Genomic DNA, 42,279 nt, shown 5'->3' on the forward strand with positions numbered 1-42,279 from the left:
CGAACGCGGCCGCGTCGAGTGCCGCCGCGTCGTCGCCGGGCTGATCCCGCCGCTTCCGTCCCCCGACCGCAGAACCGAGGTGAAATAACATGACGTCATCGAGCCGCCGCCGTTTCCTGCATACCATCGCACAATCCGCGGGCGCCGCCGTCGCGCTCAACGCCTTCCCCGAATCGATCCGCCGCGCGCTGGCGATTCCCGCCGCGCACGGCACCGGCACGATCCGCGATGTCGAGCACATCGTCGTGTTCATGCAGGAAAACCGCTCGTTCGATCATTATTTCGGACACCTGCGCGGTGTGCGCGGCTACAACGACCGCTTCCCGATCCCGCTGCCGAACGGCAAGCCGGTGTGGTACCAGCCGTCGAAGGCCGACCCGGGCAAGCCGGTGCTGCCGTTCCGGCTGAACACGCTGACGACGAGCGCGCAGTGCGTCGGCGACCTCGACCACTCGTGGTACAAGACGCACGCGGCGATCGACGGCGGCCGGTACGACCAGTGGCCCGCGAACAAGACCGACATGACGATGGGCTATCACGTGCGCGAGGACATCCCGTTCCATTACGCGCTCGCCGATGCATTCACCGTGTGCGACAACTATTTCTGCTCGCTGCCGGGGCCGACGCACCCGAACCGGTCGTACCTGATGACGGGCACCGTCGACCCGACCGGCAAGTTCGGCGGCCCGCTGCTCGACAACAGCGACTATGTCGACGGCGACGGGCCGCCCGCCTACCAGCTGCTGTCGTGGACGACCTTTCCCGAACGCCTGGAAGCGCGCGGCGTGTCGTGGCAGATCTACCAGCAGGGCACGACGGGCAACGACCCGTACAACGGCAACTACGGCACGAACGTGCTGCAGAACTTCGCGAATTTCGTCAACGCGAAGCCCGGTTCGTCGCTGTACCAGCGCGCGCAGACGGTGCGCACGCTCGACGACCTGAAGAACGACGTGATCAACGACCGGCTGCCGCAGGTGTCGTGGCTGTGCCCGCCGGCGGCATTCTCCGAGCATCCGAAATACACGCCCGCGTACGGCGCGAACTACACGTCGCAGATTCTCGACGCGCTCACGTCGAACCCGGACGTATGGCGCAAGACGGTGCTGTTCATCATGTACGACGAGAACGACGGCTTCTTCGACCACATCGTGCCGCCTCAGCCGCCGACGTCGGCCGCGCAAGGCGCGTCGACCGTGACGACCGACGGCGAGCTGCACACGGTCGTGAACCCCGGCCGCGGCGGCAGCTACACGGCCGACGGCCTGCCGTACGGCCTCGGGCCGCGCGTGCCGATGACGGTCGTGTCGCCGTGGACGAAGGGCGGCTTCGTGTGCTCGCAGGTGTTCGACCACACGTCGGTGATCCGCTTCATCGGCGAGCGTTTCGGCGTCGACGAACCGAACATCACACCGTGGCGCCGCACGGTCTGCGGCGACCTCACCGCCGCATTCGATTTCCGCTCGTCCGACGCGTCGTTTCCGCCGCTGCCCGACACGAGCCAGTACCGCTCGATCGCCGACCAGCAGTGCACGTCACAGCCCGCGCCGACCGTGCCCGCGACGCCGTCGCCGGTCGACCCGCAGGAGCCCGGCGTGCGGCCGGCGCGTGCGCTGCCGTACGAGCTGCACGTGAACGCCAGCCTTGACGGCAGGACGCGGCTGCGCATCGAATTCGCGAACCGCGGCAACCAGGGCGCGCACTTCCACGTGTACGCGACGAACCGCACCGACGGCCCGTGGCGCTACACCGTCGGCGCACGCCGCATGCTGCATGCGGACTTCGACCTGACGGCGACGAACGGTGCGTACACGTTCTCGGTGTACGGGCCGAACGGCTTCGTGCGTGTGTTCTCGGGCAACGTGTCGACCACGGCCACCCATCGCAATCCGGCGCAGCCGGAAGTGAAGGCCGGCTACGACGTCGCGAACGGGAACCTGTACCTGAAGCTGCGCAACCCCGGCGGGGCACACGTCACGCTGACGCTGACCGACAACGCGTACGGCGCGCCGTCGCGGCAGGTGACGCTGCATGGCGGTGACGAACGCGTCGAGCAGTGGTCGCTCGCGGCGAGCCACCAATGGTATGACGTGACGGTGAGCGACGGCGCGGCCGGCACGTTCTCGCGCCGTTTCGCGGGCCACGTCGAAAACGGCCGGCCGAGCTATTCGGATCCGGCGGCGGTGCGGCCCGTGTCCGCGGCATAAGCGCGACGGCACGGCGTGGCGCGGCACCCGCCGCGCCGCACGGGTCCCCCGCCCTGCCCGGCGGAATCAGATCGCGTGCGCGAGCGCGCGATCGACGAGCGCGGCCTCGAAGCCGTCGTCCGCGTCGCGAAAGCGCAGCGGCGCCGCGCAGTGGACGAGCGTGTCGATGAAGTACTTCGCGCGCGGCCACGGCCCGAAGCCGGCCGCGGTGTTGATGTGCCCGGCGTCGCCGAGGTTCACGAACGCGCTGCCCAGGTGCTGCGCGAGCGTGCGCGCATCGGCAAGCGGCATCCACGGATCGGTCTCGCTGCCGATCACGATCGACGGCACGGCGAGCCGGCGCGCGTCGAACGGCCCGGCAAACGTGAATTTCTTCGGACTGGCGGGCGCGACGAGCAGCACGCCCGCGACATCGCCCGTACGCGGCCACTGCGCGAGCGCATGCGCGGTCGCGAGGCAGCCGAAGCTGTGCGCGGCCAGCACGAACGGGCCGCGTTCGCGGTCGAGCAAGGTGCGCACCGATTGCGCCCAGCGCGCGAGATCGGGCGCGTCCCAGTCGTCCTGCTCGACGCGCAGCGAGCGCGGAAACTGCCGTTCGAGCCAGGTCTGCCAGTGCGCGCCTTCGCTGCCGTGCAGGCCCGGAACGGTAACGAGGCGCGGCGGCCACGCCGATTTGCTGCATGCGCGCATGATTGCCCTCGCTTGCTTGAAGACGGGATTCGATTGTGGCGCGGCGCGCCCGGCGGCCGAACCAATATTTTGTGCTTTGCTTTTGCGCGGGGCGGCCACCCGCAGGGCGGCCATCCGCGAGTCGCCCGCGCCGGTCGCCCGCCCCGCGCACCGGCGCGCGATGCGCCGCGAAACCGTAGAATGTGGGCTTCCCGTCAGCTTCACACGAAACCGGGGCCGGGCGCCGATGCGCGCCGGGCGCCCGGTCGTCAGGAGACGCCCGATGTCCGCTACGCCCGCCGGCGCGCCGCGCCCGGCTCCGCTCGCCGTTCCCGTGACGCGCCTCGCCGGCGCGCGCACAGTCGTCCAATGAAGATCCTGTTCCATTCCCCGCACCAGGAAGCAGGCGCGTGGCGCGACGAGATCGCGCATGCGCTGCCGGAAGCCGAACTGCGCGCGTGGCAGCCGGGCGACACGGCCGCCGCCGATTACGCGCTCGTCTGGCGCGCGCCGCGCGAATTCTTCACCCCGCGCGACGGCCTGCGCGCGATCTTCAACCTCGGCGCCGGCGTCGACGCGCTGCTCGCGCTCGACCGCGCGCAACCGGGCACGCTGCCGCCGCACGTGCCGCTCGTGCGGCTGGAAGATTCGGGCATGGCGCAGCAGATGGTCGAATACGTGACGCACGCGGTGCTGCGCTACCTGCGCCGCTTCGACGAATACGACGCGCAACAGCGCGAGCGCCGCTGGCAGCCGCTCGAGCCGCATGCGCGCGCCAGCTTCACCGTCGCCGTGCTCGGCCTCGGCGTGCTCGGCGCGCAGGTCGCGCTCGCGCTCGCCGCGCTCGGCCTGCCCGTGCGCGGCTACAGCCGCAGCGCGAAGCAGCTCGACGGCGTCACGACCTTCGCCGGCGACGGTGCGTTCGATGCGTGCATCGACGGCGCGAAGGTGCTCGTCAACCTGCTGCCGAGCACGCCCGACACCGACGGCATCCTGTCGTCCCGCACATTCGCGCGGCTCGCGCCCGGTGCGTATGTCGTCAACGTCGCGCGCGGCGCGCATCTCGTCGAGGCCGACCTGCTCGACGCGCTCGCGAGCGGCCGGATCGCCGCCGCGACGCTCGACGTGTTCCACCAGGAGCCGCTGCCCGACGATCACCCGTTCTGGCGCGCGCCGCGCATCACGATCACGCCGCACAGCTCGGCCGAGACGCTGCGCGCGGAGGCCGTCGAGCAGATCGCCGGCAAGATCCGCGCGCTCGAGCGCGGTGAGCGCATCGGCGGCATCGTCGACTACGCGCGCGGCTACTGAACCTGCAAGCAAACCTGGAGACAACCATGACGTTCCCCACCGCCGTCAAGATCGTCGAAGTCGGCCCGCGCGACGGGCTGCAGAACGAGAAGACCTTCGTGCCGACCGACGTGAAGATCGCGCTCGTCGACCGGCTGTCGCGCGCCGGCTTCCGCAACGTCGAGGCCGCGTCGTTCGTGTCGCCGAAATGGGTGCCGCAGATGGCCGACGGCGCCGACGTGATGGCCGGCATCGAGCGCCGCCCGGGCACCGTGTACTCGGTGCTCACGCCGAACCTGAAGGGCTTCGAGAATGCGCTCGCCGCACGCGCCGACGAAGTCGTGATCTTCGGCGCGGCCAGCGAGGCGTTCTCGCAGCGGAACATCAACTGCAGCATCGCCGAGAGCATCGCGCGCTTCGAGCCCGTCGCGAAGGCGGCGAAGGATGCGGGCGTGCGGCTGCGCGGCAGCGTGTCGTGCACGCTCGGCTGCCCGTACCAGGGCGAAGTGCCGGTCGCATCGGTCGTCGACGTCGTCGAGCGTTTCGCGGCGCTCGGCTGCGACGAGATCGACATCGCCGACACGATCGGCGTCGGCACGCCGAAGCGCACGCGCGAAGTGCTGTCGGCCGTTACGCGCGTGTTCCCGCGCGAACGCCTGTCGGGCCACTTCCATGACACCTACGGCCAGGCACTCGCGAACATCTACGCGGCGCTGTTCGAAGGGATCGAGATCTTCCACGCGTCGGTCGCAGGCCTCGGCGGCTGCCCGTACGCGAAGGGCGCGACCGGCAACGTCGCGACCGAGGACGTGCTGTACCTGATGCAGGGCCTCGGCATCGACACCGGCATCGATCTCGCGCAGGTCGTCGCTGCCGGCGACTTCATCTCGAACGCGATCGGCCGCGCGAACGTGTCGCGCGCCGGTCGTGCACTGCTCGCCAAGGCGCAGAGCGCGGCCGACGCCGCGAACTGCGTATGACCCCGGTATTCGATGGATTCCTCAACATGACGACACCCGCTTCATTCGATTCCCTCCCCGATTCCGCGCGACGCGTCGCGCTGCTGCTGCGCGAGCGCGGCCATGCGAAAGGCATCGTGATGCTCGCCGAAACCGGCAAGACGTCGGCCGAAGCCGCGGCCGGGCTCGGCTGCTCGGTCGCGCAGATCGCGAAGTCGATCCTGTTTCGCCGCCAGTCGGACGGCGCGCCGGTGCTCGTGGTCGCGAGCGGCGTCAATCGCGTCGACGAGAAGAAGGTCGCCGCGCAGGTCGGCGCGGTCGGCCGCGCGGACGCGAAGTTCGTGCGCGACAACACCGGCTACGCGATCGGCGGCGTCTGCCCGATCGGCCATCTCGTCGAACCCGTCACGCTGATCGACGCCGACCTGCTCGAGCTCGACAGCCTGTGGGCGGCCGCCGGCCATCCGCACGCGGTGTTCAACCTGTCGCCGAACGAACTGGTGTCGCTGACGGGCGCGCCGGTCGCGGACGTCGCATTGCGGGAATCCGCATGAGCGACGTCGTGGTACCGGTCGGCACGGTGGCCTCGCCGTGCACCGACGTATGCCGGATCGATCCGCGCACCGACTGGTGCGCGGGTTGCCTGCGTACGCGCGACGAGATCAAGGGATGGCGTACGTCGGATGACGACGCGAGGCGCGTGCTGCTTGCGCGGCTCGATGCGCGGCGGCGCCTGATTGCGAGGAGCGGCGCATAAAAAAAAGCCGTTCAGCCTGACGGGCGAACGGCATCGAGATCGGAATCCTGTGAACGTGATCAACGTCACAGCCCGCATCATACGAGCGACGCGCACCGCTCGCATCGGGTGTTTCCCTACAACTTCTTACAGCGTCTTCCACGCGTGCGCGCGCCCCGCTTCTGCTCGCCATGAGCACGCCATCCGCGTGCAATACCCGTTCCCGAAAACCGCATTCGACGCGCCGCCGTGACGCCCGCCGCGACGCCGAATCGTACGACCGTTTCAGTTGCCGACTGCCGCGCGACGCGCGGGCACGATGCGCCAGCCGAGATTCACGCCGGCCGCCGCGAGCAGGATCAGCAGCGCGCCGAGCACCTGCGTCCACGCGAGCGTCTGCCCGAACGCGAAGTGATCGACGACGATCGCGACGACCGGATAGACGAACGACAGCGCGCCGGTCATCGCGGTCGGCAGCTTCTGGATCGCGCCGTACAGCAGCACGTACATCAGGCCCGTGTTGACGACGCCGAGCACGATCAGGTCGAGCCACTGCCCGGCCGTCGCGGGCAGCGTGCCGAAGTGGGCGAACGGCGCGAGCAGCACGATGCCGATACCGGCCTGCAGCAACGCGAGCAGGTGCGGCGGCGTCCCCTTCAGGTGCTTCGTGACGATCGACGAGATCGCATACAGGAACGCCGCGCCGAGCGACAGCGCGACGCCCTCCAGATATTCGCCCGGCACCGCGAGCACGGCCGGCTCGACGCGCACCACGGCGACGAGCCCCACGAACGCGAGCGCGAACCACGCGAGCGTCGACGCGGTGATCCGCTCGCGGAACACGATCGCGCCGAGCGCGACGAGCATGAACGGCTGCGTGTTGTAGACGGCGGTCGCCATCGAGATCGATGCACGCGAATAGGCGGCGAACAGCAGCAGCCAGTTCGCGACGATCGCGATGCTGCCGAGCGTCGCGAGCGCGAGCATCCGCGGCGAGAACAGCGCGCGGCGCAGGAAGCCGAATGCCGCGCAGACGATCGCGAGCGTCGCGGCGCCGAACAGGCAGCGGAAGAACACGACGTTCGTCAGCGGCTGCTGCGACGACATCACGAGCCAGCCGATCGTGCCGGACATCAGCATCGCGACGACCATCTCGGCGGCACCGCGGCGAATTTCATTCGAGGCCATCATGAACTCCATTGAAAGAGAGTGGATGACCTCGATTCTAGAAACTTGCTTTCGCCGCAACCACGGCTAAACTGAAGCGAATCAGCCGATTGACCTTCGAAAGCAAAGCGATCATGCCGAAACGCCTTTCCCCGCCCGCCGTCGCGTCGCTCGACGCGACCGACCGCGCGATCCTCGCGGCGCTGGCCGACGACGCGCGGATCGCAACCAGTGAGCTCGCCCGGCAGATCGGGCTGTCGGCCCCCGCAACCGCCGATCGTGTGCGGCGGCTCGAGGCGCAAGGCGTGATCGCCGCGTTCACCGTCGAGCTCGACCCGCGCGCGCTCGGCTACACGCTGCAGGCGATCGTCCGCGTGAAGCCGCTGCCCGGCCAGTTGCATCTCGTCGAAGAGATGCTGCGCCGGATTCCCGAATTCGTGGAGTGCGACAAGGTCACCGGCGACGACTGCTTCATCTGCCGGCTCTACCTGCGCACGATCGCGCACCTCGACGACATCCTGTCAAAAGTGACGGAGCGCGCCGAGACGAGCACCGCGATCGTGAAATCGACGCCGGTGCCGCGCCGGCTGCCGCCGCTCGTCGAGGACGACGGCGCGCCCCGCTGAGCACCGGCACGCGCCGCCCGCGTACCGTCAGGCAGCCGCGTCGCGCGCCTCGAAGAACGCGAGCAGTTCGTCGATCAGCGCGAGGGGCGCCTCTTCCGGAATGTAGTGCCCGCAGTCGAGCGCGCGGCCGCTGACGTCGCGCGCGACGCGGCGCCATTCGTCGAGCGGATCGAAGCAGCGGCCGACGATCCCGTGCTCGCCCCACAGCACGCGCAGCGGGCACGCGACCTTGTTGCCGCGCTCGAGATCCGCACGGTCGTGCTCGAGGTCGATCGTCGCGGACGCACGGTAGTCCTCGCACATCGCATGCACGGCGCCCGGCTGCGCGAGTGCGGCCCGGTACGCGGCGAGCGCCTCGGGCGCGAACGGCGCGAGTCCGGCGGACCGGTTGCCCATCACGCGCTCGATGTAGGCATCGGTATGCGCGCCGACCAGCGTCTCGGGCAGCGGCTCCGGCTGAATCAGGAAGAACCAGTGGAAATACGCGGTCGCGAACGCGCGATCGGTTTTCTCGTACATCGCGAGCGTCGGCGCGATGTCGAGCAGCATCATCCGCTCGACGGCGTCCGCATGATCGAGCGCGAGCCGGTGCGCGACCCGCGCGCCGCGATCGTGCGCGCACACATGGAATTGCTCGAAGCCGAAATGCCGCATCACGGCGACCTGGTCGGCCGCCATCGCACGTTTCGAATACGGCGCGTGCTGCGCGTCGCTCGGCGGCTTGCCCGACGCGCCGTAACCGCGCAGGTCGGTGGCGATCACCGTGAAATGATTCGCGAGCGTCGCGGCAACGCGATGCCAGATCATGTGGGTTTGCGGATGTCCGTGCAGCAACAGGAGCGGCGGACCCGCGCCTCCTTTGACACCGAAAATGTCGGTGTCCTGCACCGTCACGCGAAACGGTGCAAACGCCTCAAACGACATGGTTTGTTTCTCGTTGGTTTGTTATGGCGGTTATTTTAGGAGCGCCGGCGCGTCTTCACAGCGCGGTAAACACCAGAATCCCTAGAAAGAGAACACTCCCTCGATTGCCGCCACACCGCGCGATTTGTTAAGCTCGCGTAGAATCGCACGATCGTTCGTATTAATAAGGACGACCTCGTTTTTGCAGCTTCGTTTTACCGCTTCGTTTTTACAGCGTCGTTCCGCAGCTACACTCGAACGACCGTTCGACCGCAAAGCATGGCGGCGGCGCGACCGCGCGGCCGCCCCTGGAGACTGGAGACATTACATGGCATTGCCCACCGTCCTGCAGAACCTGACGCTGCCCGTCATCGCGTCGCCGATGTTCATCGTCAGCTACCCCGAACTCGTGCTCGCGCAATGCAAGGCGGGCATCGTCGGTTCGTTCCCCGCACTCAACGCCCGTCCGGCCGAACTGCTCGACGAGTGGCTCACGCAGATCCAGTCCGAGCTCGCCGACCACAAGGCGAAGCACCCCGACGCAGTGATCGGCCCGATCGCGGTCAACCAGATCGTCCACCAGTCGAATGCGCGGCTCGAGCACGACGTGCGCGTGTGCGTCGAGCACAAGGTGCCGATCTTCATCACGAGCCTGCGCGCGCCGGCGCGCGAGATCGTCGACGCGGTGCACGGCTACGGCGGCATCGTGCTGCACGACGTGATCAACCTGCGTCACGCGCAGAAGGCGCTCGAAGCCGGTGTCGACGGGTTGATCCTCGTCGCGGCCGGCGCAGGCGGCCACGCGGGCACGACGTCGCCGTTCGCGCTCGTCGGCGAAGTCCGCAAGATCTTCGACGGCCCGATCGTGCTGTCCGGCTCGATCGCGAACGGCGGCTCGATCCTCGCCGCACAGGCGATGGGCGCCGACTTCGCGTACATGGGCACGCGCTTCATCGCGACGCAGGAAGCGCACGCGATCGACGACTACAAGCACGCGATCCTGAACGCGAAATCGTCGGACATCATCTACACGAACCTCTTCACGGGCGTGCACGGCAACTACATCCGCGAGAGCATCGAGAAGGCGGGCCTCGATCCGGACTCGCTGCCGGAGTCCGACAAGACCAAGATGAATTTCGGCAGCGACAAGACGAAGGCGTGGAAGGACATCTGGGGCGCCGGCCAGGGCGTCGGCCTGATGGACGACCTGCCGAGCGTGGGCGCGCTCGTCGAGCGCCTGAAGCGCGAGTACGACGACGCGAAGGCGCGGCTCGGCATCCCGCGCTGACGGACGCGGCGGCCATGACGGCCGCCGCCGGCGCGCATCCCGTCGGACCAGACAAAAAAGCGCGAGCTGCAACGGCTCGCGCTTTTGTTTTCATCGCCCCGCCGCAGCGGGATGCACGGTTCACACCGCGCGCTTCATCCGCGTGATCGGCAGCACGCGCAGGCGCGATTCGATCGACGGGCACAGCGACTGCCCTTCGAAACGCGCCGCCAGGAAATCGACGAACGAACGCACCTTCGCGGACACGTGACGACGGCTCGCGTAGACCGCATAGATCGGCGCCTCGTGCGGCGGCACCGCATCGATCAGCACCGGCACGAGCCGGCCGGACTCGATGTCGTCGCCGACCACCTCGGTGCCGAGCAGCGCGATGCCCGCGCCCGCGAGCACGGCCGCACGCAGCCCTTCGAGATGGTTCACGATCAGGTTGCCGTTCAGGTTCACGCGCGACGCGGCGGCCGCGTCGATCACCAGCGCGTCGAGCATCGTCGAATTCGAATCGCGCCGCAGGTAGTTGTGGTGCGCGAGATCGGCGATCGTCTGGGGCGTGCCGTGCTTCTCGAGATACTCGGGCGACGCGACCAGCAGGATGTGCGCGGTCGCGATCTGCCGCGCGACCAGCGACGACGATTTCAATCCGTTCGGCGCCGCGCGCACCGCGACGTCGTAGCCTTCCTCGATCAGGTCGACCACGCGATCGGACAGCGTCATGTCGACGGTCACGTCCGGGAACCGGCCCGCATAATCGGTGACGGCCTGCATCACGTGCCGCAGCCCGAACGCGGACAGCGACGTGACGCGCAGCCTGCCTTGCGGCACCACGCTCGCGGCGCCGACGGCCTGCCCGGCTTCGTCGAGTTCCGACAGCGCCTGCACGAGGCGCTCGTAGTATTCGCGTCCGGCCTCGGTAGGCGCGACGCGTCGTGTCGTGCGATGCAGCAGCCGCGCACCGAGCTGCTGCTCGAGATGCATCACGTGCTTGCTCGCCATCGCAGCCGACATCTGCATGCGCTCGGCCGCGCCGACGAAGCTGCCCACTTCGACGACGTAGCGAAACACATTCATGCTGACGAGGGTATCCATCGAACTCGCTCGTAATGACGGGGGAATGGTCCAATTACGAGATAGGGTAACAAAGGCGGGGCAACAGAAAGGTCAAGAAAGGCAAAACGGCGCCGCGAGTGGCGGCGCCGTTCTGGCGGGAAAACATGCAGCCTGGACGCGCTTTTCGCGCGCGTCCGGCGCGTCCGGCGCGGCGGCGGTCGCGCGTGCGCGTCAGAACTTCGCGCGGATGCCGGCGCCGAACGTGTTGCCGGTCGACAGGCCGCTGATGTGGTCGTTCATGTAAGCAGCGTAGACGTCCGTGCGCTTGGACAGCGGATAGTCGTAGCCGACGGCCCAGGTCTGGCGCGTCTGGTCGAGGCCGCCCGCATCGCGCGAGTACGCGTACGACGCCATCGCGTTGCCCACGCCGAGCGGCACCGACACGCCGCCCTGCGCAGTATTCACGTGCCAGCTGCCCGCGACCTGGTCGTTCTTTGTATACATGTACTGGCCGAACAGCTTCACGTACTTCAGGTCGTAGGTCGCGCCGACTTGCGCGATACCCTGGCTCTTCATGCCGGCCACCAGCGCGCTCAGGTCACGCGGGCCGTTGTTGAAGTTCACGTATTGATAGACCGCGGTCGCCGCGAACGGGCCGTTCGCGTAATTGAACTGCGCGCTCCACTTCTTCGAGCCGTTGTCGCCGGCCTGGTTGCCGAGCGCGTACATCGCGCCGAAATTCAGGCCACCGAACGAAGGCGACGTGTACGACAGCGCGTTGTTCCAGCCCGAATCGCCGACGGCACCCTGGTCGCTCGGGTAGGTCGGGAACGTGCCGAGGCCGAGGAACACGTGGTACACCATCGGCGAGAACGTGTACGAGTCGTAGAACGGGTTGAACAGGATCGTCGACAGGAACAGGTGCGTCGTCAGGCGGCCGGCCGTCACCGTGCCGTACGGCGAATCGATGCCGACGTACGCGTTGCGTGCGAAGAACGTGTCGCCCTGGAAGCGGCCGAACTGGCCGTTCTGCGCGCGGAAGAAGCTTTCCAGCGTGAAGATCGCCTTGTAGCCGTTGCCGAGATCCTCGGCGCCGTGCATGCCCCAGTACGACGTCGACATCCCGCCGCCGCTCACGTTCCACGCGCGGTCGCCGCCCGGGAACTTGGTGGCGCCGACCCATTCGTCGACCTGACCGTAGAGCGACACGCTCGACTGTGCATGGACGGGAGCGGTAGCCGCCACGCAGGCAGCCGCGGCGATCAGCTTGACGGACGTGCGCGACGCACGGCGAGCGAATGCTTTCATTGGATCTCCAGATTTTGTCGAATTGTCGATAAGTGGCGCGAGCGTTGTTTTTTGGAGCCGAGTGCTTGCGTCGTATGGGGCGCAGCCATCTTTACGGATCATTCGTCCGGTCAAAATTGCGCACACTTATTGCGGGTATAGCGGCAGCATTAACTTCGCGGAATTGATACATGGCCGGGTACCCGCCGACGGCCCGGCGTGGACGCGGTCGCACGGCCGGACGGCTGCGTGGCACATGCGAGCCGGGCGCGAAAGATAGCGCAATGCGACGGGAAAATCAGCGGAAATCTGTGCGCGACTGTGGCGAATTCGCATCAGCCGCCGGAGGGACGAGCGCGCGGGCGCTCAGTTTCGGTAGAACGGGGAGAAATACGGCGAGTGCGCAGGCTCTTCCTGCGAGCGGGGCGGCGGCATCGGACGGCCGCCGCGCTCCTCGTTGTAGCGCGCGACGTCGGCGCGGATCGAACCGGCGCGCAGCGGCACGTTGCCGCCGCCCGGCGGGCGCGGCATCTGGCGCACGTCGGCGCTAATCGGGCGATACGGGCTTTGCGCGGCGTAATGGCCATACGACGGCGTCGGCCGCAGCCCCCAGCGGGAACCGTAGCCGCTCACGCCGCCGGCGCGTGCACCGGCGGGGGGCGTAACGTGGCGCCAGACGGGAGCCCCGCCGGCCGGCTGACCGTACGCGCGCATGTCGCCGCCACCGAAACCGTGGCCGCCGAACGCATGACCGCCGTGCGGCGGCTGCGCGAGCGCGAACGGCATCAGCAACGCGCCGAGCACGCCCGCCACCCATCGTCCGATCTTCCGTTTCACCCGTTCCGTCATCGTGCAATGCCTGTCCATGCCCGCCGCCGGCTCCTTTCGGCCGACCCAAGGCTTTCAGCAGTAATTTATGAGCGTGCCGAAAGTGTGTCGAGCCAAAAAGTGTTATGTCGCCGGCATCGGTGTAACACCATGTTACTGCTAGGTTTTTTCACTTCGGCACGCGACCGGGACAGAACATTCTTCTGCCGTTTTGCGCATGGCCGGGCCGGTGCCGTGAACGCCACCGCATGAGATTGATTCATCAATCGATTCTCACAATGAATTTGTGTAGTGAATCATCAACCGGGACAATGGCGCCATCCGCGCGCGCGACGCGCGCCCCCGTCGTTTCCGAATCGAGTTCCCGATGGCCCGTCCCCGTTTTCTTCCCGACAACTTCACGCTCGCGCTCGTCGGCACCGTCGTGCTGGCGAGCCTGCTGCCCTGCCGCGGCCCGGCCGCCCATGCGTTCAACTGGGCGACCAACATCGCCGTCGGCCTGCTGTTCTTCCTGCACGGCGCGAAGCTGTCGCGTGAAGCCGTCGTCGCGGGCGCGACGCACTGGCGGCTGCACGCGGTCGTGCTGCTCAGCACGTTCGCGCTGTTCCCGCTGCTCGGCCTTGCGCTGAAGCCGGTGCTTCAGCCGCTCGTCACGCCGACGCTGTATGCGGGCGTGCTGTTCCTGTGCACGCTGCCGTCGACGGTCCAGTCGTCGATCGCGTTCACGTCGATTGCGAAGGGCAACGTGCCTGCCGCCGTGTGCGCGGCATCCGCGTCGAGCCTGCTCGGGATCTTCGTCACGCCGGCGCTCGTCGGGCTGATGATCACGTCGCAATCGGCCGCCGCCGCGTCGCCGTGGAGCACCGTCGGCAGCATCGTGATGCAGCTGCTCGTGCCGTTCATCGCCGGCCAGTTGCTGCGGCCCGTGATCGGCGGCTGGATCGACCGCAACCGCGGCGTGCTGCGCTTCGTCGACCAGGGCTCGATCCTGCTGGTCGTCTACGTCGCGTTCAGCGAGGCCGTCAACGAAGGCCTCTGGCACCAGATCCCGCCGCGCGCGCTCGGCGGCCTGCTCGTCGTCAACCTCGTGCTGCTCGCGATCGCGCTCCTGCTGACCGCGTTCGTCAGCAAGCGGCTCGGCTTCAACCGCGCCGACCAGATCACGATCATCTTCTGCGGATCGAAGAAGAGCCTCGCGGCCGGCGTGCCGATGGCGAAGGTGATCTTCTCGGCGAACGCGGTCGGGGCGATCGTGCTGCCGCTGATGCTGTTCCACCAGATCCAGCTGATGGCGTGCGCGGCGCTCGCGCAGCGCTGGGGCGCGCGCGACATGAGCGGCGAGCACGACGAGGGCGACGCGGCATCGGCGCCCGGCGCGCTGAGCGCGGGCAAGCGCTGACGGTCGGGGCAGCGGGACGGCCGCCGGGTCGTGCCGTCCCGGGGCTATGCCTTCTGCCTTCTGCCTTCTGCCTTCTGCCTTCTGCCTTCCGCCTTCCGCCTTCCGCCTTCCGCCTTCCGCCTTCCGCCTTCCGCCTTCCGCCTTCCGCCTTCCGCCTTCCGCCTTCCGCCTTCCGCCTTCCGCCTTCCGCCTTCCGCCTTCCGCCTTCCGCCTTCCGCCTTCCGCCTTCCGCCCTCCCGCCTTCCCACCGCAACGCCCTTCCACCCACGCCCCCACGCGATGCACCAGCAATGCCCGTCGCGTCACGAAATCTTCATTCAATTCTCCGCGAGTGGTGCCGTTAAGTCGTGCGTCCCGTCGATTCGGCTGCCCTCGCCCATGCCCGCGCCCCATCCCGACTCCGCCGCCGCCCGCACCACCCGCCTGATCGCGGATCGTGCGCTGGCCGCCGTCTTCCAGCCGATCGTCGATCTCGGGTCGGGGACGGTCGTCGGCTACGAGGGCCTGATACGCGGCCCGCGCGGCACAGACCTCGAAACGCCCGCCGCGCTGTTCGCGCAGGCCGCGCGCGACGGCGAGACCATCGCGCTCGAACAGGCCGCCGCGCTCACCTGCCTCGACGCGTTCGCGGCGCTCGGCTGCGACGGCAAGCTGTTCCTCAATTTCAGCGCGGGCACGATCCTGCAGCTCGCGCGCGAACGCGAGCGCGCCCGCCAACGGCTCGACCGTGCGCGGGTCGGCGCCGAGCGCATCGTGATCGAACTGACCGAGCAGAACGCGACGACGGACATCGCCCATATCGGGCCGGCAGTCGCGTCGCTGCGCGACGCCGGCATCCAGTTCGCGCTCGACGACTACGGCACCGCGAACGCGAGCATGAACCTGTGGCTGCGCCTGCATCCGGACGTCGTGAAGATCGACCGCTTCTTCATCCACGACATCGCGCGCGACCCGCTGAAGTTCGAGGCCGTGAAGGCGATGCAGCACTTCGCGCAGGCAAGCGGCGCGCAACTGATCGCGGAAGGCATCGAGAACGAAAGCGACCTGATCGTCGTGCGCGACATGGGCATCTGCTGCGTGCAGGGTTTCCTGCTCGGCCGGCCGAACGCGCGGCCGTCGCGGGTCGTCGCACCGGCCGCGCGTGACGCGATTCGCACGCCGCACATCGCGGTGTTTCCCGGCGCGACGCGCCCGGTGCGGCCGGCCGGCACGATCGCCGGAAAGATGCTGGTTCCGGCGCCGGCCCTGCCGCGCGACGCGACCAGCAACGATGTGCTCGACCTGTTCAACCGGATGCCCGACCTGCACGCGGTCGCACTCGTCGAACGCGGGCGGCCCGTCGCGCTCGTGAATCGCCGCGGCTTCATCGACCGCTTCGCGCTGCCGTACCACCGCGAGGTGTTCGGGAAGAAGCCGTGCCTGCAGTTCGCGAACGACTCGCCGCTGATGATCGACAACGCGACGACGTTCGAGCAGCTCGCGATGCTGCTCGCGAGCCACGACCAGCGCTACCTTGCGGACGGCGTCGTGATCACCGAACACGGCCGCTACGTCGGGCTCGGCACCGGCGAGAGCCTCGTGCGCGCGGTGACCGAGATGCGCATCGAGGCCGCGCGTTATGCGAACCCGCTGACGTTCCTGCCCGGCAACATCCCGATCAGCGCGCACATCGACCGCCTGCTCCAGCGCGACGCCGGCTTTCATGCGTGCTACGTCGACCTGAACCAGTTCAAGCCGTTCAACGACCAGTACGGCTACTGGCAGGGCGACGAGGTGCTGAAGTTCGCCGCGACGGTGCTGGCCGGCGTGTGCGATCCGCAGCGCGACTTTCTCGGGCACGTCGGCGGCGACGATTTCCTCGTGCTGTTCCAGCGCGACGACTGGCGCAAACGCGCCGCCGACGCGATCGCGCGCTTCAACGACGGCGCGCAGCGCTTCTACACGCAGGCCGACCGGCAGGCGGGCGGGCTGCGCGGCGAGGACCGCCACGGCAACCCGGCGTTCTTCGGTTTCGTGACGATGGCGATCGGCGCGGTCGGCGTGCCGGCCGGCGCGCACGGCGCGAAGCGCTACGGCAGCGACGAGATCGCATCGGTCGCCGCGCTCGCGAAGCGGCGCGCGAAACAGCAGCCGGACGGGCTCGCGGTCGTCGACCTCGATGCGGGCCGCGCCGCGCTGCGCGATCGCGGCGAACCGCCGGCCGTGGCAATACGCTGACCGGCGGGCAGCCGGCCTCCCTCGTTCGCGGGCGCAAGGTGCCCGATGCGGCGGCGATGCGCCGCCGTCCGTCACGCCCGGACGCCCGCCGCGCTGCCGGGCCGCTCGTTGCGCCCGGCCTTCCCGCCGGCCCGAGCAAGCCGCCGGGCACGCGTGCACCCATGCGCGAAGCCGGCACGCTGGCCGCCACTTCCCGCTCGCCGGGCACCGGCACGTCCACCTTGCCTTTTTCGTGTTTTGTTTAGTATTTTTAGTAACGTCGTTTTCGCAGATTAGCGCTTAAAAGCCGGTAATTTCCGGGTATTCCCCGGTTATCCGGCCCGAATTCCGCGATACGTTTTACTATACAATCGCTTTCACTCTAAACAAACCGGACCCCGAACGAACGATGGGTACCACCATTCGCGATGTGGCGCGGGCGGCAGAGGTCTCGATCGGCACCGTCTCCCGCGCGCTGAAAAACCAGCCGGGCCTGTCCGAAGCCACGCGTGCGCGCATCGTTGAGATCGCGCAGCGGCTCGGCTACGATCCCGCGCAGCTGCGGCCGCGCATCCGCCGGCTCACCTTCCTGCTCCATCGCCAGCACAACCGCTTTCCGGCCAGCCCGTTCTTCTCGCACGTGCTGCACGGCGTCGAAGACGCCTGCCGCGAGCGCGGCATCGTGCCGACGCTGCTGACGGTCGGGCCGAACGACGACGTGCTGCGCCAGATGCGCCCGCACGCGCCCGACGCAATCGCGGTGGCCGGCTTCATCGAGCCGGAAACGATCGAGGCGCTCGCCGCGACCGGCCGGCCGCTCGTGCTGATCGACCTGTGGGCGCCCGGCCTGCGCTCGGTGAACATCGACAACGCAACGGGTGCGGCGCTCGCGATGCGCCACCTGCTCGCCACCGGCCGCACGCGGATTGCGTTCATCGGCGGCTCGCCCGCGCACTACAGCATCGCGCAGCGCGCGATCGGCTACCGGCGCGCGTTCTTCGAAGCGGGGCGGTTGTTCGATCCCGCCTACGAAGTGACGATCGACGCGGGGCTCGATCCCGACACCGGCGCCGCGCGCGCGATGGAGCAGCTGCTCGACGCGCCGGGCCCGCGCCCCGAAGCCGTGTTCGCGTACAACGACGCGGCCGCGCTCGCCGCGCAGCGCGTGTGCACCGCGCGCGGCCTGCGGATTCCGGACGACATCGCGATCGTCGGCTTCGACAACATCCCGGCCGCCGCGCACGCGAGCCCGCCGCTCACGACGCTCGCGGTCGACAAGGAAGCGCTCGGCCGCCGCGGCGTCGAGCTGCTGCTCGCCGACTCGCCCGAACGCACCGAGATTTCCCTGCCCGTCGAGCTGATCGTGCGGGCCAGCAGTCAGCCCGCCGGCTCCCCGGCACTCGATACCGCCACGGTCACCGAATCATGAACATGCCCCCGGTCCAACCCTGCACCGCCGCGCCGGCCGCCCACACGCAAGCCGCGCCGTTCGTCGCGAGTTTCCGCGATCCGTCGTTCCTGCTGTCGCACATCGAGGACACGCTGCGCTTCTACGCAACGAACGCGTTCGACCCGACGGGCGGCTTCTACCACTACTTCCGCGACGACGGCAGCATCTACAACCGCACGTCGCGCCACCTCGTCAGCAGTTGCCGGTTCGTCTTCAACTACGCGATGGCGTACCGGCATTTCGGCGATCCGCGCCACCTGGAATACGCACGCCACGGGCTGCGCTTCCTGCGCGACGCGCACTGGGACGACGAACTGCAGGGCTACGACTGGGAACTCGACTGGCGCGACGGTGCGAAGCGCGCGACGCTCGACGGCACGCGCCACTGCTACGGGCTCGCGTTCGTGCTGCTCGCGGCCGCGCACGCGACGATGGCCGGCATCGACGAGGCACGCCCGCTGATCGCGGCCACCTACGAGCTCGCCGAGCACCGCTTCTGGGACGCGGCCGCGGGCCTCTACGCGGACGACGCGACGCCGAACTGGATCGTGTCGTCGTACCGCGGCCAGAACGCGAACATGCACATGACCGAGGCGCTGCTCGCGGCCCACGAGGCGACCGGGCACCTCACGTACCTCGATCGCGCGGAAAAGCTCGCGTCCCACATCACGCAACGCCAGGCCGCGCTGTCGGGCGGGCTCGTGTGGGAGCACTACCATGCGGACTGGTCGGTCGACTGGGACTACAACAAGGAAGACAGCTCGAACATCTTTCGCCCGTGGGGCTTCCAGCCCGGGCACCAGACCGAATGGGCGAAGCTGCTGCTGATCCTCGAACGGCACCGCCCGCTCGACTGGCTCGTGCCGCGCGCGGCCGAGCTGTTCGACGCCGCGCTCACGCACGCATGGGACGCCGACCACGGCGGCCTGTACTACGGCTTCGGCCCCGACTTCACGATCTGCGACCACAACAAGTATTTCTGGGTGCAGGCGGAGACCTTCGCGGCGGCCGCGATGCTCGGCGCGCGCACCGGCAGCGAGCGCTTCTGGGACTGGTACGACGAGATCTGGCGCTATAGCTGGGCGCACTTCGTCGATCACCGCTACGGCGCGTGGTACCGCATCCTCACCTGCGACAACCGCAAGTACAGCGACGAGAAGAGCCCGGCCGGCAAGACCGACTATCACACGATGGGCGCGTGCTACGACGTGCTGGCAACCCTCGCGCGCGCGCAGCGCAGCGAGCCGACGCAATGAGCGGCGGCACGTTTCCGGCTTTCGTGTCGGCAGGCGACATCCTGACCGACATGGTGCGCGCGGGCGATGCGCAATGGACGTCGGTACCGGGCGGCGCCGGCTGGAACGTCGCGCGCGCGGTTGCGCGGCTCGGCGTGCCGAGCGCGCTCGCGGGATCGATCGGCGAAGACTGCTTCTCCGACGTGCTGTGGCGCACGAGCGACGCGGCCGGGCTCGACCTGCGCTTCCTGCAGCGCGTCGCACGGCCGCCGCTGCTCGCGATCGTTCACGAGACACGCCCGCCCGCGTATTTCTTCATCGGCGAAGCGAGCGCCGATCTCGCGTTCGATCCGGCGCGGCTGCCGGCCGGCTGGACCGACCACGTGAAATGGGCACATTTCGGCTGCATCAGCCTCGTGCGCGAACCGCTCGCCGGCACGCTGGCCGCGCTCGCGGCCGACCTGCACGCGCGCGGCGTGAAGATCAGCTTCGACCCGAACGTCCGGAACCTGATGACGGCCGCGTACCGGCCGACGCTGGAAAAGATGGCCGCGCTCGCCGACCTGATCAAGGTGTCCGACGAGGACCTGCGGCACCTGTTCGGCGGCGACGGCCCCGACGCGATCGCCGCGGTGCGCACGCTGAACCCGCGCGCGGCCGTGCTCGTCACGCGCGGCGCGCAGGCGGCGACGCTCTACGCGGACGGTGACGTGCATGAAGCCAGCCCGCCGCGCGTCGAGGTGGCCGACACCGTCGGTGCGGGCGACGCGTCGATCGGCGGCATGCTGTTCAGCCTGATGGCCGCGCCGCAGCGCACGTGGCGCGAGCATCTCGTGTTCGCGCTGGCCGCGGGCGCAGCGGCGTGCCGGCATACGGGTGCGCACGCGCCGACGCTCGACGAGGTCGTCGCACTGATCGAACGCTGACGGCACACCGATGGCACGAACGGTGACCGGACGCTGTTCGGTCACCGATAAGCGGCGCTGTACATGCTGCGCCGCAGTGCTACGATGAAGTGTCCTTTTGCGGGAGAGCACCATGGACACGAACACGTTCACGAAAGGCATCTACACGGCCAAGGCGCATACCCAGCACGCGGGCAACGGGCAGTTCCAGGGTTACGTGATCCTCTCGCGCGACGACGGGGACGACACCGAGAACACACGTTACGACGTCCACTCGACGAGCCCCAGCGAGGAAGAGGCGTTCGACGAGGCGAAAGCGCTCGCGCACCGGATTCTCGGCGAGATCGAGCTGTAACGCGCACCGACCTTGAGGCGCGGCTCAGAGCAGCCGCGCCACCATCGATACCAGCATCGTCAGCACCAGCGTCGACATGAACGGGAACGGGTAGCGCCGCCCGCCGAGCGTCAGCGTGACGTCGCCCGGCATCCGCCCGATGCCGAGCTTGCCGAGCCACGGCCAGCAGCGCGTCAGGATCATCACCGCGACGAACGTCGTCAACAGCCAGCGCAGCATGCTAGGGCCTGTTTCCATATGGAACGCGCATGCGTTGCCACGAGAACGGCCGCTCGCGAGGCGCGCGACGCCGCGAATACTGGACGTATTCGCAAGGAGCGCAACGCGGCGAGCGGCCGTTCTCGTGGCAACCCCAAATTAAAAGAATCATGTCACGGGAATGCCCGAAATCGCCCGTATGGCGGCGTCGCTCGTCCCTTGTTTGGCGCGGCCAAACGGCGCTCCTCACTCCTTGCCCTACGAGCGATTTCGGGCATTCGCATGTGCGTTCCATATGGAAACAGGCCCTAGTCCCGTCAGAGTGCGTGCGAGCGATCGCCGCGCGCGAACGCGTCGAGTGTGCCGTCGATGCCGCGCGAGAACGCGATCACCTTGAACAGCTCGCCCATCTCGGCCTCGGAAATCAGCTTCTGCACCGCGTTCGCGGCCGGCAGGAATTCACGGATGTCCGACGGATCGATCGCGGCCAGCGCGTCGGTGATGCCCGCGTTCAGCAGGAAGCGCGCCTGCGACGTGTAACCGAGCAGGTCGGCGCCGGTCGCGACGGCCGCGTCGTAGATGCCGGTGAATTCAACGTGCGCGGTGATGTCCTGCAGCCCCGGGTACAGGAACGGATCGTCGTGCGCATGGTGCCGGTAGTGGCACATCAGCGTGCCGCGGTCGCGCTGCGGGTGGTAGTACTCGTGCGCGGGAAAGCCGTAGTCGACCAGCAGCACCGCGCCGCGCCCGAGCATCGTGCAGACGGTGCGCGTGAACGCCAGCGCGGCCTCGTGCGTCTCGGTCACGTAACCGTCGCCCGCCTCGTCGAGCCCCGCGAGCACCGCCGGCAGGCCGGCCGGCGCGGCCGGACGGTCCTCGAACACGAACGCCTGCCGCGCGTCGAGCGCGACACCGCGCTCCTGCCATGCGCCGCCCGCCTTCGCGAACAGGCGCACGGGCATCGCATCGAGCACCTCGTTGCCGACCACGACGCCGTCGAACCGCTCGGGCAGCGCGTCGAGCCAGCGCACCTTCGCGGCGAGCGCCGGCGCGGCGGCCGTGATCGTGTCGCGCTGCCGTTCGCGCAGTTCGCCGGACAGGTCGACGATCAGGTATTCGTCGAGTCCGGCGCCCAGCGCGTCGAGCGCCGCGAGCAGACCGGCCGCGAGCTTGCCCGTGCCGGCGCCGAATTCCATCACGCAACGCGTGCCGCTCGCCGCGAGCGCTTCCGCGACCGGCTGCGCGAGCGTCTGAGCGAACAGCGGCGACAGCTCGGGGGCGGTGACGAAGTCGCTGCCGTCGTCGGCGCGGCGCCCGAACTTGCGCGCGCCGCCGCTGTAATAGCCGAGGCCGGGCGCGTACAGCGCACGCTCCATGAAGCGGTCGAACGGCAGCCAGCCGCCGGCCGCCGCGATCTCGTCGCGCAGTTGCGCGGCAAGGGTTTCGGACTGCGCGAGCGCGTCAGGGCCGGGAGCAGGTAAACTAGCGGGTTCGTGAGCTTTCGGGTTCATCCCGGCATTGTAAATGACCGTTTCAGCCGATACGTCGACCCTGCGCGTGGCGCTCGTCACCGGTGCCCTGGGCAGCGCGGCCGACGCCGCGTCGATCGGTCGTGCGCTCGCGACGGGATTCGCCCGGCGCGGCTGGGACGTCGCGTTGCAGCGCAGCCCCGGCACGCCGCTTGCGGCCGCCGACGCGCTCGTCGCCGAAGTCGCGGCGCTCGGCCGCCGCGCGGTCGTGCTCGACGCCGATCTGGCCCTGGAAGCCGAAGCCGCCGCACTCGTCGCCGCGTGCGGCGCGGCGCTCGGCCGGCCCGCGTGCGCGGTGTTCGTGAGCGCCAGCGCGGGCGCCGACGACGCGCACACGGTAGACGGCGCGTCGCTCGCCGGCGCACTCGCGCGCAACGTGACGGCGCCGCTCGCGCTGGCCCGCGCGCTCGCCGATGCGACGCCCGACGCCGCGCGCGAGCACGAAGCGCTGCGCGCATGCGCGATCCACGTGCTGGACCAGGCGCTGTTTCACCCTGCGCCTGCGCAGTTGTCGCACGCGCTGATGCAGGCCGCGCTGAACCGCGCGACGTCGGCGCTGGCGCTGGCGCTCGCGCCGAAGGTGCGGGTCGCGGCGCTCGTGCGCGGCCACGCGGCGCACGCGGACGACATCGCCGCGGCCGCCTGCTATCTCGCGAGCGCGCCCGGCGTCACGGGCGCGACGCTGACCGTCGACGGCGGCGAGCACCTCGTGCCGCCGGCCGCCGGCCCGAATGAATGAACTGCGCGGATCGCGCGGCCTGACTGCCGCCGCCCGCGCCGCTTTGCGTGTGCGCACGCCAATTTGACTGGGACGACCATGTTTTCCGCTCTCCTGCACCCCCGCCTCGCGGACTGCCGCAGGCTCTACCTGCGCGACTACGAAGTGCACATCAACATCGGTGCCTTCGAACACGAGAAGCGCGGCGAGCAGCGCGTCGTCATCAACGTCGACCTGTTCGTGCCGCTCGCGCGCTCCACTCCCGTGGACGACCGGCTGCATGAAGTCGTCGACTACGACCTGATGAAGCAGAGCGTCGCGCAATGCGTGGCGCGCGGCCACATCCACCTGCAGGAAACGCTGTGCGACGCGATCGCCGCGCACCTGCTGGCGCACGACGCCGTGCGCGCGGTACGCGTCTGTACCGAGAAACCGGACGCTTATCCGGACTGCGACGCCGTCGGCGTCGAAGTCTTTCGCATCAAGGACGAGGAGCGCGCATGAACGCCCCCCACATGAATGACGCGGCGGCCGATGCCGCCACCCACGACGCAGCCGCCGACCCGGCCGGCCGCCCGGCGCTGACGCGCCGCGAACAGAAGGAAGCGTACGAGAACAACAAGCTGTTCAAGCGGATCGTGCGCCAGGTCGGCCAGGCCATCGGTGACTTCAACATGATCGAGCAGGGCGACAAGGTGATGGTGTGCCTGTCGGGCGGCAAGGACAGCTACGCGATGCTCGACGTGCTGCTGCGCCTGCGCGAGCGCGCGCCGATCGATTTCGACATCGTCGCGGTGAACCTCGACCAGAAGCAGCCGGGCTTCCCCGAGCACGTACTGCCCGAGTACCTGAAGCAGGTCGGCGTGCCGTTCCACATCGAGAACCAGGACACCTACAGCATCGTCAAGCGGCTCGTGCCCGAAGGCAAGACGACCTGCTCGCTGTGCTCGCGGCTGCGCCGCGGGATCCTGTACCGCGTGGCCGGCGAGCTCGGCGCGACCAAGATCGCGCTCGGCCATCACCGCGACGACATCGTGCAGACGCTGCTGCTCAACATGTTCTACGGCGGCAAGCTGAAGGGGATGCCGCCGAAGCTGCAGTCGGACGACGGCAAGAACATCGTGATCCGCCCGCTCGCGTACGTGAAGGAAACCGATCTCGAGAAATACGCGGAGCTTCGCGAATTCCCGATCATCCCGTGCAACCTGTGCGGCAGCCAGCCGAACCTGAAGCGCGCGGAAATGAAGGCGCTGATCCGCGAATGGGACAAGCGCTTCCCGGGCCGCGTCGACAACATGTTCAACGCGCTCGCGAAGGTCGTGCCGTCGCACCTGATGGACACGACGCTGTACCCGTTCCAGTCGCTGCGCGCGACCGGCGAGGCCGATCCGCAAGGCGACATCGCGTTCGACGAGGAACCGTGCGCGTCGGGCGACGACGCAGCGGCGCCGGGTGAGTCGATCGCGGCCCGGCCGATCTCGATCGTCCAGTTCGACGACCTGTAAGCAGGGCCCGAATACCCGCCGGAACAGGGCCGGGCGGCCCTTTTCCGGCGCTGTCGCCCCGCCGCGACAGGCCCGGAGCGCCAGGGGCCGCATGCTAAAATGGTCGGCTTCGAACTCCTCTGACAAGCTGGCGCCATGAATATCGTGATTTTGGCGGCAGGCACCGGCAAGCGCATGCGTTCCGCGCTGCCGAAAGTGCTTCACCCCCTGGCCGGCAGGCCGCTCCTCTCCCACGTCATCGACACCGCGCGCACGCTGCAGCCGTCCCGGCTCGTCGTCGTCGTCGGTCACGGTGCCGAGCAGGTCCAGGCTGCCGTCGCCGCGCCCGACGTCCAGTTCGCGGTGCAGGCCGAGCAGCTCGGCACCGGCCATGCGGTGCGTCAGGCCCTGCCGCTCCTCGATCCCGCACAACCGACGCTCGTGCTGTACGGCGACGTGCCGCTCACGCGCGCGTCGACGCTGCAGCGCCTCGTCGATGCCGCGCGCGAAGGCCGCTACGGGATTCTGACCGTCACGCTCGACGATCCGACCGGCTACGGCCGCATCGTGCGCGACGCGGCCGGCTTCGTCACGCGCATCGTCGAGCAGAAGGATGCGTCGCCGGACGAGCTGCGGATCGCCGAGATCAACACCGGCATCATCGTCACGCCGACGGCCCAGCTGTCGATGTGGCTCGGCGCGCTGAAGAACGAAAACGCGCAGGGCGAGTACTACCTGACCGACGTCGTCGAACTCGCGATCGAGGCCGGTTTCGAGGTCGTCACCGCCCAACCCGACGAGGAATGGGAAACGCTCGGCGTGAACAGCAAGGCGCAGCTCGCCGAGCTCGAACGCATTCATCAGCGCAATATCGCCGAAACGCTGCTCGTCGACGGCGTCACGCTCGCCGATCCGGCACGCGTCGACGTGCGCGGCACGCTGCGCTGCGGCCGCGACGTGTCGATCGACGTGAACTGCGTGTTCGAGGGCAACGTGACGCTCGCGGACAACGTGACGATCGGCGCGAACTGCGTGATCCGCAACGCGTCGGTCGGCGCGGGCACGCGCATCGACGCGTTCACGCACATCGACGGCGCCGAGCTCGGCGCGCACACCGTGATCGGCCCGTACGCGCGGCTGCGCCCCGGCGCACAGCTCGCGGACGAAGCGCACGTCGGCAACTTCGTCGAGGTGAAGAACGCGGTGATCGGCCACGGCTCGAAGGCGAACCACCTCACGTACATCGGCGACGCCGACATCGGCGCGCGCGTGAACATCGGCGCGGGCACGATCACCTGCAACTACGACGGCGCGAACAAGTTCCGCACCGTGATCGAGGACGACGTGTTCGTCGGCTCCGACACGCAGCTGGTCGCGCCCGTGCGCGTCGGCCGCGGCGTGACGATCGCCGCCGGCACGACGATCTGGAAGGACGTCGCCGAAGGCGTCCTCGCATTGAACGAGAAGACGCAGACCGCGAAGAGCGGCTACGTCCGCCCGGTCAAGAAAAAGAGCTGAACCTTTTGCGGGCGCCCGCGCGGCGCCCGCTTCGACTGACAGGATTGACCATTCATGTGCGGCATTGTCGGCGCAGTTGCGCAACGTAATATCGTTCCGGTGCTGATCGAAGGATTGCGGCGCCTCGAATACCGGGGTTACGACTCGTGCGGCGTCGCCGTGCTCGAACCGGGCGCGCCGAAGCGCGCGCGCAGCGTTGAGCGCGTCGCCGATCTCGATGCGCAGGTGCGCGACACGCACCTCGAAGGCACGACCGGCGTCGCGCACACGCGCTGGGCCACGCACGGCGCGCCGGTCACGCACAACGCGCACCCGATCTTCTCGTCGAACGCGCTCGCGCTCGTGCACAACGGCATCATCGAGAACTTCGAAACGCTGCGTGAATCGCTGCGCGCGAAGGGCTACGAATTCGTGTCGCAGACCGACACCGAAGTGATCGCCCACCTCGTGCACAGCCTGTATCGCGGCAACCTGTTCGACGCGGTGCGCGAAGCCGTGCAGCAACTGCACGGCGCGTATGCGATCGCGGTGACGCACAAGGACCAGCCGCACACCGTCGTCGGCGCGCGCCAGGGGTCGCCGCTCGTCGTCGGTCACGGCGACGGCGAGAACTTCCTCGCGTCCGACGCGCTCGCGCTGGCCGGCAGCACCGACCGCTTCACGTTCCTCGAGGAAGGCGACGTGTGCGAGCTGTCGCTCGACGGCGTGACGATCGTCGATCGCCACGGCGCCACCGTGCAGCGCGAAATTCGCGTGGTCAGCGCATACGGCGGCGCGGTCGAGCTGGGCCCGTATCGCCACTTCATGCAGAAGGAAATCTTCGAGCAGCCGCGCGCGATCAGCGATACCGTGCCGCAGACGGAAGCCTTCGACGCGACGCTGTTCGGCGACGCCGCGCCCGCCGCGTTCGCGGAGATCGACAGCCTGCTGATCCTCGCATGCGGCACGAGCTACTACTCGGGCCTCACCGCCAAGTACTGGCTCGAATCGATCGCGAAGATCCCGACCCAGGTCGAGATCGCGAGCGAATACCGCTACCGCGAATCGGTGCCGAACCCGCGCCAGCTCGTGCTCGTGATCTCGCAGTCGGGCGAGACGGCCGACACGCTCGCGGCGCTCAAGCACGCGCAGTCGCTCGGCCACACGCACACGCTCGCCGTGTGCAACGTCGCGACGAGCGCGATGGTGCGCCTCACCGAGATGCAGTTCCTGACGCACGCGGGCACCGAGATCGGTGTTGCGTCGACGAAGGCGTTCACGACGCAGCTCGTCGCGCTGTTCGTGCTCGCCGCGACGCTCGGCAAGCTGCGCGGTCACGTCGATGCCGCGCAGGAAGCCGAGTTCCTGAAGCAGTTGCGCCACCTGCCGGCCGCGCTGAACAGCGTGCTGGCACTGGAGCCGCAGATCATCGCGTGGTCGGAGGAATTCGCGCGCAAGGAAAACGCGCTGTTCCTCGGCCGCGGGCTGCACTACCCGATCGCGCTCGAAGGCGCGCTGAAGCTGAAGGAAATCTCGTACATCCACGCCGAGGCCTATCCGGCCGGCGAACTGAAGCACGGGCCGCTCGCGCTCGTCACGGAAGCGATGCCGGTCGTCACGGTCGCGCCGAACGACACGCTGCTCGAGAAGCTGAAGTCGAACATGCAGGAAGTGCGCGCGCGCGGCGGCGAGCTGTACGTGTTCGCCGATGCCGACACGCAGATCGTCAACGACGACGGCCTGCACGTGATCCGGATGCCGGAGCATTACGGGCAACTGTCGCCGATCCTGCACGTCGTGCCGCTGCAGCTGCTCGCGTATCACACCGCGTGCGCGCGCGGCACCGACGTCGACAAGCCGCGGAACCTCGCGAAATCGGTGACGGTGGAGTAAGGCGGGACGACCGGGACGGCCCCGCGAAGCCGTCCCGACCCCGTATCGGCTCGAAGCCGGCCATTCGGGCAGGCCATTCGGCCAGGTCGAAATATGTACCACGTAGTGGCATATAATCCTGTGCTGACCTGATCGGCCCGACATGCCGGTAATCGGCGGCGCGGGATCGTGCCGGGCAAGGTCGGGCAGGTGCGCGTTTGCGTATTCCTGTTCGCCCAACCCGACCGGGACGACATCGACGCACGCGAACGGCGTGCCGTCAGCAAGTTCGCCGCGGATGTCGGGCGCCGCACCGGCGCCGATATCGCGACGCTGGTCACACTGAAAGAGCGGGTGGAGATTTGCAATGGCCAGGAGTCGATTCAAGAGCGACGCAACGGAGGCGATCCACGGCGCCGCGTCGGGCCTCTGTCGTGCCGCGTTGATCGACAAGAAGACGATGCGCGAATACGACGATCTCCGCATCGAAGCCGCCCCGCGGTTCGATCCGGAAGCCATCGCCCGCATCCGCAAATCCGTCAATGTCAGCCAGAGCGTGTTCGCGCTCTACCTGAACACGACGGCGTCGACGATCCGCCAATGGGAACAGGGCGACAAGCGGCCGGGCGGCATTGCCGCACGGATGCTCCAGATCGTCGAGAAACACGGGCTCGAGGTGTTCTCCTGAACCGCCCCCCCGAATCCCCCTGCACGGCCGCCCCCGCACCGGATACCGCGACGCGCCCCGCAACGAATATGACGGAGACACAATGGCAGTAAGACTCTTTGGATGCGGATTGCTGGCACTGACGTTCGCGTCGACGGGCCGGGCCGCCGAGCACTACGTCGAAGTCTGGAACCCGCCCGAGGCGCGGCAGCCGGCCGCCCGCACGCCGGCCGCGCACACCGGCGCCGATGCACGCGCCGGCAAGAGCGTAGAGAAGCACGCGAATGCCACACCGAAAGCCGCGGTGAAACCGCACAAGCGCCGTGTCGCGCAGGCGGTGAAAGCCGGCTCGCATCGTCCGCCCGCCACCGCGGCCGAGACGCCGGCCGCACCGCGCCCCGTCGCGCAGCCCGCACCGGGACGCCTGACGGTCATGCAGCCGGCTGCGCCCGATGCGCAGCACGCGCTGAATTACTCCGACATCCCGCGGCAATACACACCGGACGGCAACGTGCTGCGTGTCGGCACGCACAACCGCTCCGCGGAGGTGACTCGATAATGGAAGCGCAAACCTACCACGGCTACCAGATCTGGGGCCACGCGATCCTGCAGCAGGACGAGATCCTGCAGCCCGAGCGCTTCGCGGCGAGCGGCACGATCACGCAGAACAACAAGCTGGTGGAGGCGTCCGGCGTGCTCGGCGTGTTCGACACCGAGGACGACGCGCGCGAAGCGGGGCTCGAATGGGCCCGCGCCTGGATCGACAGCCACCGCTGAGCGTGCGCGACCTGCGCGCCGTGGTCGACGCCGGGCACGAGTCGGCCGCGAGCCGACAATGAAAAAAGGGGCGTCATCGACGCCCCTTCGTCATTCGAACCAGGACAACTCAAGCCGCGGCCCGTGGCGGCCGCACCGCCGCCTGCGGCCGGCCGACGAACCGTGCCAGCCCGACAATCGCGGCCAGCGTCGCGAGGTAAGCGACGATCTGGATGCCCGCCGGGCGCGCGGTATAGCCGATCAGCGTATGCAGCGCCTTGCCGACGATGCTCGATTCCTTGAGCAGCCACGACGTATCCCAGACCGCATCGCCCCACGACGGCACGAGGCCTGCCGCGAGCAGGAAGCCGACGCACTGGCTGGCCATCCCCGCCGCGAGCAGCACGATCAGCCAGTTGGTGACCGAGAACAGGCGCTTCAGCGGAATCTGCAGCAGGCCCGCATACATCCCGTAGCCTAGCCCGGCGCCGCCGAGCACGCCGAGCAGCCCGCCGACGATCATCTGCGGTGTCTGCCCCGGATCGCCCGCCGCGATGCCGTACAGGAACAGCACGGCCTCGGAGCCTTCACGCAGCACCGCGACGCCGACCACGATCGCGAGCCCCGTCAGCGGCTTGCTGCCGGCCGCGACGGCACGCCCGACCGCCGTCATCTGCATCGCCATCTCGCGACCGTGCCGGCTCATCCAGATGCTGTGCCATGCGAGCATCAACGTGGCGACGAACATCACGCCCGCGTTGAAGACCTCCTGCCCCATGCCGGACGCCCATTGCGAGATCACGTCGGCGAACGCCGCGATCAGGCCGGCGCCGATCACGCCGCCCGCCAGGCCGCCGCCGACCCACCAGCCGCGCCGCGGCACGCCTTTTGTCGCGGCCATCACGATCGACACCACCAGCGCGGCCTCGAGCACTTCACGAAAGACGATCAGGGCAGTCGACAGCATGTCCGTATCCGCTTACTTGACGGTCAGGTGCGTCTTCGACTGCGCTTCGTGATACTCGTCGTGGAACTCGTAGGTCCCGGCCTTCAGCGGCCCGACCAGGATCTCCACCGACTTGCCGGCAGGCACGACCTTCTCCGCCTTGAAATCGTCGCTCTCGAATTCGGCGGGCGTCGCGTCGAGGTTCTTCACGACGAACTTCACCTTCTTGCCGGCCGGGATCGTCACGCCGTCCGGCGAAAACTTGTGACCCTTCAAGGTCAGGTTGACGACATCGTCGGCCGCGAATGCGGACGTGGCCGATGCGCCCAGCAGCGCCAGCGAAAAGCCGAAAGCAAAACGGTTCATGGGGGGTAACGAATTGAAATATCGAAGGGAGCTGATACTAAGATCGATTCGCATTTCCAACTCGCGTACCCTTACTGGCGACATGGTGATCGCGCTTCATCGAGTGCCGCTACGCCTTGCCCGGCAAGGCATCCGCCCCGCTTCGCCCGGAACGCTTCGCCGTCAATCGGGACAAGTGCCGAATGACGGCAAAAGCCCGTAAGCGATTCATCAGACATCACCTTTACAACAGGCTGTCGCCGCACTACCGTCGTCGCACCGGAGCCGCGATACGGATTTTCGTCGACACGCGTACGCTTGACCTTCCCACCGTGGCAAGCTTCATGCTGTCGATGCTTGTCAATCGTCAACTCAGGAGAACACGATGGAATTCGAAGTCCAGGACATGACCTGCGGCGGCTGTGCCAATGCAATCACGCGCGCGGTGACGGCCGCCGATCCCGCCGCGAAGCTCGACATCGACGTCGCGGCGAAGATCGTCAAGGTCGAGTCGGCGCAAGGCGCCGAGCGCGTGCAGTCGATCATCGAAGCCGCCGGCTTCCACCCCGCGCTGCGCACCGCTTGACGCCACGCTTAGCGCAACACTGAACGCAACGCGGGCGCAACGCACACGGGCGCGGGCACACCGCCCTATGGCGCTGCGCCCGCGCCCCGCAGTGCATCAGCGCAGCCGGATCAGCGTCGACTTCAGTTCGGTGTACTTCTCGAGCGCGTGCAGCGACTTGTCGCGGCCGTTGCCCGACTGCTTGTAGCCGCCGAACGGGAAGTTCATGTCGCCGCCTTCGTCGTAGCAGTTCACCCAGACGGTGCCCGCACGCAGCCGGCGCGACACGTCGTGCGCGGTCGTCAGGTTCGAGGTCCACACGGCCGCGGCCAGCCCGTACTCGGTATCGTTCGCGATCCGCACGGCCTCGTCGACGTCGTCGAACACGATCACCGACAGCACGGGCCCGAAGATCTCCTCGCGTGCGATCCTCGCATCCGGCTTCACCTCGAATACCGTCGGCTCCACGTAGAAGCCGCCCGTTTCCGCCTTCACGCGCGCACCGCCGGTGACGAGCCGGCCCTCGCTGCGCCCGGCCTCGATATAGCCGAGCACACGTTCGAGCTGGATGCCGTCGACGATCGCGCCCATCGACACCGACGGATCGAGCGGATTGCCGGGCACGTACGCACGCGCGGCCGCGACGAGCTTCTCGATGAACGCATCCTTGATGTCGCGATGCACGAGCAGCCGCGAGCCGGCCGTGCACATCTCGCCCATGTTGTAGAAGATCGCGCCGGCGGCCGCCTGCGCCGCGCGGTCGAGATCGGGACAATCGGGCAGCACGATGTTCGGCGACTTGCCGCCGAGTTCGAGCCACGCGCGCTTCAGGTTCGACTGCGCGGCGTACTGCATGATCAGCTTGCCCACCGCCGTCGAGCCGGTGAATGCGATGCAGTCGACGTCGCGATGCAGCGCGAGCAGCTTGCCGGGCTCGCCGGCCCCCGGTACGACGTTGAACACGCCCGCCGGAATGCCGGCCTCGTATGCGAGCTGTGCGACGCGGATCGCGGTCAGCGGCGATTTCTCCGACGGCTTCAGCACGACGCTGTTGCCGGCCGCGAGCGCGGGGCCGAATTTCCATGCGGCCATCAGGATCGGGAAGTTCCACGGCACGACGGCGGCCACCACGCCGACCGGCTCGCGCGTGACGAGGCCGACGAGATGATGATCGGCCGGCGCGACCTCGCCGCCCACCTTGTCGATCGCTTCCGCGAACCATTCGACGCAATACGCGGCGCCCGGCACGTCGACCGTCGTCGTGTCGCCGATCGGCTTGCCCGCGTCGAGCGTCTCGAGCAGCGACAGCTCGTCGAGGTGCTCGCGCATCAGCGCGGCCCAGCGCAGCAGCACGGCCTTGCGCGCACGCGGGTTCAGCCCGGCCCACACGCCCGCGTCGAACGCGCGACGCGCCGCCGCGACGGCCGCGTTCACGTCGGCTTCGCCGCAATCGGCGACCTTCGCGAGCACGCGGCCGTCGATCGGGCTCACGCAGTCGAACGTCTTGCCGCCGTGCGCGTCGCGCGACGCGCCGTCGATGAATGCGCGCCCTTCGATCTCGAGCGACGCCGCCTTGTCCTGCCAGTCAGCCAAAGTCAACTTGTTCATCAGGATGCCTCAGTTTTTTGGCATTCGCGATGCGACGCGCCGCTGCGCGTGACGCGCAGCCGGCCGGCAGCGAATGCGGTGATGCGCGGTCGGGAGGTCAGAAGGTCGCCGGCGAATTGGCCGAGACGACCTCGCAGATCAGGTCCGCGCTGGGATTGCGAAAACGGTGCGGCAAACGGCTTTCGAAGTAATAGCCGTCTCCGGGGTCGAGCAGCCACGTCGCGCCGTCGACGGTCAGCTCGAGCCGGCCCGACACGACGACGCCGCCCTCGTGCCCCGCGTGCACGAGCATCTCGGGCCCCGTATCGGCGTGCGGCTGGTAGATCTCGCGCAGGATGCACATGTTGCGGTCCTTCACGCTCGCGCCGACCAGATGAAACGCGAGCGTGTCGTTGCCGAGGTTCGGCATCTCGTCGCGGCGCGACACGACCGAACGCGATTCGACGAGCTCGAACGTGAAGAACTCCGCGAGACTCATCGGGATGCATTCCAGCAACTTCTTCAGCGAGCCGACCGACGGGCTCACGCGGCCCTGTTCGATCAGCGAGATCGTGCCGTTGGTCACGCCGGCCCGCTTCGCGAGTTCGCGCTGCGACAGGCCATGCTTGTTGCGCACGAAACGCAGGCGCTCGGCGACTTCGGTGGACATCGATTCGGTTTCGGACACGATAGGTGCGATGACAAAGTGAAACGACGCAGTGGACAGCCGTTGAATATTCTAATCACTTTATGCCGCACATCAGCGGGGAAAACCCTGAAAGGCGTTCGAAATAATGAACACCCCGTCGATTATTCCATTTGCGAATCTTTTGTTTGCACTGCTCGGGAAAGCCCTGATGCAACACCGTTAAAAAACATTTGACGCCGTTTTTGGCTCGTATATGCTGGCTCTCAGGTTCGCGTCATCAAGCGTTCATCGGCAGCAAAAAGCGTTATTGCAACGCAAAAATTGATGCCCTTCGATGTAAATGACGCGTAACCGGCGCCTTGATTATTTTAAACGCCCAGTGCGTAGAAACGGTCGGGTGTTCAATACTTTCAACAACCCAGTCGAGTGTAATCGTGAGAGTCCGTGGCCCTCTGGTGAGGTGGGATCGAAGCGTGGCGCGAAGTTCGCGCAGCGCGGCATCCCCTTCCGATGGCAGTTGCGGCTGGCATAGTCCTCGCCTGCAGCATCTGTCGATCTACACCATCCTGTCCCGTCGTTCCGTTCGGCGCCACAACGCCGTTTCCGCACGCGCATTCGTCGCCGTCGATACCGACGAAGTGGCGTCGCTGCTGCCGTAGCGCCTCTCCTTTCTTTACGTCGTTCGTTTCGTCTGCTGATTCGCCAACCGCATCGTCCGTGCGGTGACGGAACGCGTTCGCGCATTCGTTGCCGCGTCGCGTATCGCAATGAAACGAACGACGGCCTGATCGTCGCGCGCAGCGCGGATCGCCACGCCATCCCGTTGCGCCCATTCACCAGCGGCCTTGCGCTTTGCGCCAGGCTGCGGGGCTGTTGCACGCCGGTGTTTCGCCACATCCGGCAAGACGTACGCAACAACCCTCCGGATAACTGATTGACGTCATGGAAAGAAGGAAACCACTCGTCGGCATCACCGCCGACCACACGCAGATCGGCGCACACGCGTCGCATACGGTCGGCGACAAATACGTCGCCGCGATCGTCGACGGCGCGCAGGCGCTCGCGATGGTGCTGCCCGCGCTCGGCGAGCGCCAGTCGACCGACGACATCCTCGACACGGTCGACGGCCTGCTGTTTACCGGCAGCTACTCGAACGTCGAGCCGCACCTGTACGGCGGCGAACCGAGCGCACCCGGCACGAAGCACGACCCGGCCCGCGATGCGACGACGCTGCCGCTGCTGCGCGCGGCGATCGCCGCGGGCGTGCCGGTGCTCGCAGTCTGCCGCGGCTTCCAGGAGCTGAACGTCGTCTGCGGCGGCACGCTGCACCAGCGCGTGCATGAAGTGCCGGGCTTCGCCGATCACCGCGAGGACGACGACGCGCCGATGGACACGCAATACGGCCCCGCGCACGTCGTGCGACTGACGCCCGGCGGCAAGCTGCACGCGCTCGCCGGCGGCCGCGACGAAGTGCACGTGAACTCGCTGCACAAGCAGGGCATCGCGCAGCTCGGCTCCGGCCTCGCCGTCGAAGCCGTCGCGCCGGACGGCCTGATCGAAGCCGTGAGCGTCGTCGATGCACCGGCTTTCGCCCTCGCCGTGCAGTGGCACCCGGAATGGCGGCATGCGCAGGACCCGCTATCGAGCGCGATCTTCCGCGCCTTCGGCGATGCCTGCCGCGCGCGCCGTGCCGCCCGCACGCGCGCCACGGCCGCCGCCGCGCTCGCCTGAGCGCGCCGACCCAACCAACGAGAACAGACATGCAAGACATCGAAGATTTCCTGAAGCAGCACCGGATCACCGAGATCGAAGCGATCATTCCCGACATGGCCGGCATCGCGCGCGGCAAGATCACGCCCCGCAACAAGTTCACGTCCGGCGAATCGATGCGCCTGCCGCAAGCCGTGATGGTGCAGACCGTCACCGGCGAATATCCGGAAGACGGTTCGCTGACCGGCGTGACCGACCCCGACATGGTGTGCGTGCCCGACACGTCGACGATCCGCCTGATCCCGTGGGCCGTCGACCCGACCGCGCAGGTGATCCACGACTGCGTGCACTTCGACGGCTCGCCGGTCGAGATCTCGCCGCGCTACGTGCTGCGCCGCGTGCTCGACCTGTACAAGGCGAAGGGCTGGAAGCCGGTCGTCGCGCCCGAGCTCGAGTTCTACCTGGTCGACATGAACAAGGACCCCGACCTGCCGCTGCGTCCGCCGGTCGGCCGCACGGGCCGCCCGGAAACGGGCCGCCAGTCGTATTCGATCGAGGCCGTCAACGAGTTCGACCCGCTGTTCGAGGACATCTACGAGTACTGCGAATCGCAGAACCTCGACATCGACACGCTGATCCACGAAGTCGGCGCCGCGCAGATGGAGATCAACTTCATGCACGGCGACGCGCTGTCGCTGGCCGACCAGGTGTTCCTGTTCAAGCGCACGGTGCGCGAGGCCGCGCTGCGTCACAACATGTACGCGACGTTCATGGCCAAGCCGATGGAAGACGAACCGGGTTCGGCGATGCACGTGCACCAGAGCATCGTCGACGAGGAAACGGGCCAGAACCTGTTCACGTCGCCCGAAACCGGCGGCGCGACGTCGATGTTCTACAACTACCTCGCGGGGCTGCAGAAATACACGCCCGCACTGATGCCGATCTTCGCGCCGTACATCAACTCGTATCGCCGCCTGTCGCGCTTCATGGCCGCGCCGATCAACGTGCAGTGGGGCTACGACAACCGCACGGTCGGCTTCCGCATCCCGCACTCGGGCCCGTCGGCGCGCCGCATCGAGAACCGCATCCCGGGCGTCGACTGCAACCCGTACCTCGCGCTCGCCGCGACGCTCGCGGCCGGCTATCTCGGCATGACGCAGCGCCTGGAACCGACCGAGCCGCTCGTCAGCGACGGCTACGAACTGCCGTACCAGCTGCCGCGCAACCTCGAGGAAGGGCTGACGCTGATGGCCGCGTGCGAGCCGCTCGGCGAGATCCTCGGCCACAAGTTCCTGAAGGCGTATTTCGCGCTGAAGGAAACCGAATACGAAGCGTTCTTCCGCGTGATCAGCTCGTGGGAACGCCGCCATCTGCTGCTGCACGTCTGAGCGTGCACACAACCGAATACGGAAACACGGAGGAAACATGACGTACCGCAACGAATCTGCCTGGATCCAGCCCGCCGCGCCGGCCGCCGCACCGCGCACGACGCAGGCGCGCTCGACCGCCGAATACCGCGCGCTCGACGCCGCGCACCACATCCACCCGTTCTCGGACATGGGTGCACTGAACCGCGCGGGCAGCCGCGTGATCGTAAAGGCCGACGGCGTCTACCTGTGGGACTCGGACGGCAACAAGGTCATCGACGGGATGGCCGGCCTCTGGTGCGTGAACGTCGGCTACGGCCGCAAGGAACTCGCCGACGCCGCGTATCGCCAGATCCAGGAACTGCCGTTCTACAACACCTTCTTCAAGACCACGCACCCGCCGGTGATCGAACTCTCCGCGATGCTCGCGGAAGTCACGCCGGCCGGCTTCAACCACTTCTTCTATTGCAACAGCGGCTCGGAAGGCAACGACACCGTGCTGCGCCTCGTGCACCAGTACTGGCGCGTGCAGGGCCAGCCGCAGAAGAAGTTCGTGATCTCGCGCAAGAACGGTTACCACGGCTCGACGATCGCCGGCGGCACGCTCGGCGGGATGGGCTACATGCACGAGCAGATGCCGTCGAAGGTCGAGAACATCGTGCACATCGACCAGCCGTATTTCTTCGGCGAGGCGGCGGCCGGCGAAACGCCGGAAGCGTTCGGCCTGGCCCGCGCGCAGCAGCTCGAGGCGAAGATCCTCGAACTCGGCGCGGAAAACGTCGCGGCGTTCATTGGCGAGCCGTTCCAGGGCGCGGGCGGCGTGATCTTCCCGCCGTCGACTTACTGGCCGGAAATCCAGCGGATCTGCCGCAAGTACGACATCCTGCTGGTGGCCGACGAAGTGATCGGCGGCTTCGGCCGTACCGGCGAATGGTTCGCGCACCAGCATTTCGGCTTCGAGCCGGACCTGATCACGATGGCCAAGGGCCTCACGTCGGGCTACGTGCCGATGGGCGCCGTCGGCATTCACGAGCGCGTGGCACAGCCGATCATCGACAACGGCGAATTCAACCACGGCCTCACGTACTCGGGCCACCCGGTGGCGGCAGCCGTCGCGGTCGCGAACCTGAAGCTGCTGCGCGACGAAGGGATCGTCGAGCGCGTGAAGAACGACACGGGCCCGTACTTCCAGGCGCTGATGCGCGAAACCTTCGCGCGTCACCCGATCGTCGGCGAAGTGCACGGCCACGGCCTCGTCGCGAGCCTTCAGCTCGCGGAGGCACCGGCCGAACGCCGTCGCTTCGCGAATGGCGGCGACGTCGGCACGATCTGCCGCGACTTCTGCTTCAACGGCAACCTGATCATGCGTGCGACCGGCGACCGGATGCTGCTGTCGCCGCCGCTCGTGATCTCGCGTCAGGAAATCGATGAACTCGTATCGAAGGCGAAAAAAGCAGTCGATGCAACCGCCCAGCAACTGGGTATTTCGTAACGGTTTTGCCTACAGGCGTGCGGCGGGCGCCGCACGCCGCCATAACCAGGGGAATTCCACCATGCGTGCCTGCTTTCTTCGCCAAGCCTGTTCCGTTGCCGCCCTTGCCGCCGCGGCCGCGTTCACGTCGGTCGCCAGCCCGTCGGCGCATGCCGAGGATCTGAACGTCTACAACTGGTCCGACTACATCGCACCGGACACGATCCCGAACTTCCAGAAGCAGACCGGGATCCACGTCAAGTACGACAACTACGACAGCGACGACACGCTTCAGGCGAAGCTGCTTGCCGGCAGTTCGGGCTACGACATCGTCGTGCCGACGTCGAACTACATGGCCAAGCAGATCCAGGCCGGCGTGTACCAGAAACTCGACAAGTCGAAGCTGCCGAACCTCGCGAACCTCGACCCGCTGCTGATGAAGATGATCTCGGATGCCGATCCGGGCAACCAGTACGGCGTGCCCTGGGCCTACGGCACCGACGGCATCGGCTACAACGCGCAGGCGGTGAAGAAGGCACTCGGCGACAAGGCGCCGGTCGACAGCTGGGCGCTGGTGTTCGATCCGGCCAACATGGAAAAGCTGAAGAGCTGCGGCGTGTCGTTCCTCGACCAGGCCGTCGACGTGTTCGCCGCGACGCTGCAATACATGGGCAAGGATCCGAACAGCAAGAACCCCGGCGACTACCAGGCTGCGTTCGAAGTCCTGAAGAAAGTCCGCCCGTACATCACCCAGTTCAACTCGTCCGGCTACATCAACGACCTCGCGAACAACGACGTGTGCGTCGTGCTCGGCTGGTCGGGCGACGTCGGCATCGCGCATCGCCGCTCGGCCGAAGCGAAGCGCTCGTACGACATCAAGTTCTCGAATCCGAAGGAAGGCGGCCTGCTGTGGTTCGACGTGATGGTGATCCCGAAGGATGCACCGCACCCCGAGGCCGCCCTGAAGTGGATCAACTACGTGTCCGATCCGAAGGTCAACGCGGCGATCACCAACACGGTGTTCTACCCGACCGCGAACAAGGCCGCGCACCAGTTCGTCACGCCGGCCGTCGCGCAGGACCCGACCGTCTACCCGCCCGAAGACGTGCTGAAGAAGATGGTGCTGATGAAGCCGATGCCGGCCGACATCCTGCGCCTCGAGAACCGTCTGTGGGCCCAGCTGAAGACGGGCCACTGATCGCGAAGCATTCCGGCGGCGCAGGCATCGCTTCACGCCTGCCCGCCTGAGATCCGCGGACCTCCATCCGCCCGCGCGCGCCGCGCGCACTGTTCCATCCGGCACGAGCCGATGCCCGTGAGTCGCATGACGCGCCTCGCGCGGGGACGCTCACGCCTGCAATCCGTGAAGAACGAATGGTGAATCCCATGCAATCGATACCCTCTTCCGCTGCTGCACGACAGACCCAACCGGCCCCCGCGGCCCGTACCCAAAACGACGCCTTCGTGCGCATCGAAAACGTCGTGAAGAAATTCGGCGACAGCACGGCCGTCGACAACGTGAACCTGACGATCGCGAAGAACGAACTGTTCGCGTTGCTCGGCAGCTCGGGCTGCGGCAAGTCGACGTTGCTGCGCATGCTCGCCGGGCTCGAGACGGCCACCTCCGGCAAGATCTTCGTCGACGGCGAGGACCTCGCGTCGCTGCCGCCGTACCGCCGCCCGGTCAACATGATGTTCCAGTCGTACGCGCTGTTCCCGCACATGACGGTCGAATCGAACGTCGCGTTCGGCCTGAAGCAGGAAGGCACGCCGAAGAACGAGATCCGGGAACGCGTGGCCGACGCACTCGCGCTCGTGCAGATGAGCAAGTACGCGAAGCGCAAGCCGCATCAGCTCTCCGGCGGCCAGCAGCAGCGCGTCGCGCTGGCCCGCTCGCTGGTCAAGCGCCCGAAGCTGCTGCTGCTCGACGAGCCGATGTCCGCGCTCGACAAGAAGATCCGCCAGAAGACCCAGCTCGAACTCGTGAACATCATCGAGAAGGTCGACGTGACCTGCGTGATGGTCACGCACGACCAGGAAGAGGCGATGACGATGGCGAGCCGCCTCGCGGTGATGAGCGAAGGCAAGATCGTGCAGATCGGCTCGCCCGGCGAAGTCTACGAATACCCGAACAGCCGTTTCTCGGCCGAATTCATCGGCTCGACCAACCTGTTCGAAGGGCGCGTGGTCGAGGACGAACCCGACCACATCTTCGTCGAGAGCGACGACCTCGAGGCACGCATGTACGTGAGCCACGGCGTGACGGGCCCGCTCGGCATGCCGGTCGGCATCTCGGTGCGCCCGGAGCGCGTGCACGTGTCGCGCGAGAAACCGGGCTCGAAACACAACTGGGCGCGCGGGGTCGTGACCGACATCGCGTACATGGGCAGCTACTCGCTGTACCACGTGCGCCTGCCGAGCGGCAAGACGGTGGTGTCGAACCTGTCGAGCTCGCACCTGATGAACGACAACGCGCCGGCGTGGAACGACGACGTGTTCGTGTCGTGGTCGCCGGCCAGCGGCGTCGTGCTGACGCAGTGAGGACGCCACGATGAGAACCTCCGCTTCCACTTCGTCCGCGCCGGTGTCTGCCGGCGCCGCGAGCACCGGCGCCGGCCGCGCGCGCCCGGGCCGTTTCTCGATGCTGTCGCGCTTCCTGCCGTCGGGCCGCAGCGTCGCGATCGGCGTGCCGTTCGTGTGGCTCGCGATCTTCTTCGCGCTGCCGTTCGTGCTGGTGCTGAAGATCAGCTTCGCCGACCAGGTGATGGGCATCCCGCCGTACACGTCGCTCGTCGAGATCAAGGACGGCGTCGTGCACTTCGCGCTGCAGCTGTCGCACTACGCGTTCCTGCTGCAGGACGACCTGTACATCGCGACCTACCTCAGCTCGCTGAAGATGGCCGCCGTGTCGACCCTGCTGTGCCTGCTGATCGGTTATCCGATGGCGTACTACATCGCGCGCTCGGAACCGAACCGCCGCAACGTGCTGATGATGGCCGTGATGCTGCCGTTCTGGACGTCGTTCCTGATCCGCGTGTACGCATGGATCGGCATCCTGAAGGACGACGGCCTGCTGAACCACACGCTGATCGCGCTGGGCATCATCCACACGCCGCTGCGGCTCTATCACAGCGATGCAGGCGTCTACATCGGGATGGTCTATTCGTACCTGCCGTTCATGGTGATGCCGCTGTACGCGCACCTCGTGAAGATGGACCTCACGCTGCTCGAGGCCGCATACGACCTGGGCGCGAAGCCGTGGGTCGCGTTCACGCGCATCACGCTGCCGCTGTCGAAGAACGGGATCATCGCCGGCAGCCTGCTGGTGTTCATCCCGGCGGTGGGCGAGTACGTGATTCCGGAACTGCTGGGCGGCGCCGACACGCTGATGATCGGGCGCGTGATGTGGGATGAATTCTTCAACAACATGGACTGGCCGATGGCGTCCGCGGTGACGGTCGCGATGGTGATGCTGCTGCTGGTGCCGATGGCGCTGTTCCAGTACTACCAGGTCAAGGAACTGGAGGACGCGAAATGATCAAGCCGAGCAAACCGCTGTCGACGGGCGTCCTCGCCTTCGGCTTCCTGTTCCTGTACATCCCGATCATCAGCCTGGTGGTGTACTCGTTCAACGAGTCGAAGCTGGTGACGGTGTGGTCGGGCTTCTCGCTGAAGTGGTACAGCGCGCTGCTGGACGACGACGAGCTGCTGACCGCCGCGTGGCTGTCGCTGAAGATCGGCCTGTTGACGGCCACCGCGTCGGTCGTGATCGGCACGTGGGCGGGTTTCGTGCTCGCGCGCTTCGGCCGCTTCAAGGGCTTCACGCTGTACACGGGGATGATCAACGCGCCGCTGGTGATTCCGGAAGTGATCCAGGGCATCTCGCTGTTGTTGCTGTTCGTTGCGCTGGAGCAGATGTTCGGCTGGCCGAAGGGGCGCGGGATGGTGACGATCTGGATCGGCCACGTGATGCTGTGCGTGTCGTACGTGGCGATCATCGTGCAGTCGCGCGTGAAGGAGATGAACAAGTCGCTGGAGGAGGCGGCGCTCGACCTGGGCGCGACGCCGCTGAAGGTGTTCTTCGTGGTGACGCTGCCGCTGATCTCGCAGGCACTGCTGTCGGGGTGGCTGCTGTCGTTCACGCTGTCGATCGACGATCTGGTGCTGTCGGCGTTCCTGTCGGGGCCGGGGTCGACGACGCTGCCGCTGGTGGTGTTCTCGCGCGTGCGGCTGGGGCTGAACCCGGAGATGAACGCGCTGGCGACGCTGTTCATCACGGCCGTGACGATCGGCGTGATCGTCGTGAACCGGATGATGATCGCGCGCGAACGGCGCCGCGTGGCCGACATGAAGGCGGCGTTCGCGGTGGCGTGA

43 protein-coding genes and 1 pseudogene (1 of these 44 cut by a window edge) are annotated in these 42,279 nt (G+C 67.7%); 32 read left to right on the forward strand and 12 right to left on the reverse strand.

The features are described from left to right. Together AB3K92_RS38480 and AB3K92_RS38485 are read left to right on the forward strand one after the other, a co-directional pair. On the forward strand, positions 1–44 hold the 3' end of the coding sequence (locus AB3K92_RS38480; protein ID WP_059492024.1) for a hypothetical protein. It extends 241 nt beyond the left edge of the window; the window shows 44 of its 285 coding nt (coding positions 242–285); the start codon falls outside the window, past its left edge; the stop codon is at positions 42–44. A gap of 45 nt (positions 45–89) precedes the next feature. Next, entirely contained in the window at positions 90–2,207 is a 2,118-nt protein-coding gene (locus tag AB3K92_RS38485) for a phosphocholine-specific phospholipase C (RefSeq protein ID WP_369466845.1), read from the forward strand. Between the two features lie 66 nt (positions 2,208–2,273). Here the strand turns inward: AB3K92_RS38485 and AB3K92_RS38490 are convergent, their stop codons facing one another. Next, positions 2,274–2,897 (reverse strand): alpha/beta hydrolase, encoded by a 624-nt coding sequence (locus tag AB3K92_RS38490; RefSeq protein WP_027788972.1) that lies wholly within the window; start codon positions 2,895–2,897, stop codon positions 2,274–2,276. A gap of 348 nt (positions 2,898–3,245) precedes the next feature. Here AB3K92_RS38490 and AB3K92_RS38495 point away from each other — a divergent pair, with 348 nt between their 5' ends. Genes AB3K92_RS38495 through AB3K92_RS38510 form a run of 4 tightly spaced genes read left to right on the forward strand, consistent with a single transcriptional unit; the run spans position 3,246 to position 5,882 of the window. Beyond that, entirely contained in the window at positions 3,246–4,187 is a 942-nt protein-coding gene (locus AB3K92_RS38495) for a glyoxylate/hydroxypyruvate reductase A (protein ID WP_059651113.1), read from the forward strand. 26 nt (positions 4,188–4,213) lie between these two features. Further along, the gene (locus AB3K92_RS38500) at positions 4,214–5,146 is read left to right on the forward strand and encodes a hydroxymethylglutaryl-CoA lyase (protein ID WP_048026532.1); all 933 of its coding nucleotides are present in this window, start codon (positions 4,214–4,216) and stop codon (positions 5,144–5,146) included. 26 nt (positions 5,147–5,172) lie between these two features. Then, positions 5,173–5,679 carry a YbaK/EbsC family protein gene (locus AB3K92_RS38505; protein ID WP_027788969.1) on the forward strand — a complete coding sequence of 169 codons (507 nt, stop codon included), beginning with the start codon at positions 5,173–5,175 and terminating at the stop codon, positions 5,677–5,679. After that, a complete protein-coding gene (locus tag AB3K92_RS38510; protein ID WP_021157438.1) occupies positions 5,676–5,882 on the forward strand; it encodes a DUF1289 domain-containing protein in 207 nt (68 codons plus the stop codon). The genes AB3K92_RS38505 and AB3K92_RS38510 overlap by 4 nt, the downstream gene beginning before the upstream one ends. Before the next feature lie 264 nt (positions 5,883–6,146). Here the strand turns inward: AB3K92_RS38510 and AB3K92_RS38515 are convergent, their stop codons facing one another. Further along, on the reverse strand, positions 6,147–7,049 hold the full coding sequence (locus AB3K92_RS38515) for a DMT family transporter (RefSeq protein WP_048026546.1): 903 nt from the start codon (positions 7,047–7,049) through the stop codon (positions 6,147–6,149). 113 nt (positions 7,050–7,162) lie between these two features. Between AB3K92_RS38515 and AB3K92_RS38520 the strand changes: the two genes are divergently transcribed. Next, on the forward strand, positions 7,163–7,654 hold the full coding sequence (locus tag AB3K92_RS38520) for an Lrp/AsnC family transcriptional regulator (RefSeq protein WP_042973418.1): 492 nt from the start codon (positions 7,163–7,165) through the stop codon (positions 7,652–7,654). 27 nt (positions 7,655–7,681) lie between these two features. On the opposite strand, the gene AB3K92_RS38525 is transcribed toward AB3K92_RS38520, so the two are convergent. Next, positions 7,682–8,578 (reverse strand): alpha/beta fold hydrolase, encoded by an 897-nt coding sequence (locus AB3K92_RS38525; RefSeq protein WP_060307213.1) that lies wholly within the window; start codon positions 8,576–8,578, stop codon positions 7,682–7,684. A 307-nt stretch (positions 8,579–8,885) separates the two neighbouring features. On the opposite strand from AB3K92_RS38525, the gene AB3K92_RS38530 reads away from it, so the two are divergent. Next, positions 8,886–9,845 (forward strand): nitronate monooxygenase family protein, encoded by a 960-nt coding sequence (locus tag AB3K92_RS38530; RefSeq protein ID WP_059490424.1) that lies wholly within the window; start codon positions 8,886–8,888, stop codon positions 9,843–9,845. 120 nt (positions 9,846–9,965) lie between these two features. Here the strand turns inward: AB3K92_RS38530 and AB3K92_RS38535 are convergent, their stop codons facing one another. From AB3K92_RS38535 to AB3K92_RS38545, 3 genes are all read right to left on the reverse strand, one after another. Then, positions 9,966–10,928 carry a LysR family transcriptional regulator gene (locus AB3K92_RS38535; RefSeq protein ID WP_021157442.1) on the reverse strand — a complete coding sequence of 321 codons (963 nt, stop codon included), beginning with the start codon at positions 10,926–10,928 and terminating at the stop codon, positions 9,966–9,968. 192 nt (positions 10,929–11,120) lie between these two features. Then, positions 11,121–12,197: a porin gene (locus tag AB3K92_RS38540; protein ID WP_021157443.1), complete on the reverse strand. Its 1,077-nt coding sequence runs from the start codon at positions 12,195–12,197 to the stop codon at positions 11,121–11,123. Between the two features lie 345 nt (positions 12,198–12,542). Next, positions 12,543–13,025: a hypothetical protein gene (locus AB3K92_RS38545; protein WP_042973406.1), complete on the reverse strand. Its 483-nt coding sequence runs from the start codon at positions 13,023–13,025 to the stop codon at positions 12,543–12,545. A gap of 346 nt (positions 13,026–13,371) precedes the next feature. Between AB3K92_RS38545 and AB3K92_RS38550 the strand changes: the two genes are divergently transcribed. The 6 genes from AB3K92_RS38550 (at position 13,372) to AB3K92_RS38575 (ending at position 20,544) form a co-directional block, all read left to right on the forward strand. Beyond that, a complete protein-coding gene (locus tag AB3K92_RS38550; RefSeq protein ID WP_059492026.1) occupies positions 13,372–14,403 on the forward strand; it encodes a bile acid:sodium symporter family protein in 1,032 nt (343 codons plus the stop codon). A gap of 378 nt (positions 14,404–14,781) precedes the next feature. Beyond that, the gene (locus tag AB3K92_RS38555; RefSeq protein ID WP_059856956.1) at positions 14,782–16,620 is read left to right on the forward strand and encodes a phosphodiesterase; all 1,839 of its coding nucleotides are present in this window, start codon (positions 14,782–14,784) and stop codon (positions 16,618–16,620) included. A 388-nt stretch (positions 16,621–17,008) separates the two neighbouring features. After that, positions 17,009–18,028, forward strand: coding sequence for a LacI family DNA-binding transcriptional regulator (locus tag AB3K92_RS38560; RefSeq protein ID WP_021163757.1), 1,020 nt, complete (start codon positions 17,009–17,011; stop codon positions 18,026–18,028). Beyond that, positions 18,025–19,305, forward strand: coding sequence for an AGE family epimerase/isomerase (locus AB3K92_RS38565; RefSeq protein WP_027788958.1), 1,281 nt, complete (start codon positions 18,025–18,027; stop codon positions 19,303–19,305). Before AB3K92_RS38560 ends, AB3K92_RS38565 begins: the two co-directional genes overlap by 4 nt. Beyond that, entirely contained in the window at positions 19,302–20,210 is a 909-nt protein-coding gene (locus AB3K92_RS38570; protein WP_027788957.1) for a carbohydrate kinase, read from the forward strand. The genes AB3K92_RS38565 and AB3K92_RS38570 overlap by 4 nt, the downstream gene beginning before the upstream one ends. Positions 20,211–20,322: 112 nt before the next feature. Next, complete coding sequence (locus AB3K92_RS38575; RefSeq protein WP_021163760.1) at positions 20,323–20,544, forward strand: hypothetical protein; 222 nt, start codon at positions 20,323–20,325, stop codon at positions 20,542–20,544. A 24-nt stretch (positions 20,545–20,568) separates the two neighbouring features. Here the strand turns inward: AB3K92_RS38575 and AB3K92_RS38580 are convergent, their stop codons facing one another. After that, the gene (locus AB3K92_RS38580) at positions 20,569–20,763 is read right to left on the reverse strand and encodes a DUF2905 domain-containing protein (protein ID WP_021163761.1); all 195 of its coding nucleotides are present in this window, start codon (positions 20,761–20,763) and stop codon (positions 20,569–20,571) included. A gap of 296 nt (positions 20,764–21,059) precedes the next feature. After that, positions 21,060–22,253 carry a class I SAM-dependent methyltransferase gene (locus AB3K92_RS38585; protein WP_059619687.1) on the reverse strand — a complete coding sequence of 398 codons (1,194 nt, stop codon included), beginning with the start codon at positions 22,251–22,253 and terminating at the stop codon, positions 21,060–21,062. A 13-nt stretch (positions 22,254–22,266) separates the two neighbouring features. On the opposite strand from AB3K92_RS38585, the gene AB3K92_RS38590 reads away from it, so the two are divergent. From AB3K92_RS38590 to AB3K92_RS38630, 9 genes and pseudogenes are all read left to right on the forward strand, one after another. Then, entirely contained in the window at positions 22,267–23,010 is a 744-nt protein-coding gene (locus tag AB3K92_RS38590; protein ID WP_059586355.1) for an SDR family oxidoreductase, read from the forward strand. 78 nt (positions 23,011–23,088) lie between these two features. Further along, a complete protein-coding gene (locus tag AB3K92_RS38595; RefSeq protein ID WP_006407992.1) occupies positions 23,089–23,493 on the forward strand; it encodes a dihydroneopterin aldolase in 405 nt (134 codons plus the stop codon). Continuing rightward, a complete protein-coding gene (ttcA, locus tag AB3K92_RS38600) occupies positions 23,490–24,494 on the forward strand; it encodes a tRNA 2-thiocytidine(32) synthetase TtcA (protein ID WP_048026641.1) in 1,005 nt (334 codons plus the stop codon). The genes AB3K92_RS38595 and ttcA overlap by 4 nt, the downstream gene beginning before the upstream one ends. A gap of 135 nt (positions 24,495–24,629) precedes the next feature. Beyond that, the gene (glmU, locus tag AB3K92_RS38605; RefSeq protein WP_059490410.1) at positions 24,630–25,991 is read left to right on the forward strand and encodes a bifunctional UDP-N-acetylglucosamine diphosphorylase/glucosamine-1-phosphate N-acetyltransferase GlmU; all 1,362 of its coding nucleotides are present in this window, start codon (positions 24,630–24,632) and stop codon (positions 25,989–25,991) included. 54 nt (positions 25,992–26,045) lie between these two features. Beyond that, a complete protein-coding gene (glmS, locus tag AB3K92_RS38610; RefSeq protein ID WP_226206293.1) occupies positions 26,046–27,863 on the forward strand; it encodes a glutamine--fructose-6-phosphate transaminase (isomerizing) in 1,818 nt (605 codons plus the stop codon). Between the two features lie 147 nt (positions 27,864–28,010). Next, positions 28,011–28,214, forward strand: a pseudogene (locus AB3K92_RS38615) (type II toxin-antitoxin system RelE/ParE family toxin); the annotation flags it as partial. Further along, the gene (locus AB3K92_RS38620; protein WP_021162107.1) at positions 28,210–28,530 is read left to right on the forward strand and encodes a DNA-binding transcriptional regulator; all 321 of its coding nucleotides are present in this window, start codon (positions 28,210–28,212) and stop codon (positions 28,528–28,530) included. The pseudogene AB3K92_RS38615 and the gene AB3K92_RS38620, both read left to right, overlap by 5 nt. 82 nt (positions 28,531–28,612) lie before the next feature. After that, entirely contained in the window at positions 28,613–29,068 is a 456-nt protein-coding gene (locus AB3K92_RS38625; protein ID WP_369466846.1) for a hypothetical protein, read from the forward strand. Continuing rightward, a complete protein-coding gene (locus AB3K92_RS38630; protein WP_021162109.1) occupies positions 29,068–29,286 on the forward strand; it encodes a hypothetical protein in 219 nt (72 codons plus the stop codon). Before AB3K92_RS38625 ends, AB3K92_RS38630 begins: the two co-directional genes overlap by 1 nt. A gap of 109 nt (positions 29,287–29,395) precedes the next feature. Here the strand turns inward: AB3K92_RS38630 and AB3K92_RS38635 are convergent, their stop codons facing one another. Further along, a complete protein-coding gene (locus tag AB3K92_RS38635) occupies positions 29,396–30,232 on the reverse strand; it encodes an FTR1 family protein (RefSeq protein WP_048025393.1) in 837 nt (278 codons plus the stop codon). A 12-nt stretch (positions 30,233–30,244) separates the two neighbouring features. Further along, the gene (locus AB3K92_RS38640) at positions 30,245–30,577 is read right to left on the reverse strand and encodes a cupredoxin domain-containing protein (protein ID WP_369466847.1); all 333 of its coding nucleotides are present in this window, start codon (positions 30,575–30,577) and stop codon (positions 30,245–30,247) included. A 364-nt stretch (positions 30,578–30,941) separates the two neighbouring features. Between AB3K92_RS38640 and AB3K92_RS38645 the strand changes: the two genes are divergently transcribed. Then, a complete protein-coding gene (locus AB3K92_RS38645; RefSeq protein WP_021162112.1) occupies positions 30,942–31,142 on the forward strand; it encodes a heavy-metal-associated domain-containing protein in 201 nt (66 codons plus the stop codon). Between the two features lie 96 nt (positions 31,143–31,238). Here the strand turns inward: AB3K92_RS38645 and AB3K92_RS38650 are convergent, their stop codons facing one another. After that, complete coding sequence (locus tag AB3K92_RS38650) at positions 31,239–32,729, reverse strand: aldehyde dehydrogenase (protein WP_021162114.1); 1,491 nt, start codon at positions 32,727–32,729, stop codon at positions 31,239–31,241. A 97-nt stretch (positions 32,730–32,826) separates the two neighbouring features. Beyond that, on the reverse strand, positions 32,827–33,378 hold the full coding sequence (locus AB3K92_RS38655; RefSeq protein ID WP_042976781.1) for a cupin domain-containing protein: 552 nt from the start codon (positions 33,376–33,378) through the stop codon (positions 32,827–32,829). Positions 33,379–33,791: 413 nt separating this feature from the next. Here AB3K92_RS38655 and AB3K92_RS38660 point away from each other — a divergent pair, with 413 nt between their 5' ends. From AB3K92_RS38660 to AB3K92_RS38695, 8 genes are all read left to right on the forward strand, one after another. Beyond that, positions 33,792–34,016, forward strand: coding sequence for a hypothetical protein (locus AB3K92_RS38660; protein WP_072437498.1), 225 nt, complete (start codon positions 33,792–33,794; stop codon positions 34,014–34,016). A 283-nt stretch (positions 34,017–34,299) separates the two neighbouring features. After that, positions 34,300–35,088 (forward strand): gamma-glutamyl-gamma-aminobutyrate hydrolase family protein, encoded by a 789-nt coding sequence (locus AB3K92_RS38665; RefSeq protein ID WP_021162117.1) that lies wholly within the window; start codon positions 34,300–34,302, stop codon positions 35,086–35,088. 29 nt (positions 35,089–35,117) lie between these two features. Then, on the forward strand, positions 35,118–36,455 hold the full coding sequence (locus AB3K92_RS38670; RefSeq protein ID WP_048025396.1) for a glutamine synthetase family protein: 1,338 nt from the start codon (positions 35,118–35,120) through the stop codon (positions 36,453–36,455). Positions 36,456–36,492: 37 nt separating this feature from the next. Then, positions 36,493–37,926 carry an aspartate aminotransferase family protein gene (locus AB3K92_RS38675; protein WP_369466848.1) on the forward strand — a complete coding sequence of 478 codons (1,434 nt, stop codon included), beginning with the start codon at positions 36,493–36,495 and terminating at the stop codon, positions 37,924–37,926. A 61-nt stretch (positions 37,927–37,987) separates the two neighbouring features. Next, positions 37,988–39,103: a polyamine ABC transporter substrate-binding protein gene (locus AB3K92_RS38680; RefSeq protein WP_021163819.1), complete on the forward strand. Its 1,116-nt coding sequence runs from the start codon at positions 37,988–37,990 to the stop codon at positions 39,101–39,103. 188 nt (positions 39,104–39,291) lie between these two features. Further along, positions 39,292–40,446 carry an ABC transporter ATP-binding protein gene (locus AB3K92_RS38685; RefSeq protein ID WP_027788941.1) on the forward strand — a complete coding sequence of 385 codons (1,155 nt, stop codon included), beginning with the start codon at positions 39,292–39,294 and terminating at the stop codon, positions 40,444–40,446. 10 nt (positions 40,447–40,456) lie between these two features. Then, positions 40,457–41,443, forward strand: a complete 987-nt coding sequence (locus AB3K92_RS38690) for an ABC transporter permease subunit (protein WP_369466849.1) — start codon at positions 40,457–40,459, stop codon at positions 41,441–41,443. Continuing rightward, positions 41,440–42,279 carry an ABC transporter permease subunit gene (locus AB3K92_RS38695; RefSeq protein WP_027788939.1) on the forward strand — a complete coding sequence of 280 codons (840 nt, stop codon included), beginning with the start codon at positions 41,440–41,442 and terminating at the stop codon, positions 42,277–42,279. The genes AB3K92_RS38690 and AB3K92_RS38695 overlap by 4 nt, the downstream gene beginning before the upstream one ends.

The sequence above is a fragment of the Burkholderia sp. Bmkn7 genome, from assembly GCF_041103175.1.
Classification (GTDB): Bacteria; Pseudomonadota; Gammaproteobacteria; order Burkholderiales; family Burkholderiaceae; genus Burkholderia; species Burkholderia cepacia.

Excerpts from the sequence above, each read along its gene's own strand:
- AB3K92_RS38485 (WP_369466845.1), top strand. The coding sequence starts at position 90 with ATGACGTCATCGAGCCGCCGCCGTTTCCTGCATACCATCGCACAATCC.
- AB3K92_RS38490 (WP_027788972.1), bottom strand. The coding sequence starts at position 2,897 with ATGCGCGCATGCAGCAAATCGGCGTGGCCGCCGCGCCTCGTTACCGTT.
- AB3K92_RS38495 (WP_059651113.1), top strand. The coding sequence starts at position 3,246 with ATGAAGATCCTGTTCCATTCCCCGCACCAGGAAGCAGGCGCGTGGCGC.
- AB3K92_RS38500 (WP_048026532.1), top strand. The coding sequence starts at position 4,214 with ATGACGTTCCCCACCGCCGTCAAGATCGTCGAAGTCGGCCCGCGCGAC.
- AB3K92_RS38505 (WP_027788969.1), top strand. The coding sequence starts at position 5,173 with ATGACGACACCCGCTTCATTCGATTCCCTCCCCGATTCCGCGCGACGC.
- AB3K92_RS38510 (WP_021157438.1), top strand. The coding sequence starts at position 5,676 with ATGAGCGACGTCGTGGTACCGGTCGGCACGGTGGCCTCGCCGTGCACC.
- AB3K92_RS38515 (WP_048026546.1), bottom strand. The coding sequence starts at position 7,049 with ATGGCCTCGAATGAAATTCGCCGCGGTGCCGCCGAGATGGTCGTCGCG.
- AB3K92_RS38520 (WP_042973418.1), top strand. The coding sequence starts at position 7,163 with ATGCCGAAACGCCTTTCCCCGCCCGCCGTCGCGTCGCTCGACGCGACC.
- AB3K92_RS38525 (WP_060307213.1), bottom strand. The coding sequence starts at position 8,578 with ATGTCGTTTGAGGCGTTTGCACCGTTTCGCGTGACGGTGCAGGACACC.
- AB3K92_RS38530 (WP_059490424.1), top strand. The coding sequence starts at position 8,886 with ATGGCATTGCCCACCGTCCTGCAGAACCTGACGCTGCCCGTCATCGCG.
- AB3K92_RS38535 (WP_021157442.1), bottom strand. The coding sequence starts at position 10,928 with ATGGATACCCTCGTCAGCATGAATGTGTTTCGCTACGTCGTCGAAGTG.
- AB3K92_RS38540 (WP_021157443.1), bottom strand. The coding sequence starts at position 12,197 with ATGAAAGCATTCGCTCGCCGTGCGTCGCGCACGTCCGTCAAGCTGATC.
- AB3K92_RS38545 (WP_042973406.1), bottom strand. The coding sequence starts at position 13,025 with ATGACGGAACGGGTGAAACGGAAGATCGGACGATGGGTGGCGGGCGTG.
- AB3K92_RS38550 (WP_059492026.1), top strand. The coding sequence starts at position 13,372 with ATGGCCCGTCCCCGTTTTCTTCCCGACAACTTCACGCTCGCGCTCGTC.
- AB3K92_RS38555 (WP_059856956.1), top strand. The coding sequence starts at position 14,782 with ATGCCCGCGCCCCATCCCGACTCCGCCGCCGCCCGCACCACCCGCCTG.
- AB3K92_RS38560 (WP_021163757.1), top strand. The coding sequence starts at position 17,009 with ATGGGTACCACCATTCGCGATGTGGCGCGGGCGGCAGAGGTCTCGATC.
- AB3K92_RS38565 (WP_027788958.1), top strand. The coding sequence starts at position 18,025 with ATGAACATGCCCCCGGTCCAACCCTGCACCGCCGCGCCGGCCGCCCAC.
- AB3K92_RS38570 (WP_027788957.1), top strand. The coding sequence starts at position 19,302 with ATGAGCGGCGGCACGTTTCCGGCTTTCGTGTCGGCAGGCGACATCCTG.
- AB3K92_RS38575 (WP_021163760.1), top strand. The coding sequence starts at position 20,323 with ATGGACACGAACACGTTCACGAAAGGCATCTACACGGCCAAGGCGCAT.
- AB3K92_RS38580 (WP_021163761.1), bottom strand. The coding sequence starts at position 20,763 with ATGCTGCGCTGGCTGTTGACGACGTTCGTCGCGGTGATGATCCTGACG.
- AB3K92_RS38585 (WP_059619687.1), bottom strand. The coding sequence starts at position 22,253 with ATGAACCCGAAAGCTCACGAACCCGCTAGTTTACCTGCTCCCGGCCCT.
- AB3K92_RS38590 (WP_059586355.1), top strand. The coding sequence starts at position 22,267 with ATGACCGTTTCAGCCGATACGTCGACCCTGCGCGTGGCGCTCGTCACC.
- AB3K92_RS38595 (WP_006407992.1), top strand. The coding sequence starts at position 23,089 with ATGTTTTCCGCTCTCCTGCACCCCCGCCTCGCGGACTGCCGCAGGCTC.
- ttcA (WP_048026641.1), top strand. The coding sequence starts at position 23,490 with ATGAACGCCCCCCACATGAATGACGCGGCGGCCGATGCCGCCACCCAC.
- glmU (WP_059490410.1), top strand. The coding sequence starts at position 24,630 with ATGAATATCGTGATTTTGGCGGCAGGCACCGGCAAGCGCATGCGTTCC.
- glmS (WP_226206293.1), top strand. The coding sequence starts at position 26,046 with ATGTGCGGCATTGTCGGCGCAGTTGCGCAACGTAATATCGTTCCGGTG.
- AB3K92_RS38620 (WP_021162107.1), top strand. The coding sequence starts at position 28,210 with ATGGCCAGGAGTCGATTCAAGAGCGACGCAACGGAGGCGATCCACGGC.
- AB3K92_RS38625 (WP_369466846.1), top strand. The coding sequence starts at position 28,613 with ATGGCAGTAAGACTCTTTGGATGCGGATTGCTGGCACTGACGTTCGCG.
- AB3K92_RS38630 (WP_021162109.1), top strand. The coding sequence starts at position 29,068 with ATGGAAGCGCAAACCTACCACGGCTACCAGATCTGGGGCCACGCGATC.
- AB3K92_RS38635 (WP_048025393.1), bottom strand. The coding sequence starts at position 30,232 with ATGCTGTCGACTGCCCTGATCGTCTTTCGTGAAGTGCTCGAGGCCGCG.
- AB3K92_RS38640 (WP_369466847.1), bottom strand. The coding sequence starts at position 30,577 with ATGAACCGTTTTGCTTTCGGCTTTTCGCTGGCGCTGCTGGGCGCATCG.
- AB3K92_RS38645 (WP_021162112.1), top strand. The coding sequence starts at position 30,942 with ATGGAATTCGAAGTCCAGGACATGACCTGCGGCGGCTGTGCCAATGCA.
- AB3K92_RS38650 (WP_021162114.1), bottom strand. The coding sequence starts at position 32,729 with ATGAACAAGTTGACTTTGGCTGACTGGCAGGACAAGGCGGCGTCGCTC.
- AB3K92_RS38655 (WP_042976781.1), bottom strand. The coding sequence starts at position 33,378 with ATGTCCACCGAAGTCGCCGAGCGCCTGCGTTTCGTGCGCAACAAGCAT.
- AB3K92_RS38665 (WP_021162117.1), top strand. The coding sequence starts at position 34,300 with ATGGAAAGAAGGAAACCACTCGTCGGCATCACCGCCGACCACACGCAG.
- AB3K92_RS38670 (WP_048025396.1), top strand. The coding sequence starts at position 35,118 with ATGCAAGACATCGAAGATTTCCTGAAGCAGCACCGGATCACCGAGATC.
- AB3K92_RS38675 (WP_369466848.1), top strand. The coding sequence starts at position 36,493 with ATGACGTACCGCAACGAATCTGCCTGGATCCAGCCCGCCGCGCCGGCC.
- AB3K92_RS38680 (WP_021163819.1), top strand. The coding sequence starts at position 37,988 with ATGCGTGCCTGCTTTCTTCGCCAAGCCTGTTCCGTTGCCGCCCTTGCC.
- AB3K92_RS38685 (WP_027788941.1), top strand. The coding sequence starts at position 39,292 with ATGCAATCGATACCCTCTTCCGCTGCTGCACGACAGACCCAACCGGCC.
- AB3K92_RS38690 (WP_369466849.1), top strand. The coding sequence starts at position 40,457 with ATGAGAACCTCCGCTTCCACTTCGTCCGCGCCGGTGTCTGCCGGCGCC.
- AB3K92_RS38695 (WP_027788939.1), top strand. The coding sequence starts at position 41,440 with ATGATCAAGCCGAGCAAACCGCTGTCGACGGGCGTCCTCGCCTTCGGC.